We start from the raw sequence: 57,671 nt of genomic DNA, 5'->3' as shown, positions 1-57,671 counted from the left end.
CGCGATGAACTCCGTGACCCGGTACGCGCAGACGCCGCGCACCGCGAACGGGTCCGTCTCCGTGAGCCGGACGATCGCCTCCCGGTCGTCCCCCACGGCGAGGATCACCCCGCCGTCACGCGGGTTCTTCCGCCCCGACGCCACGAACACCCCCGCCGCGTACTGCGCGTCGAGCCAGGCGACATGCTCGGCCATGACCGCGTCGACACGGTCGAGCGGGGCGGTGTAGGACAACTCCAGTACGAACATGATCACCACGGTACGGGAGCGGCCCGCCGCCCCCGTCCGCCCGGCACGGCGGCGGCCGTGGGCCGTCCCCCTCGGGGGCCTTCAGGCCCGTCTGCTCCTTCCCGCCCTCCGGGCGGACGTCGGGAAGGAGCGGACGGCCCGTAGGCTGGGCGCCACCATGACTGCCTTCCGGATGCCCGCGGACGAGGCCGAGGCCCGTGCCGTCCAGGACGATCTCCGCACCCGCGTCGTGCTCGACGAACCCGGGCCCGAACCCGGCACCGGCCGGGTGACGGGGGTCGACGTCGCCTACGACGACGAGCGGGACGTCGTCGCCGCCGCGGCCGTCGTCCTGGACGCCGCGACCCTGGAGGTGGTGGCCGAGGCGACCGCCGTCGGCCGCGTCACCTTCCCGTACGTGCCCGGACTCCTCGCCTTCCGCGAACTCCCCACGGTGCTGGCCGCGCTGGAATCCCTTCCCGTCGCCCCCGGGCTCGTCGTCTGCGACGGCTACGGCCTGGCGCATCCGCGCCGCTTCGGCCTGGCCAGTCATCTGGGCGTGCTGACGGGACTGCCGGTCATCGGCGTCGCGAAGAACCCGTTCACCTTCACGTACGAACAGCCCGGCCCCCGGCGCGGCGACGGCTCCCCGCTGCTCGACGGCGGCGAGGAGGTCGGCCGGGCCCTGCGCACCCAGGACCGCACCAAACCGGTGTACGTCTCGGTCGGGCACCGCACCCGCCTCGACAACGCCTGCGCCCACACCCTGGTGCTGGCCCGGGACTTCCGCCAGCCGGAGACCACGCGCCGCGCGGACGCGCTGTGCCGGCGGGCGCTGCGCGAGGCCACGGCCTGAAGCGTGGGCCGGGTGCCCGGTCAGGCCGGAGAGAACACGTGGTTGCTGATCAGCCGGGTGGCCCCCACGACCCCGGCGACCTGCCCCAGTTCGCCCAGCACGATCGGGAGGTTCCCGGTGGCCAGCGGCAGCGACTGGCGGTAGATCTGGGTGCGGATACTGGCCAGCAGATGGTGCCCGAGACCGGTGAGCCCGCCGCCGATGACGACCAGCCCGGGGTTGAAGAAGCTGACGAGACCCGCGATCACGTGGCCGGTGCGGGTACCGCCCTCCCGGATCAGGTCCAGCGCCTCGGTGTCCCCGGCCGCCGCGGCCTGCGAGACGTCCTCGGCGCTCAGGGACCCTGCCGCAGCGAGCCGCGCGGCCAGCGGCTCCGAACGGCCCGAACGCGCCAGCTCCGTCGCGTCCCGCACCAGCGCCAGCCCGCTGAAACACGCCTCCAGACAGCCGGTGTTGCCGCACAGGCAGCGCGGCCCGTCCGCCACGACCTGGATGTGGCCGATGTCCCCGGCGCTGCCGGTCACCCCCCGGCGCACCTCGCCGTCCACGACGATCCCGCAGCCGATCCCGGTCCCCAGCTTCACGCACAGGAAGTCCCGCACCGAACGGGCCACGCCCGCCTGCTGCTCGCCCAGCGTCATCAGGTTCACATCGTTGTCGACGAGGACCGGGCAGCCCAGTTCGCGGCTCATCTCCTCGCGGACCGGATAGCCGTTCCACCCCGGCATGATCGGCGGCGCCACGGGGACGCCCTCCGGGAACCGGACCGGCCCCGGAACACCGATCCCCGCACCGTCGAAGCGCTCCACCGACGTCGTCCGCCGCAGCTCGGCGACCAGCTCCCGCACCCGGGCGAAGACCGCGACCGGCCCGTCGCGCACATGGAGCGGGGCCGCCAGATGGCCCAGGATCTCCAACTCCGCGTTGGTCACCGCCACATCGACCGAGGTCGCCCCGATGTCCACACCGAGGAACCGCATCGACGGGGCCACCCGCACGTTGTACGAACGCCGGCCCCCGCGCGAGGCGGCCAGCCCGTCCGGGACGATCAGCCCGGCCTCCATCAGCCGCTCGATCTCGAACGCGAGCTTCGAGCGCGACAACTCCACCAGATCGCCCAGCGCGACCCGCGACTGCGGTCCGTGGTCCCGCAGCAGGCGGAGCAGCCGGGCCTGGTGCAGATTGGCCGGTCGAACCGTGGAACTCCTCACGCCGCCCCCGTCGAGGTGAAAGCCGCCCGCCACGCCCGGCGTTCGGGCTCGGCTTCCGTGGGACCGTAGCACTGAGTCTCCGGTGGGTAAAAGAAACTTATGCGCCGAGTGGCGGGACTTTTCTCCGCACCGGGACAAACGCCACGCTCCGCACGCGCCGCCCCGCTTCCGCCGCCCGGATCGTCCGGCGCGCACATGCCCCGGGCCCGGCGGAGGGGAGTCGTCGGACTCTCCGCCCCACCGGGCCCGGTGCGGTGTGCGTGCCTCAGCGGCCGTCGGGACCGCGGTCCTTCATCCCGACGTCGGACCGTGCGGCCGCCTTCTTGATGGCGGCGGACTCGCGCTGGTCGATGACGCCTTCCTTCCGCAGCGCGTTGACGACGTCCCCGACGTGGGTGACGAAGGCGCCGTGGTTCTTCCAGGCCCGGTGGTCCTCGATCAGCTGGTTGATCGTGCAGCCGTTGGCTGTGACGAGGTTCGGGACCCCGGTGTTGACGAGACCGGTGTACACGGTGGCCCGGTCGTCCGTCTCCGGACAGTTCGCCGGCGGGTTGCCGTCCACGATGGTCAGTGACAATGACTGCGCCGCGGACGTGTTGCCCGCCTTGTCAGTGGCCCGGTAGAGCACCGTGTGGCTGCCGGACCGGGAGAGCGTCACCGGTCCGCCGTACGCGAGGTACGGTCCGCCGTCCAGCGAGTACGCGATCCCGGCCACGCCCGACTCCGAGTCCGTGGCCGTCACGGTGACGGTCGCGCCGCCCACGTACTCCCCGGCGTCGTTCTTCGTCCCGGACACCGAGGCCGACACCTCGGGCGCGGTCCGGTCCTCCGGCGGAGCGACGACGACGGTGAACGTCACCGACTGCGCGACCGAGGTGTTCCCGGCCTTGTCCGCCGCCCGGTAGAACATCTCGTGCCGGCCGGTGGCGCTCACCGCGACCGGCGCCGTGTACGGCTGGTACGCGCCTCCGTCCAGCGCGTACTCGATCCCCGCGACTCCCGACTCGGCATCCGACGCGGTGATCGTGACGGTCGCCGTGTCCACGTACTCCCCGGCCCCGTTCTTCGTCCCGGTCACGGTCGCCGAGGTCTCCGGGGCGGTGGTGTCCTCGGGCGGCTCCGGTGCGGCGACGGTGAAGGTCACTGTTTTGGTGGTGGAGGTGTTTCCGGCTTTGTCGGTGGCGCGGTAGGTGAGGGTGTGGGCTCCGGTGGTTTTGACGGCGACGGGGGTGGTGTAGGTCTGGTAGGCGGTGCCGTCGAGGGCGTATTCGATGCCGGCGATGCCGGATTCGGTGTCTGTGGCGGTGAGGGTGACGGTGGCGGTGTCGACGTATGCGCCGGCGTCGTTCTTCGTCCCGGTCACGGTCGCCGAGGTCTCCGGGGCGGTGGTGTCCTCGGGCGGCTCCGGTGCGGCGACGGTGAAGGTCACCGTCTTGGTGGTGGAGGTGTTTCCGGCTTTGTCGGTGGCGCGGTAGGTGAGGGTGTGGGCTCCGGCGGTCTTGACCGCGACGGGGGTGGTGTAGGTCTGGTAGGCGGCGCCGTCGAGGGCGTATTCGATGCCGGCGATGCCGGATTCGGTGTCTGTGGCGGTGAGGGCGACGGTGGCGGTGTCGACGTATGCGCCGGCGTCGTTCTTCGTCCCGGTCACGGTCGCCGAGGTCTCCGGGGCGGTGGTGTCCTCGGGCGGCTCCGGTGCGGCGACGGTGAACGTCACCGTCTTGGTGGTGGAGGTGTTTCCGGCTTTGTCGGTGGCGCGGTAGGTGAGGGTGTGGGCTCCGGCGGTCTTGACCGCGACGGGGGTGGTGTAGGTCTGGTAGGCGGCGCCGTCGAGGGCGTATTCGATGCTTGCGACGCCCGAGCCGGCGTCCGTCGCGGTGACGGTCACGGTCGCGGAGTCGACGTACTCGCCCGCGTCGTTCTTCGTCCCGGCGACGGACGCGGACGTGTCCGGGGCGGTGGTGTCCTCGCCCGGCGCGGCGGTGACCACCAGCTCGCCGACCATCATCTGGTGGCCCGGCATGGCGCAGAAGTAGCGGTAGGTGCCGGGGGTGAGGGTCACCTCGACCGCGTGCTTGCCGCCCTCCGCGTCGAAGGGGCTCGCCAGGATGTTGAGGCTGACGTCGTTGTTGTAGTCGCCGTTCGCGGTGTCGAAGGTCAGGGTGTGCGTCAGGCCCGTCGTGTTGCCGGTGGCGGCGCTGCTCTCGAACACGATGGTCGCCTTGCCCGCGACGGCCGTGGCGGGGGCCGAGGTGTACTTCGTGTAGTCGTCGCCGGCCGTCCACGTGAGGACCTGGTCGGCGGCGGCCGTCGCGGCCGGGGCCTTCGGCGGGGCATCGGTCATCGCCGCGTACGCGGCCGGGGCGGCCAGGGCGAAGGCGGTGAAGACGACGGCCATCACGGCCATCAGCACCGGATGCCGGGTGAGCCGGTCTCGTGGCGCGGAGCTTGAGGGGGGCGGATCCGTCTGGTCATGGGGCAGTCTTGTGGACACTGCTGCACCTCTCGGAAATGTCGCTGGTGCGGCACCGCATGGGACTCACGGCCCCGCCTGCTGGACGATCGGTCGCACGCCGGGACGAGCACGTTTCTCGCGCAGCACGCCTGCGGAACCCCTGGACGGCCGGTTCCCGGCCGGGACGGGGACGCGCACCGTGCTGCCGTCGGTCGGCCGGCCCGCGCGCGGGCCACGGCCAGTCCGCCGTGACCCGCGCACGGGCGGACCGACTCCCGTTCGCTGTCCCACACCGAGGCCGTCGGCGCCGTGATCCCCCGGGAGCGGGGCTCACACAGCCTCCTTCAACGTGACAACGTCGGGAAGTTAGCGGCTCTTTTGACTATTCGCCAAGACCTATGACAAGAATCCAACCAACTTTGACCTGAGTCTGGAAAAACTGTCGGCGGGGCCGCTACGGTGTCCAGCGTTCCGAGGCGAATCCCCCTTCATTCAGCGGATCCGGGCCCGGCAGCAGCCGGCTCGTCGGACCGCGTCAGCGCTCACGTCAGGTCCTGGCCACCCCTCCGGTCCGTGCCCCTCGCAGTCCGGGCCGGCCCACGCCCGCCCCGCCGTCCCCGGCGGGCCCGCACGCCAGGTGCACCACGCGTACCGCCGCCGGCAGCACGGCTGTCGTCGTCGGCGGCTCACACACGACCACGAAACGACCGCGTGCGCCTTCGCGAGCCGAGCGTTTCGAGGATTGGAGAGCGATGTTCGACTCAGGCTCAGGCTCCGGAAACGGGCGCTTCTTCTCCCGGCGCGCGTTCGCCACCGGCGCCGCCGCCGCGGCCGTCGTCCCCACGGTGCTCGGCGCCACCGCCGCCGTCTCGAAGGACAAGCCGGACGCGGGCAACGGGAACGGCAACGGCAACGGAAAGGGCACCGTCCGCGAGCTGACCCTGTACATGGAGAAGCTGCCGAACGGGGAGATGGGCTACGGCCTGGAGCCCGGCAAGGCATCGATCCCCGGCCCGCTCATCGAGCTGACCGAGGGCGACACCATGAACATCGAGGTGGTCAACAACCTCGATGTCGCCGCGAGCCTCCACGTCCACGGCGTGGACTACGACGTGGCCAGCGACGGCACCCGGATGAACGACAGCGTCGTCGAACCGGGCGGCCGCCGCACCTACGTGTGGCGCACCCACGCCCCGGGCCCCAACCACGACGGCACCTGGGAGACCGGCAGCGCCGGCTACTGGCACTACCACGACCACAACGTGGGCACCGAACACGGAACGGGCGGCCTGAAGAAGGGGCTGTACGGTCCGGTGATCGTGCGCCGCAAGGGCGACGTCCTGCCCGACAAGCAGTTCACCGTCGTCTTCAACGACATGACGATCAACCAGAAGGCCCATCACGACACCCCCACCTTCACGGCGGTCGTCGGCGAGCGGGTGGAGTTCATCGTGATCACGCACGGGGAGTTCTTCCACACCTTCCACGTGCACGGGCACCGCTGGGTCGACAACCGCACCGGCCTCATGCAGGGCCCCAAGGACGAGACCAGGGTCATCGACACCAAGACCGTCGGGCCGGGCGACTCCTTCGGCTTCCAGGTGGTCGCGGGCGCCCGCGTCGGCGCCGGCAACTGGATGTACCACTGCCACGTCCAGAGCCACGCCGACATGGGCATGGTCGGCATGTTCCGGGTGACCGAGGCCGACGGCACCGTCCCGGGCGGCGACGGCGGCATGGGCGGCATGGGGGACATGGCCGGCATGGACCACCACTGAGCCGTACGCACACCTCTCCATTCGCGCCCCCCGCATCCCATCCCTGAACGCTCTTCCGGTTCCGGATCGAGTCAAGGAGTAAGCATGGGCAAGAGAGACCGGTTCACATGGTCGCGGCACAGCGGAGCCCCGCCCTCCCGCGCCCGGCGCGTGCCGGGCCGGGTACGCCCCTGGCGCCGGGCGGTCGTCATGCTGTCCAGCGCCGCGCTGGGCGTCGGGCTGTCCACCCTGCCCGCGACGCAGGCCCAGGCGCGGCCGGCCGGCGCGAGCGAGGAGCGGGCCGCCGCCGCTTCCGGGGTGAACGTGCTCGTCTTCCACGGGCCCGCCGCCAAGCAGGACGACCCGGTGACGAAGGCCGCCGCCGAGATCGAGAAGCTCGGCGCGGAGAACGGGTTCACGGTCGTCGAGTCGGAGGACGCGAAGGTCTTCAACAGCGCCGACCTCGCCACGTACCGGGGGGTGGTGTTCCTCTCGGCCGACGGCGTGACGCTCAACGCCGAGCAGGAGGCCGCCTTCCAGGCGTACATCAGTGACGGCGGCGGCTTCGTCGGCGTCCACGACGCGGCGCGCGCCCAGGCGGACTCCTCCTGGTTCACCGGGCTCATCGGCACCCGCCCGGCGCTCGGTCTGCCGGACGCGGAGAAGGTCACCGAGTCCTCGGTCAACTCGGAGAACCCGCCGAACGAGACCAAGGAGAAGCTGTTCGACGGGAAGAACGACACCAAGTGGCTCGGGCGTTCGCCGACCGCCACGATCACCATGAAGCTCGACAAGCCCGTCGCCGTCGTCAACTACGCGCTGACCTCGGCCAACGACTTCACCGAGCGGGACCCCAAGGACTGGAAGCTGGAGGGTTCGCAGGACGGCAAGGACTGGAAGACACTGGACACCCGCAAGGGGGAGGCCTTCCCCTCGCGCTTCCAGACCCGGCAGTTCCCGTTCACCAACACCACCGCCTACCAGCACTACCGGCTGGACATCACCGCCAACAGCGGTGACTCGCTGACCCAGCTGGCCGAACTGCGGCTCTTCAACGCCAACCCGACGCCGCCGCAGGACTCCAAGGTGCAGAAGGCCGTCGTCGACGTGACGGACCGCCAGCACCCGGCCACCAAGGGTCTGCCCCTGAACTGGACCCGCTCCGACCAGTGGATCAACTGGGACCCCAACCCCATCGGCAAGGTCCACACCATCGCGCAGGTCGAGGAGCACACCTACAAGCCCGGTCTCAGCGCCAACGGCGCCTTCCACCCGGTCTCGTGGTGCCGCGACTACGAGGGCGGCCGCTCGTTCTACACCGGCATGGGCCGTACGCAGGAGAGCTACACCGACGACGCGAAGTTCCGGAGCCATCTGCTCGGCGCCATCGAGTGGACCACCGGCATGGTGCGCGGCGACTGCCAGGCCACCATCGCGTCCAACTACACCACCGAGCGGCTGACCGCGCAGAACCAGGCCGGGCAGCTCGACCAGATCGGTGAGCCGCACGGTCTGACCATGGCCCCCGACGGCAAGGCCTTCTACATCGGCAAGGCCGCCTGCCCCTCGGGCGCCGTCGTCGACTGGAACGACCCCAAGGTCGGCCTGGGCTGCGGCACCATCCACCAGTGGGACCCGAAGACCAAGAAGGTCAGACTCCTCACCACGCTCGACGTGATGGGCAACCGGGGCAGCGGCGACGAACTCGTCAAGAACGAGGAAGGGCTCATCGGTATCACGCTGGACCCGAAGTTCGAGAAGAACGGGTGGATGTACATCTTCTGGATGCCGCACGACTCGATCGACCGCGACAAGCGGATCGGCCAGCGCACGGTCTCCCGGCTGACGTACGACTTCGCGTCCCAGTCCATCGACCAGGGCACCCGCAAGGACCTGCTGCACTGGGACACCCAGATCCACAGCTGCTGCCACGCGGGCGGCGGCATGGCCTTCGACAAGGACGGCAACCTCTACATCGGTTCCGGCGACAACAACTCCTCGGGCGGTTCCGGCGGCTACTCCGGCAACAACTGGACCGAGGACTACAAGGGCGTCTCCTTCCAGGACGCCCGCCGCACCTCCGGCAACACGAACAACCTGAACGGGAAGATCCTGCGGATCCACCCCGAGCCCGACGGCACGTACACCATCCCCAAGGGCAACCTCTTCCCGCCGGGCACGGACAAGACCCGTCCCGAGATCTACGTCATGGGCGTCCGCAACATCGCCCGGCTCGCCATCGACCCCGAGCACAACTGGCTCACCGCCGGCTGGGTCGGCCCGGACGCCGGAGCACCCGACCCGGAGCTGGGCCCGGCCAAGTACGAGACGGCCACCGTCATCACCTCCGCGGGCAACCAGGGCTGGCCCTACTGCATGGGCAACAAGCAGCCCTACCGCGACCGCAGCAACACCGACGCCAAGCAGCTCACCGGCTGGTACGACTGCGACCACCTCAAGAACGAGTCGCCCCGCAACACCGGTCTGACGGACATCCCGCCGGCCCGCGACAACATGATCTGGTACTCGCCCCAGGGCGGCGGCCCGGTCTACCCCGAGCGCTCCGACGGCAGCGGGCTCCCGTCGTACGTGGAGAGCGAGGCCACCTACACCGAGCCGTACCTCAAGGGCGGCGGCCAGGCCGTGATGTCCGGTCCGACCTACCACCGCTCCCAGGTGGACACCGGCAGCGGCGTCGCCTGGCCGGCGTACTGGGAGGACAAGTGGTTCATCGGTGACGAGTCCAACGCCAACAACCGCGTCGCGGTGACGGTGGACCCGGACCGCGTCAAGGACGCCGGCGCCCCCGCCTTCGGCGAGGACCTGCGGTCCATCATCGCGCCCGGCGGCGGCGCCACCCAGCTGCAGAGCTGGATGGACGCCAAGTTCGGCCCCGACGGCGCCCTCTACATGCTCGACTACGCGGGCGGCTTCTTCAGCCTGCACCCCAACCAGAAGCTCATCCGCATCAGCTACCACGGCGGACCCGCCACCCCGAACCCACAGGCGGCCGGGGCGCGCGTGGTCGCCCAGAGCAAGCCGAAGACCGTGGCCTTCACCGACACCCGCGTCGGCGGTGTGGCCTGGGAGTGGGACTTCGGCGACGGCAGCGCGCCCTCGCACGAGGCGGCCCCGACGCACACCTACGCCGACTACGGCACGTACAGGGCGAAGCTCACGGTCACCTACGCCGACGGCGAGAAGGCCACCGCGACGGTCGAGGCGAAGGCCGGCTGCTCCGCGCCGGACGCCCGCAGGACCGTCCGGCTGCTCGACACCGACACGGGCGTGGCCAACCACGCGGCCGGCGGCGGCTGCACCGTCAACGACCTGATCGACGACGAGGCGTCCTGGCCCAGCCACGGCGCGTTCGTCAGCCATGTCAACGGTGTGGTCAACGACCTCCGAAAGGAGGACGTGCTGGACAACAAGGAGGCCTCCACGATCGGCAAGGAGGCGGCCCGGAGCACGATCGGCAAGGTCCCCGGATACCGTCCGCTCTTCGACGGGACGGCGGACACCCTGGCCGGCTGGCGGCAGGCGGGCCCGGGGAAGTTCTCCCTCCAGCCCGACGGCACCCTGCGCACCTCAGGCGGCATGGGGATGCTCTGGTACGCCGAGAAGGAGCTGGGGGACTTCTCCGTGAGACTCCAGTTCCGTGATGTGGCCCCCGGCACCGCCAACGCCAACACCGGGGTCTTCATCAGATTCCCCGATCCGCGCACCCCGCTGGCCGACCGGCCCGAGGGCAGTTGCGGAACGGTCGGCTCGGCCCGCACCGCCCAGGAATGGCTCGCCGTCTACTGCGGACAGGAGATCCAGATCTACGACGGGACCACGGGCGAGACCCAGAAGACCGGTTCGGTGTACAACTTCAAGCCGGTGGGTCTGGACAAGGCGGGGGTCACCCCGAAGGGCCAGTGGAACGACTACGAGATCCGCGCGGTCGGCCAGCACTACACGATCATCCGCAACGGTGTGGTGATCAACGAGTTCGACAACACACCGGGCAAGGCCTCGTCCCGTGCGGGTGACCCGCCCACGGACCTGCGCCAGTTCCTCAGCGGGTACATCGGACTGCAGAACCACAGCAACAACGACCTCGCCGAGTTCCGCAACATCCGGGTGCGGGACCTGTAGCACGGCGCCACGGCACGGAGGCGGGGGTCGCGGCCACGGTCGCGGCCCCCGTCCGCACGCCCCGGCCGAGGACCGGGCACCCCCTGAGTATCCGTACGGATGGCGCCCCGCGATCATGCTCGGCACCCTGGACACATGAACGCACACCGCACACCCGGACGAACCCACTCCCCGACCCCTGCCCCGCGCCGGGTGGCCCTCGGCGTCCTGCTCGGCGGGGCGGCGGGGCTCGTCTGGGCCGGTGCCATGCTCTACACCCTGGCGTCCTGGATCCTCTGAGCCCTCCGCGCCGGACCCGGCCCTACCGGACCGCCGCCACCCGGAAGCGGATCCCCGCCCCGCGCAGCCGGTCGAGCAGCGCGTCGCCCATCGCCACCGCCGGGGTGACCTGGCCCGAGGTCTCCGGCAGATCGTCCAGCGCCAGGCACAGCGCCGACTCGGCCAGCATCTTCGCCGTCTCCCCGTATCCCGGGTCGCCGCCCGACACCTCCGTGAAGACCCGGCGTCCGCCGCCCTCGCCCACGAAGCGGACCGTGAACCAGCTGCGCTCCCGCCGCTCCGCGTCCGGTCCGTCGCCCGGTTCGTAGACGTCCATCAGCCGGTCGCGCACGGCCGGCACCTGCGCCGCGCCGAGCAGCAGGCCCATGGCGAGCGTGCCGCCGAGGGCCACCGGGAGGTGCTTGACCGAGGCGTAGTGCCGGTAGCGGAAGTCGGGGCCGTAGCGGGGGAGCGCGCGGGCCGAGCGCTCCACGATCTGCGCGTCGATCGTCGGCAGCGGCAGCGCCCAGGTGCCGGTCTCGGTGCTGAACCGGGGGGCGCCGAGCGGGGCGCGGGCGCGGCGGGCGACCAGTCGGGGTTCGTGCAGCCGGCGCTCCCGGGCGGCGCGCAGCGTCTGCGGCCCCCGGCTCATGATGCTGAGCGTGGACGCGAACGTGCCGCCGGAGAACGCGGCGTTGGAGCGGACGAAACCGTCGATCGTCAGCGGGACGCCCTCGGGGAGCTGCCCGACCGTGAAGTACACGCCCAGATCGTGCGGGACGGAGTCGAAACCGCAGGCGTGCAGGATGCGCGCCCCGGTCTCGCGGGCGCGGGTGTCGTGCTCCAGGAAGACCCCGTCGGCGAATTCCGTCTCGCCGGAGAGGTCCGTGTAGTCCGTACCGGCCTCGGCGCAGGCCGCCACCAGCTTCTTGCCGTACCAGATGTACGGGCCGACGGTCGTGGCGACCACATGCGTGGACTCGGCCAGCTCGCGCAGGGCGTCCTCGTCGTCCGCGTCCGCGTGCAGCAGCGGAAGGTCCGCGCAGCGCGGGTCGGTGTCGGTCAGCCGGTTGCGCAGCTGCTCCAGCTTGGCGCGGTTGCGCCCGGCGAGTGCCCAGCGGCACCCCTGGGGCGCGTGGGCCGCCAGATACTCGGCCGTCAGCTCCCCGACGAAGCCGGTGGCGCCGAAGAGGACTACGTCATAGGGGCGTTCCGCCCCGTTCTGCCTGTTCATCAGTGCCTCCGCAGGGGGCCGGCGCCAAGGTCGCACGCAGAGGGTAGCCGAGGCGGCCGTGGCGTAGGGCGCCCGGGGAGGGCCTATGGGGCAGGATCCGGCGAAAGAGGTAGCCGGGGTGTTCCGAAAGGAGTGTTCCGAAAGGAGAGCCGTCCGCCGGGAGCGGGCGGGCCCCGGACCGGGTCGCCCGCGCGTACGAGGGGAGTTTCCGGGAATGACCTAAGCGCTTGCTTGCTCCGAGGGGTTGTGCGGAGCCCTGCGCGTTCTTAGCATCATCGATGTTACATCGGTTGTGTCACACCGCTGGGGGCTCGATGGCAACGACAGGGAACGGCCCGGACGGCCCGCGCGGCCCCCTGGCCGGCGTACGCGTGGTCGAGCTGGCGGGCATCGGGCCCGGCCCGTTCGCCGCGATGCTCCTGGCCGATCTGGGCGCCGACGTGGTGCGCGTCGACCGGCCCGGCGGCTCCGGCATCGGCATCGACCCCGCCAAGGACCTCACCAACCGCAACAAACGCTCCGTCCTCGTCGACCTCAAGGCTCCGGACGGACCCGCCACCGTCCTGGACCTCGTCGCACGCGCCGACGTGCTCATCGAGGGGTACCGGCCCGGAGTCGCCGAACGCCTCGGCGTGGGCCCCGACGCCTGCCTGGCCCGCAACCCCCGCCTCGTCTACGGGCGGATGACCGGCTGGGGCCAGGACGGACCGCTCGCCGACCGCGCCGGACACGACATCGCCTACATCGCGCTCACCGGCACCCTCTCCATGATCGGCCGGCCGGACGAACCGCCCACCGTCCCCGCCAACCTCGTCGGCGACTACGCCGGGGGCTCCCTCTATCTCGTCGTCGGCGTCCTCGCCGCCCTCCAGCACGCCCGGACGCCCGACGGCACCGGCCAGGTCGTGGACGCGGCGATCGTGGACGGGGCCGCCCACCTCGCCATGATGATCCACGGCATGCTCGCGGCCGGCGGCTGGCAGGACCGGCGCGGCTCCAACCTGCTGGACGGCGGCTGCCCCTTCTACGGCAGCTACGAGACCTCCGACGGCGGATACATGGCCGTCGGCCCCCTGGAGCAGCGGTTCTACGAGGAGTTCGTCACCCTCCTCGGCATCGCGGAGACCGCCCCCGACCGGGGCGACCTCGCCCGCTGGGACGACCTGCGCGCCGTGGTCGCCGCCCGGTTCCGCACCCGCACCCGCGCCGAGTGGACCGAGGTCTTCGAGGGCACCGACGCGTGCGTGGCACCCGTGCTCTCGCTGCGGGAGGCCCCGCACCATCCGCACCTCGCGGCCCGCTCCACCTTCGTCGAGCACGGCGGGCTCACCCAGCCCGCGCCCGCGCCCCGGTTCTCGGCCACCCCCGCCTCCGTGCGCGGCGGCCCCGCGCTTCCGGGCGCCGACACCGAAGCCGTCGCCGCCGACTGGGCCGTACCGGCCCTGCGGACCACCCGGAAGGACACGACCGACTGATGCAGCGGCAGATCTTCACCGAAGAGCACGAGGCGTTCCGCGCCACCGTCCGCACCTTCCTCACCAAAGAGGTCCTTCCGTACTACGAGCAGTGGGAGAAGGACGGGATCGTCGCACGCGAGGCATGGCTCGCCGCCGGCCGGCAGGGACTGCTCGGCCTCGCCGTCCCCGAGGAGTACGGCGGGGGAGGCAACCCCGACTTCCGCTACAGCGCGGTCCTGGCCGAGGAGTTCACCCGGGCCGGCGCCCCCGGACTCGCGCTCGGGCTGCACAACGACATCATCGGCCCCTACCTCACCGGCCTCGCCACCGAGGAACAGAAGCGGCGCTGGCTCCCCGGCTTCTGCAGCGGCGAGACCATCACCGCCATCGCCATGACCGAACCCGGCGCGGGCTCCGACCTCCAGGGCATCCGCACCACCGCCGAGGACAGGGGCGACCACTGGCTGCTCAACGGGTCCAAGACCTTCATCTCCAACGGCATCCTCGCCGACCTGGTGATCGTCGTCGCGAAGACCACCCCCGAGGGCGGTGCCAAGGGCCTGTCCCTGATCGTCGTCGAACGCGGCGCCGAGGGCTTCGAGCGCGGCCGCAACCTCGACAAGATCGGCCAGAAGTCCCAGGACACCGCCGAGCTCTTCTTCCACGACGTCCGCGTCCCCAAGGAGAACCTGCTCGGCGAGCGCGACGGGGCCTTCATCCACCTGATGACCAACCTCGCCCAGGAGCGGATGGGCATAGCCGTCGCAGGCATCGCCGCCGCCGAACACCTCCTGGAGATCACCACCGCGTACGTCAAGGAGCGCGAGGCCTTCGGGCGACCGCTCTCCAAGCTCCAGCACATCCGCTTCGAGATCGCGGAGATGGCCACCGAGTGCGCCGTCACCCGTGCCTTCCTCGACCGCTGCATCGTCGACCACTCCGACGGGACGCTCGACGCCGTCCACGCCTCCATGGCGAAGTGGTGGGCCACCGAACTCCAGAAGCGCGTCGCCGACCGATGCCTCCAACTCCACGGCGGCTACGGCTACATGGCGGAGTACCCCGTGGCCAGGGCGTTCACCGACGGCCGCATCCAGACCATCTACGGCGGCACGACCGAGATCATGAAGGAGATCATCGGCCGCTCGCTGCTCGCCTGACCCACCCTCTTCGCACCACACCCCCGAAAGGCTGCTGACTTGAGCACCGAAGCGTACGTCTACGACGCGATCCGCACCCCGCGCGGCCGCGGCAAGGCCAACGGGGCCCTGCACGGCACCAAGCCCATCGATCTCGTCGTCGGCCTGATCCACGAGCTGCGCGGCCGCTTCCCCGGCCTCGACCCGGCGGCCATCGACGACATCGTCCTCGGCGTCGTCAGCCCGCTGGGCGACCAGGGCTCCGACATCGCCCGGATCGCCGCCATCGCGGCCGGGCTCCCCGACACGGTCGCGGGCGTCCAGGAGAACCGCTTCTGTGCCTCGGGCCTGGAAGCCGTCAACCTGGCCGCCGCCAAGGTCCGTTCGGGCTGGGAGGACCTGATCCTCGCGGGCGGCGTCGAATCCATGTCCCGGGTGCCGATGGGCTCCGACGGCGGCGCCTGGGCCATGGACCCCATGACCAACTACGAGACCGGCTTCGCCCCGCAGGGCGTCGGAGCCGACCTCATCGCCACCATCGAGGGCTTCACCCGCCGCGACGTCGACGAGTACGCCGCGCTCTCCCAGGAGCGGGCCGCCGAGGCGTGGAAGGACAACCGCTTCGCCCGCTCCGTCGTCCCCGTCAAGGACCGCAACGGCCTCGTCGTCCTCGACCACGACGAGCACATGCGCCCCGGCACCACCGCCGACTCCCTCGCCGCGCTCAAGCCCTCCTTCGCCGCCGTCGGCGAGATGGGCGGCTTCGACGCCGTCGCGCTCCAGAAGTACCACTGGGTCGAGAAGATCGACCACGTCCACCACGCGGGCAACTCCTCCGGCATCGTCGACGGCGCCGCCCTCGTCGCCATCGGCAACAAGGAGACCGGCGAGCGCTACGGCCTCACCCCGCGCGCCCGGATCGTCTCCGCCGCCGTCTCCGGCTCCGAGCCCACCATCATGCTCACCGGCCCCGCCCCCGCCACCCGCAAGGCGCTCGCCAAGGCCGGGCTGACCATCGACGACATCGACCTCGTGGAGATCAACGAGGCATTCGCCGGCGTCGTGCTGCGCTTCGCGCGGGACATGAGCCTGCCCCTCGACAAGATCAACGTCAACGGCGGCGCCATCGCGCTCGGCCACCCGCTCGGCGCCACCGGCGCGATGATCCTCGGCACCCTCATCGACGAACTGGAGCGCCGCGACCGGCGCTACGGCCTCGCCACCCTCTGCGTGGGCGGCGGCATGGGCATCGCCACCGTCGTCGAGCGTCTCTGACCGTCCCCTTCCTACGGAGAAGACAGACCCATGACCGAGAGCACGACCATCCGCTGGGAACAGGACGAGACCGGCGTCGTCACCCTCGTACTGGACGATCCCGACCAGTCCGCCAACACCATGAACCAGGCGTTCAAGGACTCCATCGCGGCGATCGCCGACCGCGCCGAGGCCGAGAAGGACTCCATCCGGGGCATCATCTACACCTCCGCGAAGAAGACCTTCTTCGCGGGCGGCGACCTCAAGGACATGATCAGAATCGGTCCTTCGAGCGCGCAGCTCGCGTTCGACACCGGCACCGCGATCAAGAACTCGCTGCGCCGCATCGAGACCCTGGGCAAGCCGGTCGTCGCCGCCATCAACGGCGCGGCCCTCGGCGGCGGTTACGAGATCGCCCTCGCCGCCCACCACCGCATCGCCCTCGACGCTCCCGGCTCCCGCATCGGCCTGCCCGAGGTCACCCTCGGCCTGCTCCCCGCGGGCGGCGGCGTCACCCGCACCGTCCGCCTCATGGGCATCGCCGACGCGCTGCTCAAGGTCCTCCTCCAGGGCACCCAGTACACCCCCCGGCGCGCCCTGGAGAACGGCCTGGTCCACGAGGTGGCCGCCACCCGGGAGGAGATGCTGGCCAGGGCCCGCGCCTTCATCGACGAGCACCCCGAGTCCCAGCAGCCCTGGGACGTCAAGGGCTACCGGATCCCCGGCGGCACCCCGTCGAACCCGAAGTTCGCCGCGAACCTCCCGGCGTTCCCGTCCAATCTGAAGAAGCAGCTCAACGGCGCCCCGATGCCCGCCCCGCGCAACATCCTCGCGGCGGCCGTCGAGGGCTCCCAGGTCGACTTCGAGACCGCCCTGACCATCGAGGCCCGGTACTTCACCGAGCTGGTCACCGGCCAGGTCGCCAAGAACATGATCCAGGCATTCTTCTTCGACCTCCAGGCCGTCAACGCGGGCGCCAGCCGCCCCCGGGACATCGAGGAGCGCCAGGTCCGCAAGGTCGCCGTCCTCGGCGCCGGGATGATGGGCGCGGGCATCGCGTACTCCTGCGCGAAGGCCGGCATCGACGTCGTCCTCAAGGACGTCTCCGCGGAGGCCGCCGCCAAGGGCAAGGCGTACAGCGAGAAGCTGCTCGACAAGGCGCTCTCCCGGGGCCGTACGACCGAGGCGAAGCGCGACGAACTGCTGGCGCGCATCACCCCGACGGGCGACGTGGCCGACCTCGCGGGCTGCGACGCCGTCATCGAGGCCGTCTTCGAGGACACCGCCCTCAAGCACAAGGTGTTCCAGGAGATCCAGCACGTCGTCGAGCCGGACGCGCTGCTCTGCTCCAACACTTCGACCCTCCCGATCACCGTCCTCGCCGAGGGCGTCGAGCGCCCGGCCGACTTCATCGGGCTGCACTTCTTCTCGCCGGTCGACAAGATGCCGCTCGTCGAGATCATCAAGGGCGAGAAGACCGGGGACGAGGCGCTGGCCCGCGCCTTCGACCTGGTCCGCCGGATCAGGAAGACCCCGATCGTCGTCAACGACTCGCGCGGCTTCTTCACCTCGCGCGTCATCGGGCAGTTCATCAACGAGGGCGTCGCCATGGTCGGCGAGGGCGTCGAGCCCGCCTCCGTCGAGCAGGCCGCCGCCCAGTGCGGCTACCCGGCGAAGGTGCTCTCCCTGATGGACGAGCTGACCCTCACCCTGCCCCGCAAGATCCGCAACGAGACCCGCAAGGCCGTCGAGGAGGCCGGCGGCACCTGGCCCGGCCACCCGGCGGACGCGGTCGTCGACCGGATGGTGGACGAGTTCGGCCGCCCCGGCCGCAGCGGAGGAGCGGGCTTCTACGAGTACGACGAGAGCGGCAGGCGCACCCGCCTCTGGCCCGGTCTGCGGGAGCACTTCACCAAGCCGGCGACGGACATCCCGTTCACCGACATGCAGGAGCGGATGCTCTTCTCCGAGGCCCTGGACAGCGTCCGCTGCCTGGAGGAGAACGTCCTGATCACCGTCGCCGACGCCAACATCGGCTCCATCATGGGCATCGGCTTCCCGCCGTGGACCGGCGGCGTGCTCCAGTACATCAACGGCTACGAGGGCGGGCTGCCCGGCTTCGTCGCCCGCGCCCGGGAACTCGCCGAGCGCTACGGCGACCGCTTCCTGCCGCCCGCGCTGCTCGTGGAGAAGGCCGAGAAGGGCGAGACCTTCCACGACTGACGCCACCACGACGGGCCGCCCTCCCCGCACCGCGCGGGGGAGGCGGCCCGCCGTGCGGTCACTCGGCCGCGAAGGCGGCCCGCAGCTCCTCCTTGAAAGAGCGCTGGAACGCGGTCACCAGGGCCTGCAGCACGATCGGCTGCATATGTCCGGACAACGACCGCATCGCCTTCACGTGCTCCGGATCCGACTCCCGCTCCCGGTACGGATTCCACACCTCGTCCCGGAACAGCCGCGACAGCTCGTGCGCGACCGAGCGGGTGTGCTCCAGCAGCACGGTCCGGGCCGCGAGGATCGTCTCGTGCGCGATCGGCACGTCCAGCAGCTCCACACCCAGCCGCAGCAGCCCCGGATCCAGCCGGTACACCCCGTCCGCCGGATCGGACCGCTCCAGCACGCCCATCGCGGCCAGCCGGTCGATGTCCCCGCGGTCCAGGGGCCGTCCCGCGCGCCGCTCCAGATCGGCCCGGGTGGCGTCCTCCGCCGAGTCCGGCGCCCACGAGGCCACCAGGGCCCGGTGGATCGCCAGATCATGGGCGCTCAGATCCGGCGGAAGCTGCTCCAGATAGCGTTCGATCGCGGCCAGCGTCATCCCTTGGTGCTGGAGCTCCTCGATGAGCGCCAGCCGGGACAGATGCGCCTGCCCGTAGTGCCCCACCCGGCGCGGCCCGATCACGGGCGGCGGCAGCAGCCCCCGGGTGCTGTAGAAACGCACCGTGCGCACGGTCACCCCGGCACGGGCCGCCAGCTCGTCGACGGTGAGCGTGGGCTCCTCGGCTCCGGTCGCCATATCTGCTCCTCGGGTCTCGGTGCAACAGTATTGCTGTCTCACCAAAGATGTGAAAGAGCCGGGCAGCTGCCCCGGCCGCTGTCAGTGGCGGGTCCTAGCCTGGATCCATGCAGGAGATCCAGTACGTACGGGGTGACGCGACCGCGCCGCAGGGCAAGGGGGTCAAGGTGATCGTCCATGTCTGCAACGACCTCGGGGGATGGGGCAAGGGCTTCGTCCTGGCCCTCTCGCGCCGCTGGCCGGGCCCCGAGGCGGCCTACCGCCGATGGCACCGGGAGCGCGCGGGCAACGACTTCGGCCTCGGCGCGGTGCAGTTCGTGCGGGTGACCCCGTACATATGGGTGGCCAACGCGGTGGGGCAGCACGGGATGCGGCGGGGGAGCAAGGGGGTTCCGGTGCGCTACGAGGCGATCGACACCGCGCTCGCCACGGTGGCCGAGCGCGCGGCGGAGCTGGGCGCCTCGGTGCACATGCCCCGGATCGGCTGCGGGCTCGCCGGGGGCACCTGGTCCCGGGTCGAGCCCCTGATCGAACGGCGGCTGACCGGCCGGGGGGTGCCGGTGACGGTGTACGACTTCGAGGACTGAGCCGCCGCGTCCGGACACCGCCCGTGTGCGACCGCGAACGCGCCCCCGGCATGGCGCCCGCCCCGGGCCCGCCGCCGCTCCGCCGGTTACGCTGACCGCCGTCCACAGGGCGGGTGACAAGGGGAGGTCCGGTGACGGAGACCGACGCGGAGCGCGGGACGAATGCGAGACCGGGGGAGGCGCCGCCGCCCGGCGCCGAGGACGCGTCGCTGCTGACGCTGCTCGGCCTGAGACCCGACGAGGACACGGTCTACCGGCTCCTCGTGGACCGACCGGACTGCGAACCGGAGGCGCTCACCGGGCCGGTGGGCGGGATCGACGCGGTCACCCGTGCCCTGGACGCGCTGCTGGAGCGGGGTCTGGCCAGCGTCGACCGGCCCGACGCGGACGGGGCCGTGCGCTACCGGGCCGCCTCGCCCGTGCTCGCCCTCGGACCGCTCCTGGAATCGCGGCGTTCGGCCCTGCACCGCGTCGAGTCCCTCGTCGGCGACCTCACCGAAAGGCACCGCTCCGCCCAGCTCTACGGGGCGGGCGCCCCGGTCGAGGTGCTCTCCGGACCGGCGGCGATCCGGCGGCGGCTGCTCACCATGCAGCGCCAGGCCAGGACCGAACTGTGCACGATCGTCCCGGCCCGCCACGTCCCCGCCGTCCTCAGCTTCGAGGACAACCACGAGGAGGTGGACGCCGAGATGATCGGGCGCGGGGTGAGCGTCCGCAGCGTTGTCGAACGCGAATGGCTGGAGGACCCGCAGACCGCCAGCCTGCTCGCCTCCTGCGTCGCCCAGGGCCAGCACATCTCCGTCACCGACCGCCTCCCCATCAAGCTCGCCATCGTGGACCGCCGTATCGCGCTGCTGCCCCTGCACCCGGAGCGCGAGGCCGAACCGGTGGCGCTCGTCGTGCACCGCACCGGACTCCTCACCGCGCTGGTCTCGCTCTTCGAGGAGCACTTCGAGAAGGGCTGGCGGCTCAGCCTGTCCGGCGGGCAGGAGGGCTCCGGCTCCCCCCTCGCGGCCGTCGACCGGCAGATCGTGGCCCTGCTCCACGTCGGCCTCACCGACGCCGCCATCGCCCGCCAACTGGGCATGGGCCACCGCACGGTGCAGCGCCGGCTGCACGCGCTGATGGACGAGGTCGGCGCCGAGACCCGCTTCCAGCTCGGCTGGCACGCGGCGCGGGCCGGCTGGCTGCCCGATCTCCCGGACACCGGACCGGTTCCGGGACGCGCCCCGGAGGCGTAATTACGCCACGGCACTTTCGCGCCAGCGCCATCTCTTGTTCACACCGCCTCCCATGACGAACGATCAGCACGTCAACGCCCGAGCCGCCCCAACGGCTCGGGCGACGGTGTGCAAGGGGAGGTCTCTGTGAGACGAACGAATGTGCAGCGGATGCTGGCCACCGGTGTGGTCGCCGCCGCGACGGGGGCGGCGCTGCTGACCGCTCCGGCCTGGGCGGAGGAGCCGGTTCCGGCCTCGGTGGCCGAACCGGTGGGTGTCGCCCCGGCGATGACCCAGGGCCTCGACAAGGCCCCCCGGCCCGGCACCCCGGCCGAGGCCGCGCGGGCCCACCTGAAGGCCCACGCGGACACCTACCGCGTCCCGGTCTCCGACCTCAAGGCCGTGAGGACCACCAAGGACGGCGCGCAGTCTTCGGTCCGCTTCCAGCAGAAGCACCACGGCGTCCCCGTCTTCGGCGCCGAGTACGCGGTCCAGACCCGGGCGGCCGACGGCGGCCAGCAGGTCACCTCCGCCACCGGAACCCTCTACACCGACCTCACCGTCTCCACCACCCCCAAGGTCGGCGAAGCCACCGCGCGGCAGCGGATGTTCCGCCTGGACCGGGGCCTGGCCGGGGTGCGCGACGCCCGGACCGAGGCCCACGGCCTGACCGTCCTGCCCGACGCGAAGGGCGGCCGGCTCGCCTGGCACTTCACCGTCACCGGCGGCAAGGCGAACGGCAGCCCCGTCCGCCAGGAGGTCTACGTCGACGCCGCGGTGGGCGGCATCGCCCTCTCGTACAACAACATCGACGCCGCCGACGCCTCGCCCGCCCGCGCCACCGGCGTCCGGGTCGACGGCAGCGAGGCCGCGCTGGACGTCAACAAGGAGACGGACGGCTCGTACACCCTCGTCGACTCCACGCGCGCCATGTATCCGACGACCGGCGGACAGATACGCACCTACGACGCGCTGCGGAAGAACTACACCCTCGTCGCGGGCGGCCCGGTCACCGAGGACATCCCCCTGGCCGGTTCCGCGAACGACCGCTTCGACGGCGTCAACACCGCCTCCGGCGCCGTCGACGCGCACCTGAACGCCGCGAAGGTCTACGAGTACTACAAGAACCGGATCGGCCGCGACGGCGTCGACGGCAAGGGCGGCACCATCTACTCCGTCGTCAACGTCGCCTCCAACGGCAAGGACTACGCCAACGCCTTCTGGGACGGCTCCAAGATGGTCTACGGCCATATGGACGGCGTCCCGCTCTCCGTCGGCCTGGACGTCGTCGGCCACGAGATGACACACGGCGTGACCGAGCACTCCGCGGGGCTCGTCTACCTCAACCAGTCGGGCGCCCTCAACGAGGCCATCTCCGACTACTTCGGCAACGCCATGGAGACGGCCGACAAGGGCACCGCCATGAGCGACCCCACCTCCGGTCTCATCGGCGAGTACCTCTGCAACGGCACCAAGCCGCTGGAGGAGTGCGCCCTGCGCGACCTGAACGACAACCGCAACGCCCAGAAGGACTACGAGCCCATCACGCTCGACATCGACAACGGCGGGGTGCACTACAACTCCACCATCGTCGGCGGCGCGCTGTGGGACATGCGCAAGCACCTCGACCCCCAGCTGGCCGACCAGATCGTCTACCGGTCCGCGCAGAACTACCTCACCCCGCTGTCCGGCTTCACCGACATGCGCAACGCGGTGACCCTGGCCGCCCAGTCGCTCAAGGTCTCCGCCGCCGACCTCGCCGCCATCGACAGGGCCTTCGACGGCCACGGCATCGAGCAGGGCTGGGAGCAGAAGGGCGGCACCCACGACGGCACCACCATCGGCGCGGACGTCCTGCCCGCCTACGAGGTCTACAGCGGCGTCGACGAGCAGGCCGCGCAGATCAACGGCGACGTCTACGCCATCAGCCACGGCGACGCCATCGCCTGGGACCAGGGCAGCGCCGCCTTCGGCATCACCGTGGGCCGCTTCGGCAAGCAGCCCACGCACGAGCTGGCCCAGCAGGACGCCTACCTCCTCGACCCCTCGCTCGACGACGACCGCATCGTCTTCACCCGCATCGCGGCCGACGGCATCGGCATCTACGGGACCGGCGCCAAGGGGCAGGGCGCGATCAAGAAGGTCGTCGACCGCCCGGACGCGGACGAGACCGAGCCCGTGACCGAGAACGGCGCGCTCGCCTACATCAGCACCACCGCCGACGGCGAGCAGGACGTCATGCTCCGCAAGGCCGACGGCACGACGGTCAACGTCACCCCGGAGGCCGGCACCAAGGCCGCCCGGCTCGCCATGAAGCACGGCACGATCTCCTGGGCCGGCGGCGACGGCACGTATGTGTACGTCTACGACATCGCGAGCGGCACCACCCAGACCAAGCGGATCTCCGGCTTCCTCTTCAACTACGTCTCCGACATCCAGATCACCTCGGACCGGGTGTTCTGGCGGGAGACCGGCGGCTTCCTGATCCCGAGCACCTCGTTCGTGTCGGCTCCGCTCGGCGACCTCTCGAAGGCCGCCAAGCTGCGCTACCCGTCGAGCGTCTACGTCGCCCAGTTCTCGGTCAGCGACACGTACTTCGCGTACTCCACCTACGACCTGTGGGGCGCCCTCGGCGCTTGGACGAGCCCGGGCAAGGTCCGGGTCGCCAAGACCGCCGACGTGGTCGCCGGGGTGGACGCCTTCAGCCGGGTCTCCTGCTCCTCCGGCGCCCAGCTGGCCCCGTCCCTCGGTGACGGCCAGCGCATCGCCTGGCTCGACACGAGCGCCGCGGCCACCGACGTGGTCACCCGCGCCACCTTCGCCGGGACCTGCGAGGAGTAATCCCGCCGCGCACCGCACCCGTGACGGGGCGCCCACCGGACTCCGGTGGGCGCCCCGCCCGTGCGTGACAGACAGACACTGCCCGTCACTCCGTATCGAACCCCGGCCGGACGGCACCTACAGTGGGGGTCCACGCCGCGGATCGGGGAGGGCCATGACGGCACGGAGCACCGACGAGTCACCGCTGGCCCTCGCGCTGCGCGCGCCCGAGCCCGCCGACGCGCTGAGCGAACAGATCCTCGACGCCGCCCGCGAGCAGTTCATGACGTTCGGGCTGCGCCGCTCCACGGTGGACGACGTCGCCCGGCGCGCCAAGGTCTCGCGGGTGACGGTCTACCGCAGGGTCGGCAACAAGGACGGACTGGTCTCCGCCTGCCTGCTGCGCGAGTACCGCCGTTTCGTCGTGGAGGTCGACGAGGCGGTGGCAGCGCTGCCGACCACGGAGGACCGGCTCGTCGAGGGGTTCACCGCCGTGTTGCGGCACATCCGCGAACACCCGCTCATCGGCGGGCTGCTGCGGCTGGAGCCCGAGACCATGCTGCCGTTCCTCACGGTCGAGAGCGGCCCCGCCTTCCTCGCGATCCGCTCCTACCTGGCCGAACGGCTGGGCGAGGCGCGCCGCGCGGAAGGGCTGCCCAGCGGTGACCCGACGCCGGTCGCCGAGCTGATGGTGCGGATCACCGTCTCCTTCCTCCTCAACCCCGTCAGCTGCTTCGAGCTCGACGACGACACCCAGGTGAAGGAGTTCGCCCGCCGCTGCCTGGTTCCGCTGCTCGCTACCGGGTAGGCGTCCCGGCACCGTCGCGCGCGGCGTCCCACCCGCCCTCCCGCTCGTCGGGCAGCGGCTCCAGGGGGCGGTTGCGGGCCCAGTGCGGACCGAGGTCGTCGAGCCGCCAGCCGAAGGGGTACGAACGCGGCTGCGGCCGGGACGGGAAGCGGCGCGGCCGGGCCGGCAGCCGGCGCACGCACCGCGCCCGCATCCGCAGCGCCGCCTCGGCCGAGCCGCGGACCCACCGGGGCTGCGGCCGGAACCCCAGCGCGGCGAGCAGCGGCTCGTCCAGCAGCGCCAGCGAGAACCTGGCGATCAGCGGCCGCAGCGGGCGCGGATACCAGGCGGCCATGACCCGGAAGGTCGCGTTGGCGACCCGCCGGTTGGCCGGGTCGTAGGCGAACATCCGCGCCTCGTACGCGTCCAGCAGCTCCTCGAACCCCGCGTAGCTGTCCGGCACGCCCTCGATGCCCATCAGGGCGCCCGTCTTGCGGCCCGCCTCCACCAGCGCCTGCACCTCCTGCGCGCACAGCGGGCGCCAGCCGAACCGGTCGATCCAGCGTTTGGGCCCCACGACCGTCGTCGCCAGGACGTACCGGAAGTCCTCGTTGGGGATCGCGTACTTGCCGTGGATCCGGTTGAGGTGGCGGGCCGCCGCCCGCCCGCGCTCCGAGTCGAAACCGTCGGCCGCCATCTCGTAGCCGAGCAGCACGGTGTCGTCGTAGCGCTTCTGCCCGGCCCGCTCGAACTCCTGGGTGCGGTCCAGGAGCACCGAGATCCGGGGGACCCCGTAGTCCCGCAGAAAGGCGACGCTCACCCCCTGCCGGTAGTCCCAGGGGAACTCGTACTGCGAGATCAGCCGGAGGATCTCGGCGTAGTCGCGCGACGGATCCATCCGGCGGATCCGGTGCAGCCGGGTGTAGCGGCCCATGGTGCGCCCTCCTGTCCGTGTACCGGTTCAGTGGTGCGTCCCGCCTGGCCGTTCAACGCGCCTTTTGAGGCAGCGAGTTGAGTATCGGTCAGTGCGCAGAGTCAAAGATACAAATACTATCGACTTGTTTCACGAGTCCCGTCAACAGCCCGGTGCGCCGCCCCGCGCGTTGCGTGGGTGAGCCCGCAGGGCCGAGTCGGGCCTTCGTCGGTGGCGAAGGAGCCCGCGTCAGGCGGAGGCCCTGCGGACCAGCCGCGTCGGCATGATCACCGCGTCGTCCGGCGAGCCGCCGCCGTCCAGTCGCTCCATCAGCAGCCGCACCATCAACCGGCCCATGCCGACCACATCCTGACGGACCGTCGTCAGCGGCGGGTCCGTCGCTTCGGCGACCGACTCCATGTCGTCGAAGCCGACGAGCGCCACGTCCTGCGGCACCCGGCGGCCCCCCGCGCGCAGCACCCGCAGGGCGCCCGCCGCCATCAGGTCGTTGGCCGCGAAGACCGCGTCCAGCTCCGGTACCCGCTCCAGCAGCCGGGCCATCGCGCGGGCGCCGCCCTCCTCCGTGAAGTCGCCCTCCGCGATCAGGGCCGGATCGGCCCCGGACAGGACGTCGGTGTAGCCGTCGAGTCGGTCCAGCGCGGAGGTCTGGTCGCGCGGTCCGGCGATGTGCGCGACCGTGCGGCGGCCGAGCGAGACGAGATGGCGCACCGCCTCCCGCGCCCCGGCGCGGTTGTCGCAGTCCACGTACGGCACCGCGAGCGAGGAGCCCGCCCCCGGCCCCGGCCGCCCCCCGTACACGGTCGGCACCCTGAACCGACGTACCACAGCGGGCAGTTCGTCCCCGGTGTGCAGGGAGAAGGCCAGCACCCCGTCGACATGACCGCCGGCCAGATAGCGGGTGACCCGCTCGAAATCGCCCCGGTCCTCCACGAGCAGCAGCACCAACTGGGTGTCGTTCAGCGCCAGTTCGCGGCTGATGCCCCGGATGTGCTGGGAGAAGAACGGGTCGGAGAAGATCCTAGCCTCGGGCTCGTCGATGATCACCGCGACGGCCCCGTTGCGGCGGGTCACCAGGGTGCGGGCGGCGTGGTTCGGTATGTAGCCCAGCTCCTCCACCGCCTTGCGCACGCGCTCCACGAGCGGCTGCCGTACGCCCGCACCGCCGTTCACCACGCGCGAGGCGGTCGCCCGGGAGACATCGGCGAGGGCCGCCACCGCCTCCAGGGTCGGGCGGGCGCCGTCCGGGACGGCGGGGCTCGGACCGGACACGGGACGCTCCTCGGGGCGCGGGAGGGTGCGGAGGCCGGCCCGGCCGGCCGGCGCGGAACCTCCCCAGCCTAAGGGCTGTCCCGGCAGGGATCGTGCGACAGCCGTCAGGGCCTGTCGCCGGGCCCGCGCCCGGGGTACCGTCCCGCCATGCCGACAGCCGGGACGAGTGCCGAGGGACCGACGACGTGCACACCGGCCCGGCCCGGACGGCGGGTGCGCAACCTCGCCCTGACCGCCGCGGCCGCCGCGCTCGCCACCTCGCTGGTCGTCGCCCCGTCCGGCGCGGCGGACACCCCGCCGCGCACCGGCTTCGAGGTCTCCGGCGGGGAGCGCTGGACGAGCCCCGCCGAGGAGAGCACCCTGCTGGCCGCCGTGGACCGGCACGGCGACCGGGTCTCCGTGGACCGCGTCGGCACGACTTCGCGGGGGAGGCCGCTGAGGCTCGTCACGATCGGCGCCGAGCGCTCCGGCGCGCTGACGGTGCTGCTGGTGTGCAGTCAGCACGGCGACGAACCCGCCGCCCGCGAGGCGTGCCTGACGGTGATCAGGGATCTGGCGTACGCCACGGACCCGGCGCCCCGCGCGCTGCTCGCCCGCACCCGGATCCTCGTCCTGCCCACCGCCAACCCCGACGGTCTGGCGGCCGGGACCCGGGGCAACGCCGACGGCGAGGACGTCAACCGCGACCACCTGGCCCTGCGCACCCCCGAGGCCCGCGCCCTGGCCGAGGTTCTCCGGGACCGGGCGCCCCAGGTGGTCGCCGATCTGCACGAGTACGCGGCGACCCCTCCGTACGACGAGAAGGACCTCACCGTCCTGTGGCCGCGCACGCTGAACGCCGCCGCCGGGGTGCGCGGGGCCGCCCGGCGACTGGTGGAGGACCGGCTGCGGCCGGCCGTGCGCGAGGCCGGCTACACCGTCGGGCTGTACGGCGTGCGGGCCGACCCCGGCACGGGCGCCCCCGTCAAGCGGACGGCGGGCGGCGGACAGGAGCGCATCCTGCGCAACCTCGCGGGCGTCAAGCACGCCGTCGCCGTCCTCGTGGAGTCCCGCGCCGACCCGGTCGACGCGGCCGAGCGCACGGATCCCGCGCGGGCGCAGCGCCGCCGGGTGGCCTCGCAACGCGCGGCGATCGAGGCCCTGTTCGACGCGGCCGACCGCGAGCGGGCCGGACTCGCCGCCGCCGGCGCCCGGTCCCGCGCGGACGGCCGCGCGGCCGGGGGGCCGGTGTATCTCGGGGGAGCGGACAACCGGGCACCCGCCGCCGCCGACGTGCTGTCCGACCCGCCCTGCGGCTACCGGCTGACCGCCCCGGCGTACGCCCGGGTCCGGGAGGAACTGGCCCTGCACGGGGTCACCTCCCGCCCCGACGGCGCCGGCGTGTACGTCCCCCTGCGCCAGCCCGCCCGCAGCCTCGTCCCCCTGCTCCTGGACCGACGGGCCCCGTATCACCTCGTAAACGGACAAGCCGATACGGCTTGTTGATCCCCGGACGGGCACCGTCCGTGTGGTACTGCCTACGGAGTGCGAAAATTCCGCCTCCCGAAAGGTGCCGTGCGTGTCGCAGGACGACGAACAGAGAACGGGCGACCAGCCATCCGCGGAGCAGAGGGCGGGTGACCGGAGGGCGGACGTCCTGGGTGATCTGTCGGTGGCCGAGGAGCCGCCCGGCGAACCGTCCGGGGACCGCCGGCCCGCCACCGACCGGGTGGTCTTCGGCGTCACCGCCGTCCTCACCCTCGCCTTCGTCGTCTGGGGCGCCACCGCCACCGACTCGCTGGAGGACGTCTCCAGCCGCATGCTCACCAGCCTGATCCACAACGGTGGTTGGGCCTTCATGCTGGCCGCGTCCGGCTTCGTGGTCTTCGCGCTCTGGCTGGCCATCAGCCGGTACGGGAACATCTCGCTCGGCCGGGAGGGCGAGGAGCCGGAGTTCCGGACGGTGTCCTGGGTCGCCATGATGTTCAGCGCCGGGATGGGCATCGGCCTGATGTTCTACGGCGTCAGCGAACCACTGGCCCACTTCACCGACCCCCCGCCCGGCACCCACCCCGCCGACGCCGCCGAGGCCATGCGGACGGCGATGGCCACCACGCTCTTCCACTGGACGCTCCACCCCTGGGCGATCTACGCGGTCGTGGGCCTCGCCATCGCGTACAGCACCTTCCGGCGGCGCAGGCGACAGACGATCAGCGCGGTCTTCGAACCCCTCATCGGCCCCCGCCACGCCCACGGCGGCGTCGGACGGCTGATCGACATCCTCGCCATCTTCGCCACCCTCTTCGGCTCGGCCGCGTCCCTGGGGCTGGGCGCCCTCCAGATCGGCAGCGGCTTCCACGAGCTGGGCTGGAAGGAGAAGACCGGCACGGGACTCCTCGTCCTGATCATCGCGGTGCTCACGGTCTGCTTCGTCGCCTCCGCCGTCTCCGGGGTGGAGAAGGGCATCCAGTGGCTGTCCAACACCAATATGGTGCTCGCCCTGATTCTCGCGGTCTTCGTGTTCGTGGCCGGCCCCACCGTGATCGTCCTCGATCTGCTGCCCACCTCGATCGCCGCGTACATCGGCGATCTGCCACAGCTCGCCGGGCGCACCGAGGCCACCGGCAAGGGCGAGGTCGCCACCTGGCTCGGCGACTGGACCGTCTTCTACTGGGCCTGGTGGATCTCCTGGACGCCCTTCGTGGGCATGTTCATCGCCCGGATCAGCCGGGGCCGCACCATCCGCCAGTTCATCGGCGGCGTGATCCTGGTGCCCAGCACCGTTAGTCTCATCTGGTTCGCCGTCTTCGGCGGCACCGCGATCAAACTCCGCGAACGCGGCAGCCTCGGTGACGCGGACACCCCGGAGGCCCAGCTCTTCGGCGTGCTGCGGGAGTTCCCGATCGCCACCGCGATGAGCATCCTCGTGATGATCCTCGTCGGCATCTTCTTCGTCTCCGGAGCCGACGCCGCGTCCATCGTCATGGGCACCCTCTCGCAGAAGGGCATCCTCGAACCCGCCACGTGGGTCGTGGTCTTCTGGGGCGTCGTCACCGGCGCGGTGGCGGCGATCATGCTGCTCATCGGCGACGGCCAGGGGGACGCCCTGGCCGGACTCCAGAACCTGACCATCCTGGTCGCGGCGCCGTTCACCCTGGTGATGATCGGCATGTGCGTGGCGCTGATGCGCGACCTGCGCAGCGACCCGCTGATCGTGCGCCGCGAGTTCGGCGTGGAGGCCGTCGAGTCCGCGGTGATCGAGGGGCACGCCAAGTACGACGGCGACTTCGAGATCCGCATCGGCCCCGGAGGCAGCGAGATCACCACGGAACGTGGCCCCCGCTCCGGCGGATCCGGCGCGGCCGGCGGATAGCCGCATCCCGTACGCCCGGCCCGGCGGCTCAGCCCACCAGGGCCGCCGCCGCCCGTGCGCAGCCCAGGGCCACCGTCACGCCCGCCCCGCCGTGCCCGTAGTTGTGCACCAGCCGCCCGCCCCCGGGCAGCGGCTCCGCCTCGATCCGCACGCCGCCGTCGCGGGCCGGCCGCAGCCCCACCCGGTGGCCGATGACCCGGGCCCGGGCGATCTCCGGCCGCACCCGCGCGCACCGCTCCACGATCGCGCGGGCCGTCTCCGGGTCGGGGACGGTGCTCCAGTCGTCGGCGACGGCGGTACCGCCGAGGACGAGGCGGCCGGGCTGCGGGAAGAAGTACGTCGTCTCGCTGGACGCCGGGTCCGCCTCGGTGAACCACTCCCGGATCCCCGGGTTCTCCACCAGCACCAACTGGCCGCGCACCGGCCGCATCCCGGGATCGGGCACCAGCGAGCGCGCCCCGAGCCCGGTGCAGTTGACGACCGCCGCCACCCCGTCCGCCGCCGCACCGAGGGACTCGACGGCGCCCCGCTCCACCGTGCCCCCGGCCGCCGCCACCCGCTCCTCCAGCCAGCGCAGATGGACCGGCATGTCGAGCAGCGGCAGCCGGCAGCGCAGCCCCTCCGGGACCTCCGTCAGGGACTCCACCCGCCCGGCCCACGAGCCGAGCGCCGCGAGCCGCTCGCCCCGGTGCAGACCGTCGACCAGCCGGACGCCGGTCTCCTCGGGCCGGGCCGCCAGTTCCTCGTACCAGCGCAGGGTGGTCAGGGCCCACTCGCCGACCCGCTCCAGCGGCTCGATGCGGTACGGCCACCACAGGGCGCCCGCGACCGCCGACGTCGTCCCGGACGCGGGCTCCGCCGAGACGACCCGCACCCGGTGGCCCTCCCGCGCCAGCACCAGCGCCGTCGTGAGCCCCATGACGCCGCCGCCCACCACTCGCACGTCCGACAACTGCCCCACCGCTTCCGTTCGCCGCCGCAACCGCCGGTGGGGACGGTAACCGAACCCGCCGGGCCCGCCCACCGCGCCCCCCGGCCCCACCGGCACACGGCCGTCGGCCGCATCCCGGACGCCGATTAGGATCGGCACCCTGATGACTGCCACTCTCGTCGCCAAGGACCTCGCCGCCGGACACGGCGACCGCACGCTCTTCGCCGGGCTCGACCTCGTGGTCGCACCGGGCGACGTGATCGGTCTCGTCGGAGTCAACGGCGCCGGAAAATCGTCGCTGCTGCGGCTGCTCGCCGGGCTCGACCGGCCGGAGGAAGGCGAGCTGCGGCTCTCCCCGCCCACCGCCACGGTCGGCCATCTGCCGCAGGAGCCCGAGCGCAGGCCGGGCGAGACCGTGCGGGAGTTCCTGGCCCGGCGCACCGGGGTGGCCGACGCCCAGCGGACCATGGACGAGGCCACCCAGGCCCTCGTCGACGGGGCGCCCGGCGCCGACGACGCCTACTCCGAGTCGCTGGAGCGCTGGCTGGCGCTCGGCGGCGCCGACCTGGACGAGCGGGCCGAGGAGGTCGCGGCCGAACTGGGCCTCACCGTCGGCCTCGACCTCCCGATGACCGCCCTGTCCGGCGGCCAGGCGGCCCGCGCCGGACTCGCCTCGCTGCTGCTCTCGCGCTACGACGTCTTCCTGCTCGACGAGCCGACCAACGATCTGGACCTCGACGGCCTCGAACGCCTGGAGCGCTACGTCTCCGGGCTGCGCGCCGGCACCGTCGTCATCAGCCACGACCGCGAGTTCCTGATGCGCACGGTCACCAAGGTCCTCGAACTGGACCTGGCCCAGCAGCAGATCAACCTCTACGGCGGCGGTTACGCGGCCTATCTGGAGGAGCGCGAGCGGGCCCGCCGGCACGCCCGCGAGGAGTACGAGGAGTACGCCGACAAGCGCTCCGCGCTCGAAGGCCGCGCCCAGATGCAGCGCTCCTGGATGGACAAGGGCGTCAAGAACGCCCGCCGCAAGGCCACCGACTCCGACAAGATCGGCCGCAAGTTCCGCAGCGAGTCCAGCGAGAAGCAGGCGGCGAAGGCCCGCCAGACCCAGCGCATGATCGAACGGCTCGATGCCGTCGAGGAGCCCCGCAAGGAGTGGGAGCTGCGGATGGAGATCGCCGCCGCGCCGCGTTCCGGCTCCGTCGTCGCCACCCTGCGCGACGCGGAGGCGGTGCTCGGCGACTTCGCCTTCGGCCCGGTCTCGCTCCAGATCGACTGGGCGGACCGGGTCGCCATCACGGGCGCCAACGGGGCCGGGAAGTCCACGCTGCTGGCCGCGCTGCTGGGCAGGCTGCCGCTGGACGCCGGCCATGCGAGCCTCGGCTCGGGCGTGGTCGTCGGCGAGGTCGACCAGGCCAGGAAGCTGTTCCACGGCTCGGAGTCCCTGCTGGAGGCGTTCTGCGCGGCCGTTCCCGACATGGAGCCGGCCGATGTGCGCACCCTGCTGGCCAAGTTCGGTCTCCGGGCCGACCACGTCATGCGCCCGGCGACCACGCTCTCGCCGGGCGAGCGGACCCGGGCGGCCCTCGCCCTCCTCCAGGGCCGGGGCGTCAACCTCCTGGTGCTCGACGAGCCCACCAACCACCTGGACCTCCCGGCCATCGAACAGCTGGAATCGGCGCTCGACTCCTACACGGGGACGCTGCTGCTGGTCACCCACGACCGGCGGATGCTGGAGGCGGTCCGGACGACGCGCCGCGTCGAGGTGACGGCGGGCCGGGTCACCGAGAGCTGAGCACGCGCACCGCCCGGCCCCATTTGGTATGCCAGAGGGGCCGGGCGGTGGCGTTCGGTGCGGCAATGCGCCGTAAAAACGGCTCGTCATGGGTGTCCGGACCGGCTCGGACGGTGTGTTGGTATGCCAAATGGTACGTTCGCTGTGCTCGGCCGGTACCGCTCCTCGTGCTGCCCCGGCCGGGGAGCCCGCCCGCCGCCGAAGGAGACCCGCGATGACCGCACCGCCGGACCACGGAGCCGTCTCCCACGCCGACCGCGCCGAACACGCGATCCGCGCGGGCATCCTCTCCGGCGCGTACGCCCCCGGCGCGCGGCTGCGCGAACGCGAGCTGTCCGAGGCGCTGGGCATCTCCCGCATCCCGGTCCGCGAGGGCCTCACCCGGCTCAGCGGCGAGGGACTGGTCGTGAACGCCCCGCGCCGGGGCGCCTCCGTGCGCGCCCTCTCGCTGCGGGACGTGACCGAGCTGTTCGACCTCCGGCTGAGCCTGGAGGTCTTCGCGGCCCGGCGTGCGGCCGAGGCATGCGCCGCCGGCCGCGACGGAAGCCGGCTGACCGCGCTCATGGCCGCCGCCGAGGACGCCACCCGGCGCGGCGACACCACCGCCGTCCCCGCCGCCAACACCGCCCTGCACGCCGAGATCGTCGCCATGACCGGCAACCGACTCCTCCGGGACGCGCTGCAGCCCTCCCTGGGGCTCGTGCAGTGGCTCTTCACCCTCACCGCCGGCCGCGACCCGCGCGTCCAGTGCGCCGAGCACCGGGACATCTGCGCCGCCATCCACGCGGGGCAGCCCGAGCTGGCCGGGGCCCTCGCGTACGCGCACATCGAGCGCGGCCGACGCCCCTCCCTCGACGCCCTGGCGGACGTGCTCCCGGCCGAATGACGCCGCCCCGTTCCCCGTATCACCGACCGACGTACCGCCGACCGACCGCAGGAGAGACACCCATGCTGATCACCGACGTCCGCCCGTGGGGCGGCGAGTCCAGCGACATCGAGGTCCGGGACGGTGTGATCGCCTCGGTCACCGCGCACGACCCGGCCCGCGTCACCACGGGCGACACCGACACCGTGGCCGGGCGCGGACGGCTCGCCCTGCCCTCGTTCTCGGACGTCCACTGCCATCTGGACTCCACCCGGATGGGGCTCCCCTTCCGCCCGCACACCGGCGAACCCGGCATCTGGGGCATGGTGATGAACGACCGCGCGCACTGGCGCGAGGACGAGTGGAGCGTCGCCGAGCGGGCCACGTACACCCTGGGGCGCATGATCGAGCGGGGCACGACCCGGGTCCGCAGCTACGCGCAGATCGACGCCGACTGCGGTCTGGAGCGGTTCGAGGGCGTCCTCGCCGCGAAGGAGGCGCACGCCGGCCGGTGCGACGTCGAGATCATCGCCTTCCCGCAGGCCGGGCTGGTGCGCGAGAAGGGCGTCCCGGCCCTGATCGACCGGGCCCTCGCCTCGGGCGCCGCCGTGGTCGGCGGCATCGACCCCTGCACCCTGGACCGCGACCCCGTCCGCCACCTCGACGTCCTCTTCGACCTCGCCGAACGCCACGGTGCCCCGGTCGACATTCACCTCCACGAGCCGGGCGCGCTCGGCGTGTTCAGCGTCGACCTGATCCTGGAACGGGTCCGCGCCCTCGGCATGGCGGGCCGGGTCTCGCTCTCGCACGCCTACGACCTCGGCGGCGTCGACGAGGCGACCACCCGCCGGCTCACCGAGGAGTTCGCCGAACTCGACATCGCCATGGCCACGGTCGCCCCGGCCCGGCACCGCTCGCTGCCGCTGACCGGGCTCACGGCCGCCGGGGTGCGGGTCGGCCTCGGCGAGGACGGGCAGCGCGACTTCTGGTCGCCTTACGGCAACGGGGACATGCTGGAGCGCACCTGGCAGCTCGCCTTCACCCACGACTACAGCGCGGACGAACTGATCGAGCACTGCGTGGCGGTGGCCACCGTCGGCGGCGCCTCGATCCTCCGGGGCGGTCCGGCCCGTCTCACGTCCACCGCCGACCGGCCCGGCCTCGCCGTGGGCGACCCGGCCGATCTGCTGCTCCTCGGCGGAGAGACCGTGGTGTCCGCCGTGATGGACCGGGGCGAGGAGCGCACGGTCCTGCACGCGGGCCGCGTCGTCGCCGACGGACTGGAACTCGTGGGCTGAACCGGCCGGACGGACCGGGCGGTGCCGGAAGACCGTGCGGTACCGGAAGAGCGGGCGATGCCGGGGGACCGGGCGGTACCGAAGGACTGGACGGTGCCGGAGGACCGGCGGTGCCCGGGGGCGGGGAGGACGCGCCCCGCCCCCGGGCCGGGGTCACCGCTTCTTGCCGCCCTGCTTCGGGTCCAGCAGCCCGGCCCGCCGCAGCGCGTCGGCCATCGCGCCGTTCGCGGGTGCCGCCGGGGCCTGACGCCCGCCGCCGCCACCGCCGTTGCCGCGCCGGTCGCGTCCCTGGCCGCCCTGGCCGCCGCGCGCGCCCTGGCCGCCCTGGCCCTGCCGCTGCCTCGGGGGACGCCCGCCGCGCTCGTTGCCCGGGGACGCCGCGCCGGCGCCCGCCTCGTCGTCCAGCCGCAGGGTCAGCGAGATCCGCTTGCGCGGGATGTCGACCTCCATGACCTTGACCCGGACGACGTCACCGGGCTTCACGACGTCCCGGGGGTCCTTGACGAAGGTCCGCGACATCGCCGACACGTGCACCAGACCGTCCTGGTGCACACCGACGTCGACGAACGCGCCGAAGGCCGCCACGTTCGTCACGACGCCCTCCAGCACCATCCCGGGCTCCAGGTCGCCGATCTTCTCGACGCCCTCCTTGAAGGTGGCCGTCCGGAACGCGGGCCGGGGGTCGCGGCCCGGCTTCTCCAGCTCCTTGAGGATGTCGTTGACGGTCGGCAGCCCGAACTTCTCGTCCACGTAGTCCTCGGCGCGCAGCGAGCGCAGCGTCTGCGTGTTGCCGATCAGCGAGGCCACGTCCGCGCCCGTCCGCTTCACCATCGCCCGCACCACCGGGTACGCCTCCGGGTGCACGCTGGAGGCGTCCAGCGGGTCGTCGCCCCGGATCCGCAGGAAGCCCGCGCACTGCTCGTACGCCTTCGGGCCGAGCCTGGCCACGTCCTTGAGGCCCTTGCGGGAGCGGAACGGGCCGTTGGCGTCGCGGTGCGCCACGATGTTCTCGGCGAGCCCCGTACCGATGCCGGAGACCCGCGAGAGCAGCGGCGCCGACGCGGTGTTGACGTCGACCCCGACGCCGTTCACACAGTCCTCGACGACCGCGTCCAGCGAACGCGACAGCTTCACCTCGGACAGGTCGTGCTGGTACTGCCCGACCCCGATCGACTTCGGGTCGATCTTCACCAGCTCGGCCAGCGGGTCCTGGAGCCGGCGCGCGATCGACACGGCACCGCGCAACGACACGTCCATGTCCGGGAGTTCCTGCGAGGCGAAGGCCGACGCGGAGTACACCGACGCGCCCGCCTCGGACACCATGACCTTGGTGAGCTTCAGCTCCGGGTGCCGGGCGCACAGCTCTCCGGCGAGCTTGTCGGTCTCGCGCGAGGCCGTGCCGTTGCCGATCGCGATCAGTTCCACGGAGTGCTCGCGCGCCAGCCGCTCCAGTGTGGCCAGCGCCTGGTCCCACTGGTTGGCCGGGACGTGCGGATGGATGACGTCGGTGGCGACGACCTTGCCGGTCGCGTCCACGACGGCGACCTTCACCCCGGTGCGGAAACCGGGGTCGAGCCCCAGCGTGGCCCGCGTACCGGCGGGCGCGGCCAGCAGCAGGTCCCGCAGGTTGGACGCGAAGACGCGGACCGCCTCGTCCTCCGCCGCCGTACGCAGTCGCAGCCGCAGGTCGATCCCGAGGTGGACCAGGATCCGCGTCCGCCAGGCCCAGCGCACGGTGTCGGCCAGCCACTTGTCGCCGGGACGCCCGCGGTCGCCGACGCCGAAGCGCCGGGCCACCATGGTTTCGTACGGGGACGGACCAGCCGTCTCGGACGGCTCCTCCGGCTCCAGGACCAGGTCGAGGACGTCCTCCTTCTCGCCCCGGAGCATGGCCAGCACCCGGTGCGAGGGCAGCGCGGTGAACGGCTCCGCGAAGTCGAAGTAGTCGGCGAACTTGGCGCCCGCCTCCTCCTTGCCCTCCCGCACCCGGGCCACCAGCCGCCCGCGCGTCCACATCCGCTCGCGCAGTTCCCCGATCAGGTCGGCGTCCTCCGAGAAGCGCTCGGCGAGGATGGCGCGCGCCCCCTCCAGGGCCGCCGCCGGGTCCGCGACGCCCTTCTCGGCGTCCACGAAGGCGGCCGCGGCGGTGAGCGGGTCCACCGACGGGTCGTCGAGCAGCCCCGAGGCCAGCGGCTCCAGCCCGGCCTCGCGGGCGATCTGGGCCTTGGTCCGCCGCTTCGGCTTGAACGGCAGATAGATGTCCTCCAGGCGCGCCTTCGTGTCGGCCGCCCGGATCCGCGCCTCCAGCGCCTCGTCGAGCTTGCCCTGCTCGCGTACGGACTCCAGGACCGCCGTGCGCCGCTCCTCCAGCTCCCGGAGATAGCGCAGCCGCTCCTCCAGGGTGCGCAGCTGGGCGTCGTCGAGCATCTCGGTCGCTTCCTTGCGGTAGCGCGCGATGAACGGAACGGTCGAACCGCCGTCGAGCAGCTCGACGGCCGCCTTCACCTGTCGCTCCCGTACGCCGAGTTCCTCGGCGATCCTGCCTTCGATGGACATCGTCACGGTTCTACCGACTCGCCTTCTCCTGCTGGCTGTGCTGGTCGGGCACCGGGGCCGGCCGTGCGACCGGCCCGGGTGCCACTCGCCTGCATTGTGCCGGGTGGCCGGGTGCCGTGTCGCCCGACCGACCGGGACGGCCCGCGACGGACCGACGGGCCGACGGGGCGGGCCGGTGTCCGGTCAGCCGGTGGCCTCCACCGGGAACGCGCCGGCGGCCAGCACCGTGCCGAGGAAGCCCCGGCCCAGTTCGGTGAGCCGGGCCGTACCCGCCCCGCCCAGGTGTTCGTAGGGGGCCAGGTCCATCCGGTCCGTGGTCTCCTCCAGGGTGGTCCGCATCGCGGCGCCCTCCTCCGTGAGCGTGCCCTCGGCGGTGAGGTATCCGCGCCCCCGCAGCCGCTCGGCGGCGGCGTCCCAGTCGGCGCGCCGCCAGCCCCGGCTCGCCAGCAGCCAGCGCGCGGCCATGCCCTTGCCCGTGGCGGTGTGACTGACCAGCGCCTCCAGCGGATCGAGGGAGGCGGCGAGGAGCGCGGCGAGGTGGCCGTCGCCCCGGTGCTCGCGCAGCAGGGTCGCCGCGTGCCAGTAGGCCAGGTGCGGCGCGTCCGGGACCGGGAGATCGGCGAGCGCCCCGTACAGCGGCCGGGCGTGCCGGGTGCAGCCCTCGGTGGCGCGCAGGGCCAGCTCCGCGGCCTCGGCCATCTCGGGGGAGGCGACGGTCTCGTCGCCGAGCAGCCGGCGCAGCGTCGTGTCGGCGGCGCGCAGCCGGGCCGCGAGGACCGCCTCGGGGGAGGCCAGGTCCCAGACGGCGGGCACGTGCCGGGAGACGTGGGCGTGGTTGAAGTTGTAGAAGGCGGCGGTGACCGTGCCCGCGCCGACGGCGCCGAGCGGGGCGGCCCGCGTCGCGAAGTAGGCGGCGGTCGGGTCGTCGATCCCGATGGCGGCCAGCTCCTTCGCCAGGTCGGGCGAGAAGTAGAGCGTCGAGTGGAACGGGTTGAGGGCGTTGTGGCAGCGGCGTCCGGCGCGGGGCGGCAGAGTACTCATACCCGCACGTTACCGACTGGTCGGTACGGCCCGGAACCCCTGGGCGGACGTGACCTGACCCTCGCCCCGGCATGGCAGAAAAGGTGGGCAGACCGTCATTGCGGTCATCCCCGGGGCCGCCGCAGGATGGCGTGCATGACGCAGCGCACCGTCCTGGTCGTCCTCTTCGACGGCGTCCAGAGCCTCGACGTGACCGGCCCCATGGAGGTCTTCTCCGGAGCCTCCCGGTTCCCCGGGATCTCCTACGAGCTGCGCACCGCCTCGACGGGCGGCAACCCCGTCCGCACATCGAGCGGGCTGACCCTGGTGCCCGACGGCTCGCTGGCCGGCGCCCCGACCCCGCACATCCTGCTCGTCCCGGGCGGGCAGGGCACCCGCGCCCCGGAACCGGCGCTGGTCGACTGGCTGCGCGCTCACGGGCCCCGGCCCGAGCGGCTGGTCTCCGTGTGCAGCGGGGCGCTGCTGCTCGCCGCCGCCGGACAGCTCGACGGGCACCGGGCCACCACCCACTGGAGCGTCTGCGACCATCTGGCCCGCACCTACCCGGACGTCGAGGTCGACCCCGAACCGATCTTCGTCCGGGACGGCCGGATCGCCACTTCCGCCGGGGTCACCGCGGGCATCGATCTCGCCCTGGCGCTCGTCGAGGAGGACCACGGCCGGGACGTCGCGCTGGCGATCGCCCGCCACCTCGTGGTCTTCCTGCGCAGGCCCGGCAACCAGTCCCAGTTCAGCGCCCAGCTCACCGCCCAGACCGCCCGCCGGGAACCGCTGCGCGAAGTCCAGCACTGGATCACCGAGCACCCGGCCGCCGACCTCTCCGTGGAGGCCCTCGCGGCCCGCGCCCGGCTCTCGCCGCGCCACTTCGCCCGCGCCTTCCGGGACGAGACCGGCACGACCCCCGGCCGGTACGTCGACCGGATCCGCCTCGAAGCCGCGCGCCGCCTGCTGGAGGACACCACCGACGGCGTCGCCGGCATCGCGCGGGCCAGCGGCTACGGCACGCCCGAGGCGATGCGCCGGGCCTTCCTCAGAGCGCTCGGCACCGGCCCCGCCGAATACCGGCGGCGCTTCAGCCCCCGTCCGGCGGGCGGCCCGCCCGCCGCCACCGACCGCCCCGGTCACTGACCGGCGGACCACCGGCCACCCCGGTCACCGACCGGCGGACCACCGAAAGGCAGGCACTCACCCATGCGGATCGCCATCCTTCTCTTCGACCGCTTCACGGCCCTGGACGCCGTCGGACCTTACGAGATCCTGTCCCGCGCCCCCGGCGCCGAGACGGTCTTCGTCGCCGAGACCGCCGGGCCGGTGCGCAACGACAGCGGCGGTCTGGCCCTGGTCGCCGACCGGACGCTCGACGAGGTCCCGGACCCCGATCTGGTGATCGTCCCCGGCGGCCCCGGACAGGACGCCCAGATGGAGAACGAGGCCCTGCTCGGCTGGCTGCGCCGGGCCGACGCCACCAGCACCTGGACCACGTCCGTCTGCACCGGCTCGCTGCTCCTGGCCGCCGCCGGACTGCTCACCGGGCGCCGCGCCACCTCCCACTGGCTCGCCCTGGACACCCTGAAGGAGTACGGCGCCGAGCCGACCGGGGAGCGCGTGGTCACCGACGGCAAGTACGTCACCGCCGCGGGGGTCTCCTCCGGCATCGACATGGGGCTGACCCTGCTCGGCCGGATCGCGGGCGAGCGGCACGCCCAGGCCGTACAACTGCTGACCGAGTACGACCCGCAGCCGCCCTACGACGCCGGCTCGCCGGCGAAGGCGCCCGCCGAACTCGTCGAGGAATGGCGGGCGAGGAGCCGCTTCATCCTTCGGTGACCGCACCGGCCCCCGGGGTCTCGGCGGGCCAGGTGAAGCGCGGGGCGCGGCGCTCCAGGAAGGCGGCGACCCCCTCCGCGGTGTCTCCGCTCCGGCGGGCCCGCTCCGTCCAGTACGCGTCCCGGTCCTCCCGCCCCGAGGCGAACTCCTTGGCCGCGGCCTGGGTCAGCCGCGAGCGGGAGACCAGGGTGCGCACGTACTCCCCGACCCGCCGGTCGAACGCGTCGGCCGGCAGCACCTCGTCCACCAGCCCGGTCCGCAGCGCCCGGTCGGCATCGATCAGCTCACCGGAGAACAGCAGGTGCTTGGCGGTCGCCGGCCCGGTCAGCGCGACCAGCCGGCGGGTGGACGAGGAGGGGTAGACGATGCCCAGCCGGGCCGGGGTGACCCCGAACGACGCGTCCTCCCGCGCGAACCGCAGATCACAGGCGGCGGCGAGCTGGCTGCCGCCGCCCACGCAGTGACCGCGCACCGCGGCGAGCGTCGGCAGGGGGAAGGCGGCGAGCGCCTCCTCGGCCGCCACGGCCAGCTCCTGCGGGTTCTGTGAGGGATCGCGCAGCGAGGAGATGTCCGCCCCCGCGCAGAAGGTCTCCCCGGCCCCGGTCAGCACCAGCGCGCCCACCGAGGCGTCGGCCGCCAGCTCCTCCAGGAGCACCGGCAGCGAGCGCCACATCGCGGCCGTCATCGCGTTGCGCTTGGCGGGGTTGCTGATCACGACGGTGGCGAAGCCGTCCGCGACGGCGTGCTCCAGCCGGGGTTCCGTACGGTCCATGGGCCGGATGCTATCCACCGCCGCCGAACCTATGATCAAGAAGGGGTCGCGAAGCAGGCACGCACGCCGAGGAGTACACCGTGGCCGATCCCGTGAAGGAACGCAGGAGGCTCCACCGCGGTTTCGGCGGTCTGGCCCTGCTCGGCATCCTGCTCGTCGTCGCCGGACTGGTGGGGCTCGTCTACACCGGCGTCGCGACGCTGACCTCGATGATCCTCTTCGGCTGGCTGCTGCTCGTCGGCGGCCTGGTCGGTCTGGTGCACGCCGTGCAGTCGCGCGGCACCGGCTTCTTCTGGCTGGGCGTGGTGGTCGCGGCGCTGAACATCGCGGCCGGGGTCGTCGTCATCCGCCATCCGCACGGCACCGCCGAGGCCCTGACCATGTTCGCCGCGCTGCTCTTCCTGACCGGCGGGGTGTTCCGCCTCGTCGGCAGCGTGGTCGTGCGCGGCCCCCAGTTCGGCTGGACGCTGCTCCAGGGCGCCTTCGGGCTGCTGCTGGGGCTGCTGGTCCTCTTCGACTGGCCGCACAGCAGTCTGTACGTACTGGGCTGCTTCTTCTCGCTGGCCCTGCTCTTCGACGGACTCGGGCTCGTCGCCGCCGGCGTCGGCGGCCGGCGGATCGTCTCCCTGGTCTCGGAGCAGATGACCCCCGACGGCACCGGCCCCGGTGCACGGACAGAAGAGCACCAGAAGCGGCCCGAAAGCTGATGCGTCCAGAAATTGTCGACCAAATAACGTCGATATAAGTCGACTTCTGTTCAGTAGGACAGACCGGCCCGACGACTCCCCGCACCCTGTACTCGACGTGCAGTCACCATCGAGGCGAGAGCGGGTACCGGACTATGGAGAGCCGCGGGAGTGTCCCCGCCCGGCCCGTGCCGTACGAGGGGGTCTGGCGCTTCACCGCCCCGGCCACCGACGTCTCCGTACCCCGGGCCCGGCACGCGGTGCGCGATCTGCTGGCACGTCAGGGCGTGCCCCTGGACGAGGACATCGCCCAGGGGCTGCTGCTCATCGTCTCGGAGCTGGTGACGAACGCGGTGAAGCACGCCGCGCTGCTCTCCCCGGAGCTGGCGGTCGAGGTCGCCGTGAACGCCGAGTGGATCAGGGTCGCCGTGGAGGACAACCACCCCTACCGCCCCACCGCCCTGGAGACGGACTACGCGCAGACCGGCGGGCGCGGACTGCTGCTGGTCCGGGAGATCACCCGCGAGGCGGGCGGCAGCTGCGACGTGGAGCACACCGCGAGCGGCGGGAAGATCATCTGGGCGGCGCTGCCGCTCCGCGCGCTCCTCTGACCCCGCCGCCGCGGCTCCCGCGTCCTACCAGCCGGCGGACGGCCCGGTCAGCTCCCGGATCGCCGGACGGGCGGCGTCCAGCACGGTCATGAACCACGCGGAGAACGGGCCCTCGGCATGCCGCTCGGCCAGCTCCCCGGCCGTCACGAACACCGTCTCGCCCACCTCCTCCGCGTCCGGCCGCGGCAGATCGCGCACCAGCCCCACGAACAGGTGGTTGAACTCCTGCTCGACCAGCCCGGACGCGGGGTCCGGATGGTTGTAGCGCACCGTGCCCGCCTCGGCCATCAGCGAGGGAGAGACCCCCAGCTCCTCGTACGTGCGCCGGGCGGCGGCGGCGAAGGGCGCCTCGCCCGGGTACGGGTGGCCGCAGCAGGTGTTGGACCAGACACCGGGGGAGTGGTACTTGCCGAGCGCCCGGCGCTGGAGGAGCAGCCGCCCCTTCTCGTCGAAGAGGAACACGGAGAACGCCCGGTGCAGCAGGCCGGGCGCGAGGTGTGCGGCCAGCTTCTCCTCCGTGCCGATGGTGGTGCCGTTCTCGTCGACCAGTTCGAGCAAGATCACTTCTGCTGCGCCGTTCGTCGAGGTGTTCGCCGCGGTGGCTGGTGTGGTCGGCATACCCATCCTTCGCATGTGTTTCAGACGCCCCCGGGGTCCGGCGCCCGTGTGCCGGTCCCGTCGAGTCCGGCCCAGTCTGCCGTACAAAAGCGGCTTGTCCGTACTTCGGGTCCAGGCATGTCCGGTTCCGTGCGCCGGTACGAAGCGGCGGGGGCGGACGCGGTGCCGGGCCGTGAAGGACAGCGGTCTCGCACCGCCGCGGGGCGAACCACGCGTCCGCGAAACCCTACACGCCACGCCCTCGCGGCCCGGGGCTGCGGCGGTCAGTGGCAGAGCCGGGCCTCGTGCTCCGCGTGGCCGCTCGGCTCCAGCTGGAAGGTGCAGTGCTCCACGTCGAAATGGTCACCGAGGCAGCCCTGCAGTTCGTGCAGCAGCTTCTCGTGCCCCACCGAGTCGAGGAAGTCCTGCTGCACCACCACATGGGCGGAGAGCACCGGCATGCCCGAGGTGATCGTCCAGGCGTGCAGATCGTGGACGTCCAGCACCCCCGGCAGAGCCGTGATGTGGTCACGCACCTCGGCCATGTCCACCCCGGGCGGGGCCGCCTCCAGCAGCACGTTCAGCGTCTCGCGGAGCAGCTTCACCGTCCTCGGCACGATCATCAGCCCGATCACCAGCGAGGCGATGGGGTCCGCGGCCTGCCAGCCCGTCGCCATGATGACGCCCGCCGAGACCAGCACCGTCACCGAGCCGAGGGTGTCGGCGAGCACCTCCAGGTAGGCGCCCCGCACATTGAGGCTCTCCTTCTGCCCGCGCATCAGCAGCGACAGCGACACCATGTTCGCGACGAGACCGACCACGGCGAAGGCGATCGTCAGCCCGCCCCGGGTCTCGGTCGGCGTGATGAAGCGGTCCACCGCCTCGTAGAGCAGGAAGCCTCCCACCCCGAGCAGCAGCAGACAGTTGGCCAGGGCGGCCAGGATCTCGGCGCGGGCGTAGCCGAAGGTGCGGTTCGGCCCGGCCGGCCGGTTGGCGAAGTGGATGGCCAGCAGCGCCATGCCCAGGCCCAGCGAGTCGGTCGCCATGTGCGCCGCGTCGGCGATCAGCGCCAGCGAACCCGACAGCAGGCCGCCGACGACCTCCATCACCGTCACGCCCAGGGTGATGCCCAGGGCGATCCGCAGCCGCCCCCGGTGCGCGGCGGCCGCCGTGCCGGTGGGCGGCGGTCCGCCGTGCGCGTGTCCGTGATCGTGCCCAGCCCCCATGAGGACGCCTCCCGGTCGTCTGCGAACCCGGACGCGAACGGCCCGGACATCGTCAGTCAACTACGGGTGGGGGGTATCGGGCAACATGGTACTGAATATGGTTATCAGCCTCTCTGACCTGCGAAAATGTCTCCAGGTCAGAGAGGCGCCACCATCCCTTGGCCGCCTAGCGCGCCACCGTCTCCGGATGGTGCAGCCGCCAGCCCTCCCAGGCCGACTCCACCATCTCGCGCACCCCGCGCCGGGCGGTCCAGCCCAGCTCCCGGGAGATCCGGTCGCACGAGGCGACCGCCTTCGCGGCGTCGCCGGGACGCCGGGGTTCGACCACCGGCTCCGTGGTGAGCCCAGTGACCTCCGCCACCAGATCCGCCAGCTCGCGCACCGAGACGCCCTCGCCCCGGCCGATGTTCACGGTCAGGTCGCCGGGCTCGTCCCGCGCCGCCAGCGTCCGGGCGACGGCGAGGTGCGCGTCGGCCAGGTCGGCCACATGGATGTAGTCGCGGATGCCGGTGCCGTCGGGCGTGGGGTAGTCGTCCCCGAAGATCCGCGGCCCCTCGCCCCGGGTCAGCCGGTCGAAGAACATCGGGATCACGTTGAAGACACCCAGGTCCGCGAGGCCGGGCTCGGCTGCGCCCGCGACGTTGAAGTACCGCAGACAGCCGGTGGACAGTCCGTGCGCCCGCCCCGCCGCCCGCACCAGCCACTCGCCGGCGAGCTTCGTCTCACCGTACGGGTTGATCGGGGCGCAGGGCTCCTCCTCGGTGATCAGCTCCGCCGCCGGGACGCCGTACACCGCCGCCGACGAGGAGAACAGGAAGCTGCGCACCCCTGCGGCGACGACCGCCTCCAGCAGGACGGTCAGTCCCGTGATGTTCTCCCGGTAGTAGTGCAGGGGGCGCTCGACCGACTCCCCGACCTGCTTCTTCGCTGCGAGATGCACCACACCGGTCACCGCGTGCTCGGCCAGCACCCGGTCCAGCAGCGCGCGGTCGGAGACCGGGCCGCGGACCAGCGGGACGTCGTCCGCCAGCCGCTCGGGCCGGCCCGTGGACAGATCGTCCAGGACGACGACCCGCTCCCCGGCCTCCCGCATCGCCCGCACCACATGGGCCCCGATGTATCCCGCTCCGCCAGTGATCAGCCATGTCATGCGGGCCAGACTACGAGACGCCGGACAGGGCCCCGCACCCGCGTTTTGTCAGCCGGGGCGGCCATCGACGATGATGATCGCGGACGGGGTCGCATGATGTCGGTCCGCCCGGAACGGAGCACAAACGGGCAGTGAACTCCCGCTTCCGTTCATCCGATAGCCTCTGCCGACATGCCGCCGGCCGTATCCGGGCCGCGCTGTCGCGCGCCGACCCGTGTCAGCACCAAGGAGTGAGTTCGTCTGTCGACCGCCATTCTCACCGGTGCCCCGGTACCCGGATCCCCGCTCCAGGACGATCTGCGGTCGCTGGGCTTCGATGTCCGGACCGCCTCGGACGTGACGCAGGCGGCGACCCTGCTCTCCGCCGTCCCCGCAGGCAGCCGCGTCGCCCTCGTGGACCCCCGATTCGTCGGCCACCTCCACGCGCTGCGGCTCGGACTCACCGACCCGCGCTTCCCCGCCGCCGCCGTCCCCGGGGCGCTCACCGTGCAGCCCGAGGCGCGCCCCGCCCTGGTCCGCGCCCTGCGCACCACCACCGAGGCCGTGGGCGCGGGCGTCCCCGCGGGCCCGCCCGGAGCCACCACCGCGGTCATCGACCGCACGGTCCCCGGCCGGCTTGCCGCCACCATGGACGCCGAGGGCACCGCGGTCCAGCGCCCCGAGCTGGGCACCCTGGTCGCCGACGTGCCGGCCGACGAGCCCGCCCGCGCCGCCGCCCGGGCCCGGGTGGCCGAGGTCGACGAGGAGGCGGTGCGGCTGCGCAGCGCCGTGAAGGCCCGCGACGGCTTCTTCACCACGTACTGCATCAGCCCCTACTCGCGCTACCTCGCCCGCTGGTGCGCGCGCCGGGGCCTCACCCCGAACCAGGTCACCACCGCCTCGCTCCTGACCGCGCTGATCGCGGCCGGCTGCGCGGCCACCGGCACCCGCGGCGGATACGTCGCCGCCGGGGTGCTGCTCCTCCTCTCCTTCGTCCTGGACTGCACCGACGGGCAGCTCGCTCGCTACTCCCTGCAGTACTCCACGATGGGCGCCTGGCTGGACGCCACCTTCGACCGGGCCAAGGAGTACGCCTACTACGCGGGTCTGGCCCTCGGCGCCGCACCCGGCGGGGACGACATCTGGGCCCTGGCGCTCGGCGCGATGGTCCTCCAGTCCTGCCGGCACATCATCGACTTCTCGTTCAACGAGGCCAACCACGACGCGGTCGCGAACAGCAGCCCCACCGCCGCCCTCTCCGACAAGCTCGACAGCGTCGGCTGGACGGTCTGGGTGCGCCGCATGATCGTGCTCCCGATCGGTGAGCGCTGGGCGATGATCGCCGTGCTCACCGCGCTCACCACCCCGCGCATCGTCTTCTACGCGCTGCTCGTCGGCTGCGCCTTCGCCGCCTGCTACACCACGGCGGGCCGGCTGCTGCGCTCCGTGACCCGCCGGGCCCGGCGCACCGACCGCGCCGCCCAGGCCCTCGCCGACCTCGCGGACACCGGGCCGATCGCGGAGCTGGTGGCCGCCCGGGGCCCCCGGATCGGCGGCGCCTGGACCGCCCCTGTCATCGCGGTCGTCGGAGCCGGCGCCCTCGTCGCCGCCGCGCTCCAGCAGCCCTTCGGCAGCCGACAGACGATCATCGCCGCAGTGTTCTACGCCGTCTGCTCGGGCATAGCCGTGGCCCGCCCCCTCAAGGGCGCGCTCGACTGGCTCGTGCCCCCGGTCTTCCGGGCCGCGGAGTACTGCACGATCCTGATCCTGGCCGCCCGCAGCGACGTCCACGGGGCGCTCCCCGCGGCCTTCGGCCTGGTCGCGGCCGTCGCCTACCATCACTACGACACCGTCTACCGCATCCGCGGCGGCTCCGGAGCCCCGCCCGCGTGGCTGGTGCGCACCATCGGCGGACACGAGGGCCGGACCCTGGTGGTGGCCGTCCTCGCCGCCGTCCTCACGGCGCCCTCCGACTTCACCACGGCCCTCACCGTCCTCGCGGTGGCCGTCGCGCTCGTCGTGCTCGTGGAGTCCGTCCGCTTCTGGGTGTCCTCCGGGGCACCCGCCGTCCACGACGAAGGAGAACCCGCATGATCGGCCTCGTACTGGCAGCCGGCGCAGGGCGGCGGCTGCGCCCCTACACCGACACGCTCCCCAAGGCCCTCGTGCCCGTCGACGGCGACAGAACGGTCCTCGACCTCACCCTCGCCAACTTCGCCGAGATCGGTCTCACCGAGGCCGCGATCGTCGTCGGCTACCGCAAGGAGGCCGTCTACGCGCGCAAGGAGGAGCTGGAGGCGACGTACGGCCTCACGCTCACCCTCGTCGACAACGACAAGGCCGAGGAGTGGAACAACGCCTACTCCCTGTGGTGCGCCCGTGAGGTGCTCAAGCGCGGCGTCATCCTCGCCAACGGCGACACCGTGCACCCGGTCTCCGTCGAGAAGACGCTGCTCGCCGCCCGAGGCGACGGCAAGAAGATCATCCTCGCCCTCGACACGGTGAAGCGGCTCGCCGACGAGGAGATGAAGGTCGTCGCGGAGAACGGCAAGGGCGTCCGGCGGATCACCAAGCTCATGGACCCGGCCGAGGCCACCGGCGAGTACATCGGCGTCACCCTCATCGAGGGCGAGGCGGCCGAGGAGCTGGCCGACGCGCTGAAGGCCACCTTCGAGCGCGACCCCGACCTCTATTACGAGGACGGCTACCAGGAGCTCGCCGACCGCGGCTTCACCGTCGACGTGGAGCCGATCGGCGACGTCACATGGGTCGAGATCGACAACCACGACGACCTCGCCAAGGGCCGGGAGATCGCATGCCAGTACTGACCCGGCTCATCCCCTCCCCGGTCTTCGTCGACATCAGCCGGGGCGCCATGGACGATCTGGCCGGCCTCCTGGTCGACCAGCGGATCTCCGGCTCAGGCAAGCTCGCCATCGCGATCAGCGCCGGCTCCGGACTGGCCCTGCGCGAGAAGCTGGCCCCCGCCCTGCCGGGCGCCGACTGGTACTGCGTGGCTTCCGGTGACATCGATGCCGCCGTGCAGCTCGCGGACGACATCAAGGGCAAGCGCTACGACGCCGTGGTCGGCCTCGGCGGCGGCAAGATCATCGACGTGGCGAAGTACGCCGCGGCCCGGGTCGGCCTGCCGCTGGTCTCGGTCGCCACGAACCTGGCCCACGACGGCCTCTGCTCGCCCGTCGCCACCCTGGACAACGACAACGGACGGGGCTCCTACGGGGTCCCGATGCCGATCGCCATGGTCATCGACCTCTCCGTCATCCGCGAGGCCCCCGACCGCTTCGTCCGCTCCGGTGTCGGGGACGCGATCTCCAACATCTCCGCGATCGCCGACTGGGAGCTGTCGCACCGGGTCAACGGCGAGCCGGTCGACGGACTGGCCGCCGCCATGGCCCGTACCGCCGGGGAGGCCGTCCTGCGCCACCCCGGCACCGTCGCCGACGACGAGTTCCTCACCGTCCTCGCGGAGTCGCTGGTCCTCTCCGGCATCGCCATCTCGATCAGCGGCGACACCCGGCCCTCGTCCGGCGCCTGCCACGAGATCAGCCACGCCTTCGACCTGCTCTTCCCCCGGCGGGCCGCCAGCCACGGCGAACAGGTCGGCCTCGGTGCCGCCTTCGCCATGCACCTGCGCGGCGCCAGGGACGAGTCCGGGCTCTTCGCCGAGGTCCTGCGCCGGCACGGCCTGCCGGTCCTGCCCGAGGAGATCGGCTTCAGCGCCGACGAGTTCGTGCGGGCCGTCGAGTACGCCCCGCAGACCCGTCCGGGACGCTTCACGGTCCTGGAACACCTCAACCTCTCCACCGACCAGATCAGGGACGCGTACGCCGACTATGCCAAGACCATCAGTAGCTGAACTCCGCCCGGTCGTTCACCCGCCGGGGGTCAAGGACCGGCGCAGCGGCGAACACTGGGCGGGCCGGATATACATGCGCGAGGTCTCCCTGCGCGTGGACCGGTACCTGGTCAACACGAAGGTGACCCCCAACCAGCTCACCTATCTGATGACCGTCGCCGGAGTGCTCGCCGCCCCGGCCCTGCTCGTACCGGGCATCCCCGGCGCACTGCTCGGCGTCCTCATGGTCCAGCTCTATCTGCTGCTGGACTGTGTGGACGGCGAGCTGGCGCGCTGGAAGAAGCAGTTCTCGCTGGGCGGGGTCTACCTGGACCGGGTCGGCGCCTATCTGTGCGACGCGGCCGTCCTGGTCGGCTTCGGCCTGCGCGCCGCCGATCTGTGGGGCAGCGGGCGGATCGACTGGCTCTGGGCCTTCCTGGGCACGCTGGCCGCGCTGGGCGCCATCCTGATCAAGGCCGAGACCGACCTCGTCGGCGTCGCGCGCCACCAGGGCGGACTGCCGCCCGTCAAGGAGTCGGCCTCCGAGCCGCGCTCTTCCGGCATGGCGCTGGCCCGCCGGGCCGCCGGCGCGCTCAAGTTCCACCGGCTGATCCTGTGCGTCGAGGCGTCCCTGGTGATCCTGGTCGCGGCCGTGCTGGACGCCGTCCGCGACGATCTGTTCTTCAGCCGTCTCGCGGTCGCGGTGCTGGCCGGCATCGCGCTGCTCCAGACGCTCCTCCACCTCGTGTCGGTCCTGGCATCGAGCAGGCTCAAGTGAGTGCCCCCATGAAACTCGGCGCGGTCATCATCACGATGGGCAACCGCCCCGCCGAACTGCGTGCCCTCCTCGATTCGGTCGCCGCGCAGGAGGGCGACCGGATCGAGGTGGTCGTCGTCGGCAACGGCTCACCCGTCCCCGACGTCCCCGCGGGCGTGCGCACTGTCGAACTCCCCGAGAACCTGGGCATCCCCGGCGGCCGCAACGTGGGCATCGAGGCGTTCGGGCCCTCCGGCGCCGACGTGGATGCGCTGCTCTTCCTCGACGACGACGGTCATCTGCCGCGCACGGACACCGCCGAACTGTGCCGGAAGGCGTTCGAGGCCGATTCCCGACTCGGGATCATCAGCTTCCGGATCGCCGACCCGGACACCGGCGAGACCCAGCGCCGGCACGTCCCGAGGCTCCGCGCCGCCGACCCGATGCGCTCCTCGCGGGTGACGACCTTCCTGGGCGGCGCCAACGCCGTCCGCACCCGGGTCATCGCGGAGGTCGGCCCGCTGCCGGGCGACTTCTTCTACGCGCACGAGGAGACCGACCTCGCCTGGCGGGCGCTCGACGCCGGGTGGCTGATCGACTACCGCGCGGACATGGTCCTCAACCACCCCACCACCGCCCCGTCCCGGCACGCGGTCTACCACCGCATGGTGGCCCGCAACCGGGTCTGGCTGGCCCGCCGCAACCTCCCGGCACCGCTCGTCCCGGTCTATCTGGGCGTCTGGATGCTGCTCACCCTGCTGCGCCGGCCCTCGGGCCCCGCGCTGAAGGCATGGTTCGGTGGCTTCCGGGAAGGCTGGACGACACCCTGCGGACCCCGACGTCCGATGAAGTGGCGTACGGTATGGCGGCTGACCAGACTCGGCCGCCCTCCCGTGATCTGAGTGGTTCGCCTCTGGGACCATGAGGCGTAGATACTTCTGCCGGGACCCTGTCCGCCCCTGTGCCGCGCCCGTGAACGACCGCGCGTTCCGAATACGAGAGTTTCATCTGGTGAGTGACACAACCCACGACGGTGCTGTTGCGCTGAGCACCCCGCCATCCGCCGACGACGGACTGGGCGCCGCCGAACTGGCCGCGAAGTACGGTCTGACGGTCAGCGGTGCCCGTCCCGGACTCGTCGAGTACGTGCGCCAGCTGTGGGGGCGCCGCCACTTCATCCTGGCGTTCTCCCGCGCCAAGCTGACCGCGCAGTACAGCCAGGCCAAGCTGGGCCAGCTGTGGCAGGTGGCCACCCCGCTGCTGAACGCCGGGGTGTACTTCGTCATCTTCGGCCTGATCCTCGGCACCAAGCGGGGAATGGGCTCCGACGTCTTCATCCCCTTTCTGGTCACCGGGGTGTTCGTCTTCACCTTCACCCAGAGCTCGGTGATGGCCGGGGTCCGTGCCATTTCCGGCAACCTGGGGCTGGTGCGGGCGCTGCACTTCCCCCGGGCCTCGCTGCCCATCTCGTTCTCGCTGCAGCAGCTCCAGCAGCTGCTGTACTCGATGATCGTGCTGGTCACGGTGACCGTGGGATTCGGCAGCTACCCCACGCTCTCCTGGCTGCTGGTGATTCCGGCGCTGGCCCTCCAGTTCCTCTTCAACACCGGCCTGGCGCTGATCATGGCCAGGCTCGGCGCCAAGACGCCCGACCTGGCCCAGCTGATGCCGTTCGTCATGCGGACCTGGATGTACGCCTCCGGCGTCATGTTCTCGATCACGGAGATGCTGGCCGACAAGCCGGCCTGGATCACCGATGTGCTCCAGTACAACCCGGCGGCCATCTACATGGACCTGATCCGCTTCGCGATGATCGACGGCTACGGCTCCGAGAACCTGCCGGCGCACGTCTGGGTGGTGGGTCTGGCCTGGGCGGTCGTGATCGGCGTCGCGGGCTTCGTGTTTTTCTGGAAGGCAGAGGAGCGGTACGGCCGTGGCTGAGCAGAACTCCGCGGGGCGCGTCCCCACCGTGATCGCCGACGGGGTGCACATCGTGTACCGCGTCAACGGCGGCGGCGGTGGCCGGGGCAGCGCCACCGCGGCACTGAGCCGGATACTGCGCCGCGGCAAGGGCGAGGCGCGCGGGGTCCGCAAGGTGCACGCCGTGCGCGGTGTCTCCTTCACCGCCTACCGGGGCGAGGCCATCGGCCTCATCGGCACCAACGGCTCCGGCAAGTCCACCCTGCTGCGGGCCATCGCGGGGCTGCTGCCGACCGAGCACGGCAAGGTGTACACGGACGGGCAGCCCTCGCTGCTCGGCGTGAACGCCGCGCTGATGAGCGATCTGACCGGCGAGCGGAACGTGGTGCTCGGCGGGCTCGCGATGGGCATGTCCCGCGAGGAGATCCGCGAGCGCTACCAAGGCATCGTCGACTTCTCCGGGATCAACGACAAGGGCGACTTCATCACGCTGCCGATGCGGACGTACTCCTCCGGCATGGCCGCCCGGCTGCGCTTCTCCATCGCCGCCGCCAAGAACCACGACGTCCTGATGATCGACGAGGCGCTGGCCACCGGTGACCGCAAGTTCCAGATCCGCTCCGAGGAGCGCATCCGCGAACTGCGCAAGGAGGCCGGCACGGTGTTCCTGGTCAGCCACAGCAACAAGTCGATCAGGGACACCTGCGACCGGGTGCTGTGGCTGGAGAAGGGCGAGCTGCTGATGGACGGCCCGACCGACGAGGTCCTCAAGGCGTACGAGCGGGAGACCGGCAAGTAGCGCGCCCGCGCCGCGCACCGGAACGGCCCCCGCCGGAGACCTCCGGCGGGGGCCGTTCCGTATGCCGGGAGGAGGGGCGGGTTTCGGACATCCACGGATCGTGGTACCCGCGCGGTCCCGATCTCCTCCCGCCGGATGACGTCAATCTCCTTGCGCAAGGGGAAAGTTGACCACGCCATGCGCGCACCACCCGCGTGCCCCGCCCCCCGGCGTATGGATGAGCGTTGTACAACGTAAGCTGTACCGGTGCTGATTCGTTGCAAGTGGGGCGATACCGCCTGGGTGGGCCGCCCATAGCCGTCCGCCGCACTCGGAAGAGCGGGCGGCGTGTCCGGAATGGGATGTTTTGGGTCAGCAGTGTAGAACGGGAGATGTGACGGCTATGACGGAAGATCTCCAGCTCCGAGGTGCTCACGCCGTCCCCGCTCAGGGCGGTCGGCAGTGACACGCACCGACCGGACGCGGCTGGATTCCGCCGTCCCCGCGACTCTCGACAAGGCCGCCGACGAGAACTTCCCGGTGGCCCCCTTCTTCCTGCCGCGCGCCTGGCGCGACGATCTGATGGCGGTCTACGGCTTCGCCCGGCTCGTCGACGACATCGGCGACGGCGATCTCGCCCCCGGCGGCGCCGACGCCCGTCATCTCGGCCTCGGCCCGGACGGGGCGGACGACCGCGTCGCCATGCTCGACGCCCTGGAGCGGGACCTGGGCCGCCTCTTCGCCACCACCGGCGAGACCCCGCACCACCCGCTGCTCGCGGCCCTGCGCCCCACCGTGCGGCGCCGCGCGCTCACCCCCGAACCCTTCATCGGCCTCATCGAGGCCAACCGCCAGGACCAGAAGGTCCGCCGCTACGGGACGTACGAGGAACTGCTCGCCTACTGCGAACTCTCCGCCAACCCCGTCGGCCGCCTGGTCCTCCAGATCACCGGCACCGCGAGCCCCGAGCGCATCCGCCGCTCCGACGCCGTCTGCACCGCCCTGCAGATCGTCGAGCACCTCCAGGACGTCTCCGAGGACCTGGGCCGCGACCGGATCTATCTGCCCGCCGAGGACCTGGCCAGGTTCCACGTCTCCGAACACGACCTGGCCGCCCCCTCCGGGAACGCCTCGGTGCGCGCGCTGATCGCGTACGAAGCGGAACGAGCCGCGCATCTGCTGAATGAAGGCACCCCCTTGGTGGGTAGCGTCCACGGCAGGCTCAAGCTGCTTCTCGCCGGATTCGTGGGAGGGGGGCGCGCCGCCCTCTCCGCGATCGCGGCCGCCGGGTTCGACGTACTGCCCGGACCACCCAAACCCACCAAGCCCAGCCTTCTGCGCGAGGTGGGAGTTGTCTTGCGAAGAGCGCGTAGAGAGGGGTGAGCCGGACCGTGGAGGGACAGACGACGTACATGTCGGCACCGGTACAGGCCGCATACAGTTACTGCGAGGCGGTCACCGGACAGCAGGCGCGTAACTTCGCGTACGGCATCAGGCTGCTGCCCGCGGAGAAGCGACAGGCCATGTCGGCGCTGTACGCCTTCTCCCGCCGGGTCGACGACATCGGCGACGGCGAACTGGATCCGGAAACCAAGCGCGTCCGGCTGGAGGGCACCCGCACCCTGCTCGACCGGATCCGGGCCGGCGCGGTCGACGAGGACGACACCGACCCGGTCGCCGTCGCGCTTGCCGACGCGTCCCGCCGGTTCCCGCTGCCGCTCGAAGGGCTCGACGAGCTGATCGACGGCGTACTCATGGACGTGCGCGGCGCCACCTACGAGACCTGGGACGACCTGAAGGTCTACTGCCGCTGCGTCGCCGGCGCCATCGGCCGGCTCAGCCTGGGCGTCTTCGGCACGGAACCGGGCGCCCCGGGCGCCGAACGCGCCTCCGAGTACGCCGACACGCTGGGCCTTGCGCTCCAGCTGACGAACATCCTGCGCGACGTCCGCGAGGACGCCGGAAACGGCCGCACCTATCTGCCGGCCGACGACCTCGCCAAGTTCGGCTGCTCGGCCGGCTTCCACCGCGCCACCCCGCCGCCCGGCTCCGACTTCGCCGGCCTCGTCCACTTCGAGGTGCGGCGCGCCCGCGCCCTGTTCGCCGAGGGCTACCGGCTGCTGCCGATGCTCGACCGGCGCAGCGGGGCCTGTGTCGCGGCCATGGCCGGCATCTACCGCCGGCTGCTGGACCGGATCGAGCGCGACCCCGAGGCCGTGCTGCGCGGCCGGGTCTCGCTGCCGGGCCACGAGAAGGCGTACGTCGCGGTGCGCGGGCTGTCCGGGCTCGACGCGCGCCATATCTCCCGGCGCGCGACCCGGGGGCGTGTCTGAATGCGTCCCGGGCACATCTCGCGCACCATGTGCATCATGGATGATCACGCCGTACGCCGGGCAACCCTCCGCCGCACGGATGCGTCACTGACGGAAATGACCTGGCGAGAGGGGGACGCATGACTGGCGGAGCGACACGTTCCTCCCGGGCGGTCGTGATCGGCGGTGGACTCGCCGGGATCACCTCGGCCCTGCGTCTGGCCGATGCCGGGCTTGACGTGACCCTGCTCGAAGGGCGGCCGCGTCTCGGCGGACTGGCCTTCTCCTTCCGGCGCGGCGAGCTGACCGTGGACAACGGCCAGCACGTCTATCTGCGCTGCTGCACCGCCTACACCCGGTTCCTCGACCGCGTCGGCGGCACCTCGCTCGCACCCCTGCAAAACCGTTTGGACGTGCCCGTACTGGACGTCGGGCGGCCCTCGGGACCCCGCCTCGGCCGGATCCGACGCAACGGACTGCCGGTCCCGTTCCACCTCGCCGCCGGACTCGCCGGCTATCCGCACCTCTCGCTCGCCGAACGCGCGAGCGTCGGCCGCGCCGCGCTCGCGCTCGGCCGGCTGGACCCGGAGGACCCCGCGCTCGACGCGATCGACTTCGGCAGCTGGCTCGCCCGGCACGGCCAGTCGCCCCGCACCGTCGAGGCCCTCTGGGACCTGGTCGGCGTCGCCACCCTGAACGCCACCGCGCCGTACTCCTCGCTCGGCCTGGCCGCCAAGGTCTTCAAGACCGGTCTGCTCTCCGAGCCGGGCGCCGCCGACATCGGCTGGGCCGCCGTCCCGCTCGGCGCCATCCACGACACCCTGAGCCGCGCGGCCCTGGACGCGGCGGGGGTGCGTACCGCCCTGCGGACCAAGGCCGGCGCGCTCACCCGCGACGAGGGACGCTGGACGGTCGACACCGGGGACGAGCGCATCGAGGCGGACACCGTCGTCCTCGCCGTCCCGCAGCGCGAGACCCACGGCCTCCTGCCGCCCGGCGCGCTGGACGCCCCCGAGCGGCTGCTGGAGATCGGCACCTCGCCGATCCTCAACGTGCACGTGGTCTACGACCGCAAGGTGCTCCGGCAGCCGTTCTTCGCGGCACTCGGCTCCCCGGTCCAGTGGGTCTTCGACCGGACCGAGGCGTCCGGCCTGACCGGTCCCGGCCAGTACCTCGCGGTCTCCCAGTCCGCCGCGGGCGACGAGATCGACCTGCCGGTCGCGGAGCTCCGTGCCCGCTATCTGCCCGAACTCGAACGGCTGCTGCCCGCCGCCCGCGGAGCGGGGATCAGGGACTTCTTCGTCACCCGCGAGCGCACCGCGACCTTCGCGCCCGCGCCCGGCGTCGGCCGGCTGCGGCCCGGGACGCGGACCCGCGCCCCTGGTCTCTTCCTGGCCGGAGCATGGACCGCCACCGGCTGGCCCGCCACGATGGAGGGCGCCGTGCGCAGTGGCGAGGCCGCCGCCGACGCCGCGCTCCGGGCGCTCGGCCGCCCCCACGAACATCCGCTGCAGGAGGCGGCATGAGCAGTACCACCGGAACAAGAGGAGAGTCAGTGACCCCGGCGAATCCGGCTTCCGACACCGTGGCGCAGACCACGGACGTCACCGCGCTTCTGGAGCGCGGACGGGCCCTTTCCACGCCGGTGCTGCGCGCCGCGGTCGACCGGCTCGCACCGCCCATGGACACCGTGTCCGCCTATCACTTCGGCTGGATCGATGCCCAGGGCAGGCCCTCGGACGGCGACGGCGGCAAGGCCGTCCGCCCGGCGCTGGCCCTGCTCTCCGCGGAGGCGGCCGGCGCCGCCCCCGAGGCGGGCGTCCCCGGCGCCGTGGCCGTCGAACTCGTGCACAACTTCTCGCTGCTGCACGACGACCTGATGGACGGCGACGAGCAGCGCCGCCACCGTGACACGGTGTGGAAGGTGCACGGTCCGGCCCAGGCGATCCTGGTCGGCGACGCGCTGTTCGCCCTGGCCAACGAGATCCTGCTGGAGCTGGGCACCGTGGAGGCGGGCCGCGCGGCCCGCCGGCTGACCACGGCCACCCGCAAGCTCATCGACGGGCAGGCCCAGGACATCTCCTACGAGCACCGCGAGCGGGTCACCGTCGAGGAGTGCCTGGAGATGGAGGGCAACAAGACGGGCGCCCTGCTCGCCTGCGCCTGCTCGATCGGCGCGGTGCTCGGCGGCGCCGACGACCGGACCGCCGATGTGCTGGAGGCATACGGCTACCACCTGGGGCTCGCCTTCCAGGCCGTCGACGATCTGCTCGGGATCTGGGGCGACCCGGAGTCCACGGGCAAGCAGACCTGGAGCGACCTGCGCCAGCGCAAGAAGTCGCTGCCGGTCGTCGCCGCGCTCGCCGCGGGCGGCCCGGCCTCCGAGCGCCTGGGCGAACTGCTCGCCGCGGACGCGAAGAGCAGCGATTTCGACAGCTTCTCCGAAGAGGAGTTCGCCGCCCGCGCGGCGCTCATCGAGGAGGCGGGCGGCCGCGAATGGACCGCCCAGGAGGCCCGTCGGCAGCATGCGGTCGCCATCGAGGCCCTGCATGGTGTGGACATGCCCGAATCCGTGCGGGCGCAGCTCACGGCGCTCGCTGACTTCGTCGTCGTACGAAAGAGATGATCACCATCCCCTCCATATGACTCGCAGTCGCCGGGCGGGGCCCCCGTCCGGCGCCGGGCCGCCGGGTACCCCCCACACCCGCGCACCAAAAGCCCCGAGTGGGAGATAGGGAGA

At 72.2% G+C, this 57,671-nt stretch carries 46 protein-coding genes and 3 pseudogenes (1 of these 49 running past the window's edge); 35 read left to right on the top strand and 14 right to left on the bottom strand.

What is annotated here, in order from left to right; translation table 11 throughout:
• Window positions 1-249: the 5' portion of a YciI family protein gene (locus ACWCXC_RS18415; RefSeq protein WP_450889854.1), read on the bottom strand. It extends 45 nt beyond the left edge of the window; only the first 249 of its 294 coding nucleotides appear in the window; its start codon is at window positions 247-249; its stop codon lies beyond the left edge, outside the window.
• 172 nt (window positions 250-421) lie between these two features.
• Between ACWCXC_RS18415 and ACWCXC_RS18410 the strand changes: the two genes are divergently transcribed.
• Window positions 422-1,084, top strand: coding sequence for an endonuclease V (locus ACWCXC_RS18410; RefSeq protein WP_450889987.1), 663 nt, complete (start codon window positions 422-424; stop codon window positions 1,082-1,084).
• Window positions 1,085-1,104: 20 nt separating this feature from the next.
• Here ACWCXC_RS18410 and ACWCXC_RS18405 read toward each other — a convergent pair whose 3' ends face one another.
• Together ACWCXC_RS18405 and ACWCXC_RS18400 are read right to left on the bottom strand one after the other, a co-directional pair.
• Window positions 1,105-2,295: an ROK family protein gene (locus ACWCXC_RS18405; protein ID WP_450681254.1), complete on the bottom strand. Its 1,191-nt coding sequence runs from the start codon at window positions 2,293-2,295 to the stop codon at window positions 1,105-1,107.
• Between the two features lie 265 nt (window positions 2,296-2,560).
• The gene (locus ACWCXC_RS18400) at window positions 2,561-4,636 is read right to left on the bottom strand and encodes an OmpL47-type beta-barrel domain-containing protein (protein WP_450889985.1); all 2,076 of its coding nucleotides are present in this window, start codon (window positions 4,634-4,636) and stop codon (window positions 2,561-2,563) included.
• Window positions 4,637-5,499: 863 nt separating this feature from the next.
• On the opposite strand from ACWCXC_RS18400, the gene ACWCXC_RS18395 reads away from it, so the two are divergent.
• From ACWCXC_RS18395 to mmpA, 6 genes and pseudogenes are all read left to right on the top strand, one after another.
• On the top strand, window positions 5,500-6,525 hold the full coding sequence (locus ACWCXC_RS18395) for a multicopper oxidase domain-containing protein (RefSeq protein WP_450681253.1): 1,026 nt from the start codon (window positions 5,500-5,502) through the stop codon (window positions 6,523-6,525).
• An 84-nt stretch (window positions 6,526-6,609) separates the two neighbouring features.
• A pseudogene (locus ACWCXC_RS18390) lies at window positions 6,610-7,536 on the top strand (ThuA domain-containing protein); the annotation flags it as partial.
• 15 nt (window positions 7,537-7,551) lie between these two features.
• Window positions 7,552-9,501 (top strand): annotated as a pseudogene (locus ACWCXC_RS18385) (ThuA domain-containing protein); the annotation flags it as partial.
• A 6-nt stretch (window positions 9,502-9,507) separates the two neighbouring features.
• Window positions 9,508-9,714, top strand: a pseudogene (locus tag ACWCXC_RS18380) (PKD domain-containing protein); the annotation flags it as partial.
• 78 nt (window positions 9,715-9,792) lie between these two features.
• On the top strand, window positions 9,793-10,644 hold the full coding sequence (locus ACWCXC_RS18375) for a 3-keto-disaccharide hydrolase (RefSeq protein WP_450681329.1): 852 nt from the start codon (window positions 9,793-9,795) through the stop codon (window positions 10,642-10,644).
• A gap of 135 nt (window positions 10,645-10,779) precedes the next feature.
• A complete protein-coding gene (gene mmpA, locus ACWCXC_RS18370) occupies window positions 10,780-10,923 on the top strand; it encodes a morphogenic membrane protein MmpA (RefSeq protein WP_450681252.1) in 144 nt (47 codons plus the stop codon).
• Window positions 10,924-10,945: 22 nt separating this feature from the next.
• Here mmpA and ACWCXC_RS18365 read toward each other — a convergent pair whose 3' ends face one another.
• A complete protein-coding gene (locus tag ACWCXC_RS18365) occupies window positions 10,946-12,136 on the bottom strand; it encodes a saccharopine dehydrogenase family protein (RefSeq protein WP_450681251.1) in 1,191 nt (396 codons plus the stop codon).
• Window positions 12,137-12,450: 314 nt separating this feature from the next.
• Between ACWCXC_RS18365 and ACWCXC_RS18360 the strand changes: the two genes are divergently transcribed.
• Genes ACWCXC_RS18360 through ACWCXC_RS18345 form a run of 4 tightly spaced genes read left to right on the top strand, consistent with a single transcriptional unit; the run spans window position 12,451 to window position 18,209 of the window.
• Window positions 12,451-13,611, top strand: a complete 1,161-nt coding sequence (locus tag ACWCXC_RS18360; protein WP_450681250.1) for a CaiB/BaiF CoA transferase family protein — start codon at window positions 12,451-12,453, stop codon at window positions 13,609-13,611.
• Entirely contained in the window at window positions 13,611-14,753 is a 1,143-nt protein-coding gene (locus ACWCXC_RS18355) for an acyl-CoA dehydrogenase family protein (protein WP_450681249.1), read from the top strand. Before ACWCXC_RS18360 ends, ACWCXC_RS18355 begins: the two co-directional genes overlap by 1 nt.
• A 39-nt stretch (window positions 14,754-14,792) precedes the next feature.
• The gene (locus ACWCXC_RS18350; RefSeq protein WP_450889850.1) at window positions 14,793-16,007 is read left to right on the top strand and encodes an acetyl-CoA C-acetyltransferase; all 1,215 of its coding nucleotides are present in this window, start codon (window positions 14,793-14,795) and stop codon (window positions 16,005-16,007) included.
• Between the two features lie 30 nt (window positions 16,008-16,037).
• On the top strand, window positions 16,038-18,209 hold the full coding sequence (locus ACWCXC_RS18345) for a 3-hydroxyacyl-CoA dehydrogenase NAD-binding domain-containing protein (protein WP_450889848.1): 2,172 nt from the start codon (window positions 16,038-16,040) through the stop codon (window positions 18,207-18,209).
• A 58-nt stretch (window positions 18,210-18,267) separates the two neighbouring features.
• Here ACWCXC_RS18345 and ACWCXC_RS18340 read toward each other — a convergent pair whose 3' ends face one another.
• Window positions 18,268-18,999: a MerR family transcriptional regulator gene (locus ACWCXC_RS18340; RefSeq protein ID WP_383638286.1), complete on the bottom strand. Its 732-nt coding sequence runs from the start codon at window positions 18,997-18,999 to the stop codon at window positions 18,268-18,270.
• A gap of 107 nt (window positions 19,000-19,106) precedes the next feature.
• Here ACWCXC_RS18340 and ACWCXC_RS18335 point away from each other — a divergent pair, with 107 nt between their 5' ends.
• The 4 genes from ACWCXC_RS18335 (at window position 19,107) to ACWCXC_RS18320 (ending at window position 24,434) form a co-directional block, all read left to right on the top strand.
• Window positions 19,107-19,586: a macro domain-containing protein gene (locus ACWCXC_RS18335; RefSeq protein ID WP_450681246.1), complete on the top strand. Its 480-nt coding sequence runs from the start codon at window positions 19,107-19,109 to the stop codon at window positions 19,584-19,586.
• A 131-nt stretch (window positions 19,587-19,717) separates the two neighbouring features.
• Window positions 19,718-20,827 carry a helix-turn-helix transcriptional regulator gene (locus tag ACWCXC_RS18330; RefSeq protein ID WP_450681245.1) on the top strand — a complete coding sequence of 370 codons (1,110 nt, stop codon included), beginning with the start codon at window positions 19,718-19,720 and terminating at the stop codon, window positions 20,825-20,827.
• Window positions 20,828-20,953: 126 nt separating this feature from the next.
• A complete protein-coding gene (locus tag ACWCXC_RS18325; RefSeq protein WP_450889845.1) occupies window positions 20,954-23,647 on the top strand; it encodes a M4 family metallopeptidase in 2,694 nt (897 codons plus the stop codon).
• Between the two features lie 154 nt (window positions 23,648-23,801).
• Window positions 23,802-24,434, top strand: a complete 633-nt coding sequence (locus ACWCXC_RS18320; protein ID WP_450889843.1) for a TetR/AcrR family transcriptional regulator — start codon at window positions 23,802-23,804, stop codon at window positions 24,432-24,434.
• On the opposite strand, the gene ACWCXC_RS18315 is transcribed toward ACWCXC_RS18320, so the two are convergent.
• Both ACWCXC_RS18315 and ACWCXC_RS18310 read right to left on the bottom strand, forming a co-directional pair.
• Complete coding sequence (locus ACWCXC_RS18315; RefSeq protein ID WP_450681242.1) at window positions 24,424-25,347, bottom strand: oxygenase MpaB family protein; 924 nt, start codon at window positions 25,345-25,347, stop codon at window positions 24,424-24,426. The genes ACWCXC_RS18320 and ACWCXC_RS18315 overlap by 11 nt on opposite strands.
• 228 nt (window positions 25,348-25,575) lie before the next feature.
• A complete protein-coding gene (locus tag ACWCXC_RS18310) occupies window positions 25,576-26,616 on the bottom strand; it encodes a LacI family DNA-binding transcriptional regulator (RefSeq protein ID WP_450889840.1) in 1,041 nt (346 codons plus the stop codon).
• A gap of 147 nt (window positions 26,617-26,763) precedes the next feature.
• Here ACWCXC_RS18310 and ACWCXC_RS18305 point away from each other — a divergent pair, with 147 nt between their 5' ends.
• Together ACWCXC_RS18305 and ACWCXC_RS18300 are read left to right on the top strand one after the other, a co-directional pair.
• Window positions 26,764-28,101: a M14 family zinc carboxypeptidase gene (locus ACWCXC_RS18305; protein WP_450889838.1), complete on the top strand. Its 1,338-nt coding sequence runs from the start codon at window positions 26,764-26,766 to the stop codon at window positions 28,099-28,101.
• Between the two features lie 151 nt (window positions 28,102-28,252).
• Entirely contained in the window at window positions 28,253-29,968 is a 1,716-nt protein-coding gene (locus ACWCXC_RS18300) for a BCCT family transporter (RefSeq protein ID WP_450889983.1), read from the top strand.
• A 28-nt stretch (window positions 29,969-29,996) separates the two neighbouring features.
• Here the strand turns inward: ACWCXC_RS18300 and ACWCXC_RS18295 are convergent, their stop codons facing one another.
• Complete coding sequence (locus ACWCXC_RS18295; RefSeq protein WP_450889836.1) at window positions 29,997-30,920, bottom strand: FAD-dependent oxidoreductase; 924 nt, start codon at window positions 30,918-30,920, stop codon at window positions 29,997-29,999.
• A gap of 142 nt (window positions 30,921-31,062) precedes the next feature.
• Here ACWCXC_RS18295 and ACWCXC_RS18290 point away from each other — a divergent pair, with 142 nt between their 5' ends.
• From ACWCXC_RS18290 to ACWCXC_RS18280, 3 genes are all read left to right on the top strand, one after another.
• Window positions 31,063-32,700, top strand: coding sequence for an ABC-F family ATP-binding cassette domain-containing protein (locus tag ACWCXC_RS18290; RefSeq protein ID WP_450889834.1), 1,638 nt, complete (start codon window positions 31,063-31,065; stop codon window positions 32,698-32,700).
• Between the two features lie 214 nt (window positions 32,701-32,914).
• A complete protein-coding gene (locus ACWCXC_RS18285; RefSeq protein WP_450681237.1) occupies window positions 32,915-33,586 on the top strand; it encodes a GntR family transcriptional regulator in 672 nt (223 codons plus the stop codon).
• A gap of 62 nt (window positions 33,587-33,648) precedes the next feature.
• Window positions 33,649-34,863 (top strand): amidohydrolase family protein, encoded by a 1,215-nt coding sequence (locus ACWCXC_RS18280; RefSeq protein ID WP_450681236.1) that lies wholly within the window; start codon window positions 33,649-33,651, stop codon window positions 34,861-34,863.
• A gap of 153 nt (window positions 34,864-35,016) precedes the next feature.
• On the opposite strand, the gene ACWCXC_RS18275 is transcribed toward ACWCXC_RS18280, so the two are convergent.
• On the bottom strand, window positions 35,017-37,425 hold the full coding sequence (locus tag ACWCXC_RS18275) for a Tex family protein (RefSeq protein ID WP_450889831.1): 2,409 nt from the start codon (window positions 37,423-37,425) through the stop codon (window positions 35,017-35,019).
• Window positions 37,426-37,602: 177 nt separating this feature from the next.
• Window positions 37,603-38,460, bottom strand: a complete 858-nt coding sequence (locus tag ACWCXC_RS18270) for an SCO6745 family protein (RefSeq protein ID WP_450681234.1) — start codon at window positions 38,458-38,460, stop codon at window positions 37,603-37,605.
• A 135-nt stretch (window positions 38,461-38,595) separates the two neighbouring features.
• On the opposite strand from ACWCXC_RS18270, the gene ACWCXC_RS18265 reads away from it, so the two are divergent.
• Window positions 38,596-39,588 (top strand): GlxA family transcriptional regulator, encoded by a 993-nt coding sequence (locus ACWCXC_RS18265; RefSeq protein ID WP_450681233.1) that lies wholly within the window; start codon window positions 38,596-38,598, stop codon window positions 39,586-39,588.
• Between the two features lie 63 nt (window positions 39,589-39,651).
• Window positions 39,652-40,287: a DJ-1/PfpI family protein gene (locus tag ACWCXC_RS18260; protein WP_450889829.1), complete on the top strand. Its 636-nt coding sequence runs from the start codon at window positions 39,652-39,654 to the stop codon at window positions 40,285-40,287.
• On the opposite strand, the gene ACWCXC_RS18255 is transcribed toward ACWCXC_RS18260, so the two are convergent.
• On the bottom strand, window positions 40,274-41,059 hold the full coding sequence (locus tag ACWCXC_RS18255) for an enoyl-CoA hydratase/isomerase family protein (RefSeq protein ID WP_450681231.1): 786 nt from the start codon (window positions 41,057-41,059) through the stop codon (window positions 40,274-40,276). The genes ACWCXC_RS18260 and ACWCXC_RS18255 overlap by 14 nt on opposite strands.
• 80 nt (window positions 41,060-41,139) lie before the next feature.
• Between ACWCXC_RS18255 and ACWCXC_RS18250 the strand changes: the two genes are divergently transcribed.
• Together ACWCXC_RS18250 and ACWCXC_RS18245 are read left to right on the top strand one after the other, a co-directional pair.
• Window positions 41,140-41,766: an HdeD family acid-resistance protein gene (locus tag ACWCXC_RS18250; protein WP_450681230.1), complete on the top strand. Its 627-nt coding sequence runs from the start codon at window positions 41,140-41,142 to the stop codon at window positions 41,764-41,766.
• A 134-nt stretch (window positions 41,767-41,900) separates the two neighbouring features.
• A complete protein-coding gene (locus ACWCXC_RS18245; protein ID WP_450889826.1) occupies window positions 41,901-42,356 on the top strand; it encodes an ATP-binding protein in 456 nt (151 codons plus the stop codon).
• A 24-nt stretch (window positions 42,357-42,380) separates the two neighbouring features.
• Here ACWCXC_RS18245 and idi read toward each other — a convergent pair whose 3' ends face one another.
• The 3 genes from idi to galE all read right to left on the bottom strand — a co-directional run bounded on the left by idi (window position 42,381) and on the right by galE (window position 45,329).
• Window positions 42,381-42,974, bottom strand: a complete 594-nt coding sequence (gene idi, locus ACWCXC_RS18240; RefSeq protein ID WP_450681228.1) for an isopentenyl-diphosphate Delta-isomerase — start codon at window positions 42,972-42,974, stop codon at window positions 42,381-42,383.
• A gap of 263 nt (window positions 42,975-43,237) precedes the next feature.
• Window positions 43,238-44,179 carry a cation diffusion facilitator family transporter gene (locus ACWCXC_RS18235; RefSeq protein ID WP_450681227.1) on the bottom strand — a complete coding sequence of 314 codons (942 nt, stop codon included), beginning with the start codon at window positions 44,177-44,179 and terminating at the stop codon, window positions 43,238-43,240.
• Between the two features lie 166 nt (window positions 44,180-44,345).
• Complete coding sequence (galE, locus tag ACWCXC_RS18230; RefSeq protein ID WP_450889823.1) at window positions 44,346-45,329, bottom strand: UDP-glucose 4-epimerase GalE; 984 nt, start codon at window positions 45,327-45,329, stop codon at window positions 44,346-44,348.
• 297 nt (window positions 45,330-45,626) lie between these two features.
• On the opposite strand from galE, the gene ACWCXC_RS18225 reads away from it, so the two are divergent.
• The 11 genes from ACWCXC_RS18225 (at window position 45,627) to ACWCXC_RS18175 (ending at window position 57,557) form a co-directional block, all read left to right on the top strand.
• Complete coding sequence (locus ACWCXC_RS18225; RefSeq protein ID WP_450889981.1) at window positions 45,627-47,402, top strand: DUF5941 domain-containing protein; 1,776 nt, start codon at window positions 45,627-45,629, stop codon at window positions 47,400-47,402.
• Window positions 47,399-48,136, top strand: a complete 738-nt coding sequence (locus ACWCXC_RS18220) for a phosphocholine cytidylyltransferase family protein (RefSeq protein ID WP_450889821.1) — start codon at window positions 47,399-47,401, stop codon at window positions 48,134-48,136. Before ACWCXC_RS18225 ends, ACWCXC_RS18220 begins: the two co-directional genes overlap by 4 nt.
• Entirely contained in the window at window positions 48,124-49,185 is a 1,062-nt protein-coding gene (locus ACWCXC_RS18215) for an iron-containing alcohol dehydrogenase family protein (RefSeq protein ID WP_450681224.1), read from the top strand. Before ACWCXC_RS18220 ends, ACWCXC_RS18215 begins: the two co-directional genes overlap by 13 nt.
• Window positions 49,163-49,942 (top strand): CDP-alcohol phosphatidyltransferase family protein, encoded by a 780-nt coding sequence (locus ACWCXC_RS18210; RefSeq protein WP_450681223.1) that lies wholly within the window; start codon window positions 49,163-49,165, stop codon window positions 49,940-49,942. Before ACWCXC_RS18215 ends, ACWCXC_RS18210 begins: the two co-directional genes overlap by 23 nt.
• An 8-nt stretch (window positions 49,943-49,950) precedes the next feature.
• Entirely contained in the window at window positions 49,951-50,823 is an 873-nt protein-coding gene (locus ACWCXC_RS18205) for a glycosyltransferase family 2 protein (protein ID WP_450681326.1), read from the top strand.
• A gap of 109 nt (window positions 50,824-50,932) precedes the next feature.
• On the top strand, window positions 50,933-51,862 hold the full coding sequence (locus tag ACWCXC_RS18200) for an ABC transporter permease (protein WP_450681222.1): 930 nt from the start codon (window positions 50,933-50,935) through the stop codon (window positions 51,860-51,862).
• Complete coding sequence (locus ACWCXC_RS18195) at window positions 51,855-52,640, top strand: ABC transporter ATP-binding protein (protein ID WP_450681221.1); 786 nt, start codon at window positions 51,855-51,857, stop codon at window positions 52,638-52,640. The genes ACWCXC_RS18200 and ACWCXC_RS18195 overlap by 8 nt, the downstream gene beginning before the upstream one ends.
• A gap of 441 nt (window positions 52,641-53,081) precedes the next feature.
• On the top strand, window positions 53,082-54,002 hold the full coding sequence (gene hpnC, locus ACWCXC_RS18190; RefSeq protein ID WP_450681220.1) for a squalene synthase HpnC: 921 nt from the start codon (window positions 53,082-53,084) through the stop codon (window positions 54,000-54,002).
• A gap of 29 nt (window positions 54,003-54,031) precedes the next feature.
• The gene (gene hpnD / locus ACWCXC_RS18185; protein WP_450681219.1) at window positions 54,032-54,952 is read left to right on the top strand and encodes a presqualene diphosphate synthase HpnD; all 921 of its coding nucleotides are present in this window, start codon (window positions 54,032-54,034) and stop codon (window positions 54,950-54,952) included.
• A 119-nt stretch (window positions 54,953-55,071) separates the two neighbouring features.
• Complete coding sequence (hpnE, locus tag ACWCXC_RS18180; RefSeq protein WP_450889817.1) at window positions 55,072-56,457, top strand: hydroxysqualene dehydroxylase HpnE; 1,386 nt, start codon at window positions 55,072-55,074, stop codon at window positions 56,455-56,457.
• Window positions 56,454-57,557 carry a polyprenyl synthetase family protein gene (locus ACWCXC_RS18175; protein ID WP_450681217.1) on the top strand — a complete coding sequence of 368 codons (1,104 nt, stop codon included), beginning with the start codon at window positions 56,454-56,456 and terminating at the stop codon, window positions 57,555-57,557. The genes hpnE and ACWCXC_RS18175 overlap by 4 nt, the downstream gene beginning before the upstream one ends.
• Window positions 57,558-57,671: the final 114 nt, after the last annotated feature.

Source organism: Streptomyces sp. NPDC001515, assembly GCF_053597115.1.
The sequence above is the reverse complement of the archived record's forward strand: the minus strand, read 5'-3'. Positions and strand labels throughout refer to the sequence as shown.

What these genes read in the sequence shown, in the direction of transcription:
- ACWCXC_RS18410 (WP_450889987.1), top strand. Translation starts at nt 422, where the DNA reads ATGCCCGCGGACGAGGCCGAGGCCCGTGCCGTCCAGGACGATCTCCGC.
- ACWCXC_RS18400 (WP_450889985.1), bottom strand. Translation starts at nt 4,636, where the DNA reads ATGACCGATGCCCCGCCGAAGGCCCCGGCCGCGACGGCCGCCGCCGAC.
- ACWCXC_RS18395 (WP_450681253.1), top strand. Translation starts at nt 5,500, where the DNA reads ATGTTCGACTCAGGCTCAGGCTCCGGAAACGGGCGCTTCTTCTCCCGG.
- mmpA (WP_450681252.1), top strand. Translation starts at nt 10,780, where the DNA reads ATGAACGCACACCGCACACCCGGACGAACCCACTCCCCGACCCCTGCC.
- ACWCXC_RS18365 (WP_450681251.1), bottom strand. Translation starts at nt 12,136, where the DNA reads ATGAACAGGCAGAACGGGGCGGAACGCCCCTATGACGTAGTCCTCTTC.
- ACWCXC_RS18360 (WP_450681250.1), top strand. Translation starts at nt 12,451, where the DNA reads ATGGCAACGACAGGGAACGGCCCGGACGGCCCGCGCGGCCCCCTGGCC.
- ACWCXC_RS18355 (WP_450681249.1), top strand. Translation starts at nt 13,611, where the DNA reads ATGCAGCGGCAGATCTTCACCGAAGAGCACGAGGCGTTCCGCGCCACC.
- ACWCXC_RS18345 (WP_450889848.1), top strand. Translation starts at nt 16,038, where the DNA reads ATGACCGAGAGCACGACCATCCGCTGGGAACAGGACGAGACCGGCGTC.
- ACWCXC_RS18340 (WP_383638286.1), bottom strand. Translation starts at nt 18,999, where the DNA reads ATGGCGACCGGAGCCGAGGAGCCCACGCTCACCGTCGACGAGCTGGCG.
- ACWCXC_RS18335 (WP_450681246.1), top strand. Translation starts at nt 19,107, where the DNA reads ATGCAGGAGATCCAGTACGTACGGGGTGACGCGACCGCGCCGCAGGGC.
- ACWCXC_RS18320 (WP_450889843.1), top strand. Translation starts at nt 23,802, where the DNA reads ATGACGGCACGGAGCACCGACGAGTCACCGCTGGCCCTCGCGCTGCGC.
- ACWCXC_RS18315 (WP_450681242.1), bottom strand. Translation starts at nt 25,347, where the DNA reads ATGGGCCGCTACACCCGGCTGCACCGGATCCGCCGGATGGATCCGTCG.
- ACWCXC_RS18305 (WP_450889838.1), top strand. Translation starts at nt 26,764, where the DNA reads ATGCCGACAGCCGGGACGAGTGCCGAGGGACCGACGACGTGCACACCG.
- ACWCXC_RS18290 (WP_450889834.1), top strand. Translation starts at nt 31,063, where the DNA reads ATGACTGCCACTCTCGTCGCCAAGGACCTCGCCGCCGGACACGGCGAC.
- ACWCXC_RS18285 (WP_450681237.1), top strand. Translation starts at nt 32,915, where the DNA reads ATGACCGCACCGCCGGACCACGGAGCCGTCTCCCACGCCGACCGCGCC.
- ACWCXC_RS18280 (WP_450681236.1), top strand. Translation starts at nt 33,649, where the DNA reads ATGCTGATCACCGACGTCCGCCCGTGGGGCGGCGAGTCCAGCGACATC.
- ACWCXC_RS18270 (WP_450681234.1), bottom strand. Translation starts at nt 38,460, where the DNA reads ATGAGTACTCTGCCGCCCCGCGCCGGACGCCGCTGCCACAACGCCCTC.
- ACWCXC_RS18265 (WP_450681233.1), top strand. Translation starts at nt 38,596, where the DNA reads ATGACGCAGCGCACCGTCCTGGTCGTCCTCTTCGACGGCGTCCAGAGC.
- ACWCXC_RS18260 (WP_450889829.1), top strand. Translation starts at nt 39,652, where the DNA reads ATGCGGATCGCCATCCTTCTCTTCGACCGCTTCACGGCCCTGGACGCC.
- ACWCXC_RS18255 (WP_450681231.1), bottom strand. Translation starts at nt 41,059, where the DNA reads ATGGACCGTACGGAACCCCGGCTGGAGCACGCCGTCGCGGACGGCTTC.
- ACWCXC_RS18245 (WP_450889826.1), top strand. Translation starts at nt 41,901, where the DNA reads ATGGAGAGCCGCGGGAGTGTCCCCGCCCGGCCCGTGCCGTACGAGGGG.
- idi (WP_450681228.1), bottom strand. Translation starts at nt 42,974, where the DNA reads ATGCCGACCACACCAGCCACCGCGGCGAACACCTCGACGAACGGCGCA.
- ACWCXC_RS18235 (WP_450681227.1), bottom strand. Translation starts at nt 44,179, where the DNA reads ATGGGGGCTGGGCACGATCACGGACACGCGCACGGCGGACCGCCGCCC.
- galE (WP_450889823.1), bottom strand. Translation starts at nt 45,329, where the DNA reads ATGACATGGCTGATCACTGGCGGAGCGGGATACATCGGGGCCCATGTG.
- ACWCXC_RS18220 (WP_450889821.1), top strand. Translation starts at nt 47,399, where the DNA reads ATGATCGGCCTCGTACTGGCAGCCGGCGCAGGGCGGCGGCTGCGCCCC.
- ACWCXC_RS18215 (WP_450681224.1), top strand. Translation starts at nt 48,124, where the DNA reads ATGCCAGTACTGACCCGGCTCATCCCCTCCCCGGTCTTCGTCGACATC.
- ACWCXC_RS18210 (WP_450681223.1), top strand. Translation starts at nt 49,163, where the DNA reads ATGCCAAGACCATCAGTAGCTGAACTCCGCCCGGTCGTTCACCCGCCG.
- ACWCXC_RS18205 (WP_450681326.1), top strand. Translation starts at nt 49,951, where the DNA reads ATGAAACTCGGCGCGGTCATCATCACGATGGGCAACCGCCCCGCCGAA.
- hpnD (WP_450681219.1), top strand. Translation starts at nt 54,032, where the DNA reads ATGTCGGCACCGGTACAGGCCGCATACAGTTACTGCGAGGCGGTCACC.
- hpnE (WP_450889817.1), top strand. Translation starts at nt 55,072, where the DNA reads ATGACTGGCGGAGCGACACGTTCCTCCCGGGCGGTCGTGATCGGCGGT.
- ACWCXC_RS18175 (WP_450681217.1), top strand. Translation starts at nt 56,454, where the DNA reads ATGAGCAGTACCACCGGAACAAGAGGAGAGTCAGTGACCCCGGCGAAT.